This window comes from Pseudoalteromonas luteoviolacea NCIMB 1942, from assembly GCF_001625595.1.
Lineage (GTDB): Bacteria > Pseudomonadota > Gammaproteobacteria > Enterobacterales > Alteromonadaceae > Pseudoalteromonas > Pseudoalteromonas luteoviolacea_A.
The window spans coordinates 1-50,412 of the sequence record NZ_AUXT01000195.1 but is presented as its reverse complement, the minus strand read 5'-3'; the positions used below and the strand labels follow the sequence as shown (position 1 = coordinate 50,412).

At 42.2% G+C, this 50,412-nt stretch carries 46 protein-coding genes; 21 read left to right on the top strand and 25 right to left on the bottom strand.

Features of this window, described 5'->3' with window-relative positions; genetic code table 11:
* Positions 1 to 396 precede the first annotated feature (396 nt).
* The 7 genes from N482_RS24985 to mnmE form a co-directional block, all read right to left on the bottom strand.
* Positions 397 to 564 carry a hypothetical protein gene (locus N482_RS24985; RefSeq protein WP_155730644.1) on the bottom strand — a complete coding sequence of 56 codons (168 nt, stop codon included), beginning with the start codon at positions 562 to 564 and terminating at the stop codon, positions 397 to 399.
* Positions 565 to 793: 229 nt separating this feature from the next.
* A complete protein-coding gene (locus N482_RS18795) occupies positions 794 to 1,522 on the bottom strand; it encodes a nucleotidyltransferase domain-containing protein (protein ID WP_063378513.1) in 729 nt (242 codons plus the stop codon).
* A 2-nt stretch (positions 1,523 to 1,524) separates the two neighbouring features.
* Positions 1,525 to 3,660, bottom strand: coding sequence for a peptidase domain-containing ABC transporter (locus N482_RS18790; protein ID WP_081228081.1), 2,136 nt, complete (start codon positions 3,658 to 3,660; stop codon positions 1,525 to 1,527).
* A gap of 12 nt (positions 3,661 to 3,672) precedes the next feature.
* Positions 3,673 to 4,938 (bottom strand): HlyD family secretion protein, encoded by a 1,266-nt coding sequence (locus N482_RS24495; RefSeq protein WP_081228079.1) that lies wholly within the window; start codon positions 4,936 to 4,938, stop codon positions 3,673 to 3,675.
* A gap of 276 nt (positions 4,939 to 5,214) precedes the next feature.
* A complete protein-coding gene (locus N482_RS18785) occupies positions 5,215 to 5,928 on the bottom strand; it encodes a hypothetical protein (protein WP_063378512.1) in 714 nt (237 codons plus the stop codon).
* A gap of 84 nt (positions 5,929 to 6,012) precedes the next feature.
* Positions 6,013 to 6,516 carry a hypothetical protein gene (locus N482_RS18780; protein ID WP_063378511.1) on the bottom strand — a complete coding sequence of 168 codons (504 nt, stop codon included), beginning with the start codon at positions 6,514 to 6,516 and terminating at the stop codon, positions 6,013 to 6,015.
* A gap of 229 nt (positions 6,517 to 6,745) precedes the next feature.
* The gene (mnmE, locus tag N482_RS18775; protein WP_063378510.1) at positions 6,746 to 8,110 is read right to left on the bottom strand and encodes a tRNA uridine-5-carboxymethylaminomethyl(34) synthesis GTPase MnmE; all 1,365 of its coding nucleotides are present in this window, start codon (positions 8,108 to 8,110) and stop codon (positions 6,746 to 6,748) included.
* A 125-nt stretch (positions 8,111 to 8,235) separates the two neighbouring features.
* On the opposite strand from mnmE, the gene N482_RS18770 reads away from it, so the two are divergent.
* Positions 8,236 to 10,407 (top strand): winged helix-turn-helix domain-containing protein, encoded by a 2,172-nt coding sequence (locus tag N482_RS18770; protein ID WP_063378509.1) that lies wholly within the window; start codon positions 8,236 to 8,238, stop codon positions 10,405 to 10,407.
* On the opposite strand, the gene N482_RS18765 is transcribed toward N482_RS18770, so the two are convergent.
* The 7 genes from N482_RS18765 to rpmH all read right to left on the bottom strand — a co-directional run bounded on the left by N482_RS18765 (position 10,399) and on the right by rpmH (position 15,258).
* Positions 10,399 to 11,151 (bottom strand): TlpA family protein disulfide reductase, encoded by a 753-nt coding sequence (locus tag N482_RS18765; protein WP_063378508.1) that lies wholly within the window; start codon positions 11,149 to 11,151, stop codon positions 10,399 to 10,401. The genes N482_RS18770 and N482_RS18765 overlap by 9 nt on opposite strands.
* Positions 11,151 to 11,603, bottom strand: coding sequence for a TlpA family protein disulfide reductase (locus tag N482_RS18760; RefSeq protein WP_063378507.1), 453 nt, complete (start codon positions 11,601 to 11,603; stop codon positions 11,151 to 11,153). The genes N482_RS18765 and N482_RS18760 overlap by 1 nt, the downstream gene beginning before the upstream one ends.
* A gap of 23 nt (positions 11,604 to 11,626) precedes the next feature.
* On the bottom strand, positions 11,627 to 12,298 hold the full coding sequence (locus N482_RS18755) for a cytochrome c biogenesis protein CcdA (RefSeq protein ID WP_231100896.1): 672 nt from the start codon (positions 12,296 to 12,298) through the stop codon (positions 11,627 to 11,629).
* Between the two features lie 350 nt (positions 12,299 to 12,648).
* On the bottom strand, positions 12,649 to 14,280 hold the full coding sequence (gene yidC, locus N482_RS18750; RefSeq protein ID WP_063378505.1) for a membrane protein insertase YidC: 1,632 nt from the start codon (positions 14,278 to 14,280) through the stop codon (positions 12,649 to 12,651).
* An 8-nt stretch (positions 14,281 to 14,288) separates the two neighbouring features.
* Positions 14,289 to 14,552: a membrane protein insertion efficiency factor YidD gene (yidD, locus tag N482_RS24490; protein WP_419555047.1), complete on the bottom strand. Its 264-nt coding sequence runs from the start codon at positions 14,550 to 14,552 to the stop codon at positions 14,289 to 14,291.
* A gap of 149 nt (positions 14,553 to 14,701) precedes the next feature.
* Positions 14,702 to 15,118 (bottom strand): ribonuclease P protein component, encoded by a 417-nt coding sequence (rnpA, locus tag N482_RS18745; RefSeq protein WP_063378504.1) that lies wholly within the window; start codon positions 15,116 to 15,118, stop codon positions 14,702 to 14,704.
* 5 nt (positions 15,119 to 15,123) lie between these two features.
* Complete coding sequence (gene rpmH / locus N482_RS18740) at positions 15,124 to 15,258, bottom strand: 50S ribosomal protein L34 (protein WP_005492430.1); 135 nt, start codon at positions 15,256 to 15,258, stop codon at positions 15,124 to 15,126.
* Positions 15,259 to 15,941: 683 nt separating this feature from the next.
* Between rpmH and dnaA the strand changes: the two genes are divergently transcribed.
* From dnaA to N482_RS18705, 7 genes are all read left to right on the top strand, one after another.
* Positions 15,942 to 17,348 (top strand): chromosomal replication initiator protein DnaA, encoded by a 1,407-nt coding sequence (gene dnaA, locus N482_RS18735; protein WP_063378503.1) that lies wholly within the window; start codon positions 15,942 to 15,944, stop codon positions 17,346 to 17,348.
* A gap of 10 nt (positions 17,349 to 17,358) precedes the next feature.
* A complete protein-coding gene (gene dnaN / locus N482_RS18730) occupies positions 17,359 to 18,462 on the top strand; it encodes a DNA polymerase III subunit beta (protein WP_063378502.1) in 1,104 nt (367 codons plus the stop codon).
* Between the two features lie 18 nt (positions 18,463 to 18,480).
* The gene (recF, locus tag N482_RS18725; protein WP_063378501.1) at positions 18,481 to 19,569 is read left to right on the top strand and encodes a DNA replication/repair protein RecF; all 1,089 of its coding nucleotides are present in this window, start codon (positions 18,481 to 18,483) and stop codon (positions 19,567 to 19,569) included.
* A gap of 12 nt (positions 19,570 to 19,581) precedes the next feature.
* Positions 19,582 to 21,999 (top strand): DNA topoisomerase (ATP-hydrolyzing) subunit B, encoded by a 2,418-nt coding sequence (gene gyrB, locus N482_RS18720; RefSeq protein WP_063378500.1) that lies wholly within the window; start codon positions 19,582 to 19,584, stop codon positions 21,997 to 21,999.
* 181 nt (positions 22,000 to 22,180) lie between these two features.
* The gene (glyQ, locus tag N482_RS18715; protein ID WP_063378499.1) at positions 22,181 to 23,080 is read left to right on the top strand and encodes a glycine--tRNA ligase subunit alpha; all 900 of its coding nucleotides are present in this window, start codon (positions 22,181 to 22,183) and stop codon (positions 23,078 to 23,080) included.
* Between the two features lie 2 nt (positions 23,081 to 23,082).
* The gene (gene glyS / locus N482_RS18710) at positions 23,083 to 25,152 is read left to right on the top strand and encodes a glycine--tRNA ligase subunit beta (RefSeq protein WP_063378498.1); all 2,070 of its coding nucleotides are present in this window, start codon (positions 23,083 to 23,085) and stop codon (positions 25,150 to 25,152) included.
* 66 nt (positions 25,153 to 25,218) lie between these two features.
* Complete coding sequence (locus tag N482_RS18705) at positions 25,219 to 25,668, top strand: hypothetical protein (protein ID WP_063378497.1); 450 nt, start codon at positions 25,219 to 25,221, stop codon at positions 25,666 to 25,668.
* Positions 25,669 to 25,723: 55 nt separating this feature from the next.
* Here the strand turns inward: N482_RS18705 and tusA are convergent, their stop codons facing one another.
* The 3 genes from tusA to fadB all read right to left on the bottom strand — a co-directional run bounded on the left by tusA (position 25,724) and on the right by fadB (position 29,480).
* Complete coding sequence (gene tusA / locus N482_RS18700; RefSeq protein ID WP_063378496.1) at positions 25,724 to 25,963, bottom strand: sulfurtransferase TusA; 240 nt, start codon at positions 25,961 to 25,963, stop codon at positions 25,724 to 25,726.
* A gap of 186 nt (positions 25,964 to 26,149) precedes the next feature.
* Positions 26,150 to 27,316 carry an acetyl-CoA C-acyltransferase FadA gene (gene fadA, locus N482_RS18695; protein ID WP_063378495.1) on the bottom strand — a complete coding sequence of 389 codons (1,167 nt, stop codon included), beginning with the start codon at positions 27,314 to 27,316 and terminating at the stop codon, positions 26,150 to 26,152.
* A 1-nt stretch (position 27,317) separates the two neighbouring features.
* Positions 27,318 to 29,480: a fatty acid oxidation complex subunit alpha FadB gene (gene fadB / locus N482_RS18690; protein ID WP_063378494.1), complete on the bottom strand. Its 2,163-nt coding sequence runs from the start codon at positions 29,478 to 29,480 to the stop codon at positions 27,318 to 27,320.
* Positions 29,481 to 29,830: 350 nt separating this feature from the next.
* On the opposite strand from fadB, the gene N482_RS18680 reads away from it, so the two are divergent.
* The 5 genes from N482_RS18680 to N482_RS18660 all read left to right on the top strand — a co-directional run bounded on the left by N482_RS18680 (position 29,831) and on the right by N482_RS18660 (position 36,310).
* Positions 29,831 to 31,741, top strand: a complete 1,911-nt coding sequence (locus tag N482_RS18680) for a transglycosylase SLT domain-containing protein (protein ID WP_063378492.1) — start codon at positions 29,831 to 29,833, stop codon at positions 31,739 to 31,741.
* 102 nt (positions 31,742 to 31,843) lie between these two features.
* Positions 31,844 to 33,166 carry a Xaa-Pro dipeptidase gene (gene pepQ / locus N482_RS18675; RefSeq protein WP_063378491.1) on the top strand — a complete coding sequence of 441 codons (1,323 nt, stop codon included), beginning with the start codon at positions 31,844 to 31,846 and terminating at the stop codon, positions 33,164 to 33,166.
* 84 nt (positions 33,167 to 33,250) lie between these two features.
* Positions 33,251 to 33,865 (top strand): YigZ family protein, encoded by a 615-nt coding sequence (locus N482_RS18670; RefSeq protein ID WP_063378490.1) that lies wholly within the window; start codon positions 33,251 to 33,253, stop codon positions 33,863 to 33,865.
* A gap of 83 nt (positions 33,866 to 33,948) precedes the next feature.
* Positions 33,949 to 35,400 (top strand): TrkH family potassium uptake protein, encoded by a 1,452-nt coding sequence (locus N482_RS18665; RefSeq protein ID WP_063356045.1) that lies wholly within the window; start codon positions 33,949 to 33,951, stop codon positions 35,398 to 35,400.
* A 232-nt stretch (positions 35,401 to 35,632) separates the two neighbouring features.
* Entirely contained in the window at positions 35,633 to 36,310 is a 678-nt protein-coding gene (locus tag N482_RS18660; RefSeq protein ID WP_063378489.1) for a flagellar brake domain-containing protein, read from the top strand.
* Positions 36,311 to 36,367: 57 nt separating this feature from the next.
* On the opposite strand, the gene trkA is transcribed toward N482_RS18660, so the two are convergent.
* The 4 genes from trkA to def are packed head-to-tail and all read right to left on the bottom strand — an operon-like array spanning position 36,368 to position 40,530.
* Positions 36,368 to 37,744 carry a Trk system potassium transporter TrkA gene (gene trkA / locus N482_RS18655; protein ID WP_063378488.1) on the bottom strand — a complete coding sequence of 459 codons (1,377 nt, stop codon included), beginning with the start codon at positions 37,742 to 37,744 and terminating at the stop codon, positions 36,368 to 36,370.
* 18 nt (positions 37,745 to 37,762) lie between these two features.
* Positions 37,763 to 39,046 carry a 16S rRNA (cytosine(967)-C(5))-methyltransferase RsmB gene (gene rsmB / locus N482_RS18650; RefSeq protein WP_063378487.1) on the bottom strand — a complete coding sequence of 428 codons (1,284 nt, stop codon included), beginning with the start codon at positions 39,044 to 39,046 and terminating at the stop codon, positions 37,763 to 37,765.
* On the bottom strand, positions 39,046 to 39,990 hold the full coding sequence (gene fmt, locus N482_RS18645) for a methionyl-tRNA formyltransferase (protein WP_063378486.1): 945 nt from the start codon (positions 39,988 to 39,990) through the stop codon (positions 39,046 to 39,048). The genes rsmB and fmt overlap by 1 nt, the downstream gene beginning before the upstream one ends.
* A 30-nt stretch (positions 39,991 to 40,020) precedes the next feature.
* Positions 40,021 to 40,530, bottom strand: coding sequence for a peptide deformylase (def, locus tag N482_RS18640; RefSeq protein ID WP_063378485.1), 510 nt, complete (start codon positions 40,528 to 40,530; stop codon positions 40,021 to 40,023).
* A gap of 116 nt (positions 40,531 to 40,646) precedes the next feature.
* Here def and N482_RS18635 point away from each other — a divergent pair, with 116 nt between their 5' ends.
* From N482_RS18635 to N482_RS18625, 3 genes are read left to right on the top strand one after another with little or no spacing between them, the layout of a single operon-like run.
* The gene (locus tag N482_RS18635; RefSeq protein WP_063378484.1) at positions 40,647 to 41,759 is read left to right on the top strand and encodes a LysM peptidoglycan-binding domain-containing protein; all 1,113 of its coding nucleotides are present in this window, start codon (positions 40,647 to 40,649) and stop codon (positions 41,757 to 41,759) included.
* Positions 41,760 to 41,787: 28 nt separating this feature from the next.
* On the top strand, positions 41,788 to 42,867 hold the full coding sequence (gene dprA, locus N482_RS18630; protein WP_063378483.1) for a DNA-processing protein DprA: 1,080 nt from the start codon (positions 41,788 to 41,790) through the stop codon (positions 42,865 to 42,867).
* A 2-nt stretch (positions 42,868 to 42,869) separates the two neighbouring features.
* The gene (locus N482_RS18625; RefSeq protein ID WP_063378482.1) at positions 42,870 to 43,343 is read left to right on the top strand and encodes a DUF494 family protein; all 474 of its coding nucleotides are present in this window, start codon (positions 42,870 to 42,872) and stop codon (positions 43,341 to 43,343) included.
* A 27-nt stretch (positions 43,344 to 43,370) separates the two neighbouring features.
* Here the strand turns inward: N482_RS18625 and N482_RS18620 are convergent, their stop codons facing one another.
* The gene (locus N482_RS18620; RefSeq protein ID WP_063378481.1) at positions 43,371 to 44,129 is read right to left on the bottom strand and encodes a hypothetical protein; all 759 of its coding nucleotides are present in this window, start codon (positions 44,127 to 44,129) and stop codon (positions 43,371 to 43,373) included.
* A 196-nt stretch (positions 44,130 to 44,325) separates the two neighbouring features.
* Here N482_RS18620 and N482_RS18615 point away from each other — a divergent pair, with 196 nt between their 5' ends.
* Genes N482_RS18615 through hemF form a run of 3 tightly spaced genes read left to right on the top strand, consistent with a single transcriptional unit; the run spans position 44,326 to position 46,394 of the window.
* Positions 44,326 to 44,904, top strand: a complete 579-nt coding sequence (locus N482_RS18615; RefSeq protein ID WP_063378514.1) for a type I DNA topoisomerase — start codon at positions 44,326 to 44,328, stop codon at positions 44,902 to 44,904.
* Positions 44,891 to 45,466 (top strand): L-threonylcarbamoyladenylate synthase, encoded by a 576-nt coding sequence (locus tag N482_RS18610; protein ID WP_063378480.1) that lies wholly within the window; start codon positions 44,891 to 44,893, stop codon positions 45,464 to 45,466. Before N482_RS18615 ends, N482_RS18610 begins: the two co-directional genes overlap by 14 nt.
* A 4-nt stretch (positions 45,467 to 45,470) precedes the next feature.
* Complete coding sequence (gene hemF, locus N482_RS18605) at positions 45,471 to 46,394, top strand: oxygen-dependent coproporphyrinogen oxidase (RefSeq protein WP_063378479.1); 924 nt, start codon at positions 45,471 to 45,473, stop codon at positions 46,392 to 46,394.
* Between the two features lie 78 nt (positions 46,395 to 46,472).
* Here the strand turns inward: hemF and N482_RS18600 are convergent, their stop codons facing one another.
* The gene (locus N482_RS18600) at positions 46,473 to 48,080 is read right to left on the bottom strand and encodes a methyl-accepting chemotaxis protein (RefSeq protein WP_063378478.1); all 1,608 of its coding nucleotides are present in this window, start codon (positions 48,078 to 48,080) and stop codon (positions 46,473 to 46,475) included.
* A 103-nt stretch (positions 48,081 to 48,183) separates the two neighbouring features.
* Positions 48,184 to 48,645 (bottom strand): group II truncated hemoglobin, encoded by a 462-nt coding sequence (locus tag N482_RS18595; RefSeq protein ID WP_063378477.1) that lies wholly within the window; start codon positions 48,643 to 48,645, stop codon positions 48,184 to 48,186.
* Between the two features lie 26 nt (positions 48,646 to 48,671).
* Here N482_RS18595 and aroE point away from each other — a divergent pair, with 26 nt between their 5' ends.
* Positions 48,672 to 49,481: a shikimate dehydrogenase gene (aroE, locus tag N482_RS18590; protein ID WP_063378476.1), complete on the top strand. Its 810-nt coding sequence runs from the start codon at positions 48,672 to 48,674 to the stop codon at positions 49,479 to 49,481.
* Between the two features lies 1 nt (position 49,482).
* Positions 49,483 to 49,722, top strand: coding sequence for a DUF1488 domain-containing protein (locus N482_RS18585; protein WP_063378475.1), 240 nt, complete (start codon positions 49,483 to 49,485; stop codon positions 49,720 to 49,722).
* On the opposite strand, the gene N482_RS18580 is transcribed toward N482_RS18585, so the two are convergent.
* A complete protein-coding gene (locus N482_RS18580) occupies positions 49,708 to 50,241 on the bottom strand; it encodes a gamma carbonic anhydrase family protein (RefSeq protein ID WP_196763604.1) in 534 nt (177 codons plus the stop codon). The two genes, N482_RS18585 and N482_RS18580, sit on opposite strands and share 15 nt — an antisense overlap.
* Positions 50,242 to 50,412 lie beyond the last annotated feature (171 nt).

Here is a 50,412-nt window from a genome sequence, read left to right as displayed (position 1 = left end):
AAGTGTGATCCCGCCCTGGGTGTTTTGCTATTGTTAAATAGCGTCTTCACTGAGCCAAATTGCAATATTACCACGCTGTATCAATGCTTGATTATATGCAGAGCAGTTTTTAACTTTCTTTGTCACGGAGGGTTAAAGTGCATTATTTTTTTGTTCTGATCCCGAAAAAGTAGAGAAATTTAATTAGTTAGGAAACAAGGCTGTATTAAGGATTAATTTTGGTGTTTGTTCCAATACTTAGAACTGACGTTATACAACAAGTAGCTATATGTGATGCTTTAGAAAGGAAGGTTTTTAAAATCTGATTATATTTAGTTGTAGGGTTACTTATGATTGATAATATTCAAAAACCTTAACAACTTAAGTTGTTAAGGTCGAGTGTAATATTTATAAATATTACTTGCTACGGCAGCTTACACATGGTTGTGCACAAGGCTGGTCATCACATGTACGACATGGTCTGCAACCATCATCATGTGGTGTACCACCTGAAACCTCATCAAGTAATGCTGATTCAATTAGCTCAACTTTGCTTAACTGCTCTAGTTCATTAGCTTTTTTCATAATATACTCCTTTTTATTGCTAAATTATTACTTCCTTATTTGGAAGTGTTGTTAATATATTCTATGTTTTTATTTATTTCAAGTTATTTATTTTTTATTATAAATAAACTCAGTTAAACATCAGTTTTTCATATTTGAGAAATAGTGATTCTTATTAGTTTTTATTTCTTAATTTAATTATATTTGATTTAAGTTTTCTTTCTTGGGTTTTTATATGGGTTGTTTTTTATTATATGATGCTAAATGTTTCGTCGTTGTTTAGTATTCCACCGAATGGAGCTAAGGACTCTGAAATTAATTTTTCTATGATGTCTAATTTAATTGATAAGTTACTTTCTTTTAGTGATAGTTGTATTTTTTCATATGTATTAGGTCTTAAATTCTTAATATCTTTAAAAACCATTTTGCTTGATTTTTCCCATGACTTTTCATCAAGGCAAATAAATCGATATATTAATTGTATTAATTGAATGTGCATTAATTGAAAAGACATAGGGTCATCTAGCGCGTCTCTAAGATCAAATAAGAGGGTCCTTGTTCTACTCCTACTTTGATTTATATATTTAATGTCATCGACCAATGAAGATCCCAAAGCGCAATAGGTTTGTGCCTTAGCAATCACTTTTTGCCCAAATCCATTTTTATCAAAAACAAGGCTGCTGTTAGAAACTGAACGGGTAAAATCACTGGCTCTAAACTCCATGATTTTCATTAAACGGCGAATATTAATATGCATCACCTCAAAGTCGATGCCACCGATATTGATAATGGTTTTCTCATAACTATCTGATTTAGATAAAATGATTAGATCAATATCACTGTTTTCAGTAAAACGACCATTGAAATATGAGCCATGACCGAGAATTGCTTCAATGTCTATGGCGTGCTCAAAGTAAGCAACTGCTTCTTGAAAGTAGGTCAGGTGCTGCTTTTTGATATGGTTTAGTGAAAGTTCCATGCCTATATTTCCTTCATCGTATCGTTAGGTGGAGTCGGTTGATCATGTTTTTTGTGTAAGTAGGTGTCTTTTTCTAATTGGAAAATCCCTTTCTTAGTCAGTTTGAGCACTCTGTCAGCACTGCGTATTGTTTGTGGGCGGTGCGCTACGACAATGCGGGTGATTTCCAACTGGGAAATTGCCTGATTTACGGCTTTTTCAGTAGCCATATCTAGATGGCTCGTTGCTTCATCCATGATTAATAATTTAGGCTTTTTGTACAGTGCACGCGCAAGAATAACTCTTTGCTTTTCGCCTCCTGACAACGCGCCACCCATATGGCCAATTAAAGAGTTGTACCCCATTGGTTTTGACATAATGTTATTGTGTACCTGTGCTACCTTTGCGCACTCTTTTGCCCAGTCTAGGTCTGGTTCAGGTTCAAAGAATGTTATATTGTCGAGTAAAGTGCCTGTGTAGAGTTTGTCGTTTTGCAGTACAGAAGCTGTATGGCGCCTGAAATTTTTACGGCCAAACTCTGCAAGTGGTTTACCATCCACCAGCACATCACCCGAAGAGGGTTCTAAGAGACCCAAGAGGATCTTTGTCAGGGTTGATTTGCCTACGCCTGAAGGGCCCGTGATTGCCACGTGTTCGCCGGCATCTATATCTAAATGTATATTGTGTAATACGTTTTTAGAAAAATCGTCATATTTAAAGGCTATGTTTTTCAGTTTGATATTGCCTGAAAATGTCAGTTTTTGATCTACTGGTAAGTCTCTTATGGGTTGCGTTAATGCAACTTCCGAGACTCGCTCTAGGTGTAGACCGAGCATTCTAAATTCCATTATTTTATTGATTAGATTGCCGTAACGCTGGGTAAAGATCCCTTTATAGGCGATATAGGCTGTCAGCATACCAATAGAAAGCTCTTTAGAAAGAATGCCTTGTGCTAAAAAGTAAATAACAAGAATGTTTTCGATACCAAAAATGATGCCGTTGATAACCTGATACCATAAACGTGTTTTTTTAACCTCAATGGCACTATTTACATAGTCAACATGTAAATTACTCCATTGAGAAGATTGCTTATGTTGCGCATCAAAAGACATTAATGTTTGAATGTTTTGGATGTTCTCAATGAAGTTGCTGCGCTCCTTTGCTCTAGAGCGGATCTCATTTTCATTAAGGCGCCTAAATGCCTTAAACGCGATAATGCGAAACCCAGTGTAGAGCGCGACAAAGAAGAGCACCAGAAAGGTTAAAGAAGAGTCGTAATAAAACATCAAAGCAATAATGCTTATGGCCATAAAGCCATCAATGATGGTTTCAACAAAGCTGGTTGTTAAGAACTCTTCAATTTTCTTTAATGAATCAAAACGCGTAACAATGTCACCTACGTCTCGCTTTTCAAAAAATGCGAGGGGTAGCCGTAAAAGGTGATGGAATAAATTACTCGAGACTTGAATGCTAAACGCGGAGCTCAGATGGAGCACAACGTAGGTACGGATTAACGTAGTGGCTTGTTGGAAAACAAGCACGAGTAAAAATGCACCGGCTAAAATAATCAGTAAGTTTTCATTGTAGGTTGGAATGACGCGGTCTATGACAGTTTGCAAATAGTAGGGGGTTAAAATGGTAAAGAATTGAGCAAATAATGAGAGAACGAAAATTTTAGCCATGCTACTTTTCAAACCAACAATGTCACTCCATAGTTGGCGCATCGAAAAGACCGGCTTTGGTTCCTTCTTTTTAAAAGTGGTTTTTGGTAATAATTCTAGCGCTACGCCAGTAAACCTTTTATTCACCTCAGCAAAACTTATCTCACAGCAGCCTTTTCCAGGATCATGAATAATGATGCTTTTAGACTTAACTTCTTTTAACACAACAAAGTGGTTCATATTCCAATGTAATATACAGGGCGTTTTAAGTGCTTGCAGAGCTTCTGGCTCTAATTTCAACGGCCTGGACGATAGCTCTAGATCATTAGCTATCTGGATCATGCTGTCTAACGTCAAGCCATTAGATGAAATACTGTATTTTAATCTGAGTTCCAGTAGAGAAGTTTCAAAGCCGTAGTACGATAAAACCATGGCTAAACTGGCTAAGCCACATTCGGCCCTTTCAGATTGATGTATAACAGGAAGAACTCTTTTCAATTTTTTTACCTATTACTGCATTTTATTTTTTATTTCTAAGATCGGGCTTAATATATATTCTAAGAATGATTGTTCTTCTAAAATAATATAGGCGTCTAAAAGCAGGCCATTTTGTAATTGCAGGACTTTCCCATTTGCGTGTATTTCTTGTGCGTGTAATTTTGCTCTAGCACGATAGACTGGCATATTGAGGCCCACAGGGTTTGGCCATTCTGATGGTTGGATCAACATTCTTGAAACTTCAAATATCTCGCCTTCAATGTCGCCATACAACTGTGCAGGAAAAGCTTCAAACCTCAGCCTCACACCTTGACCTTGTTCAACGAAGCCAATGGCTCGCGTTGGTATATACAAGTCTGCTATCAATACGGTGTTATTGGGAGCGATACTAAAAAGAGGGTAATTAGCGGAGACTCTCTCACCTTCACGAGCAATAATATTAGTGATAATACCTGCGTTTAGTGCCTCAACTTTATACTCAGTGTTGCGTGTCAGGCTGAGGAGTTGAAGCTGCAATTTTGAAATATTGTTGTCTAACTCAATTAAAGCACTGGCTTGCTCTATTGGTAGGGATTGGGCATCGTTTACTAGAGCTTGTCGTTGTCCAGATAGATCTGCGAGAGTATTGGTTTGATCGAGCAGCGTTTCTTGTAATTTGAGGTAGTCGCTTTCAGATGCATCAATGTCTAATTTAGAAATCCCGCCATCATGTAAAAGAGTTTTTTTGTCTTCGAATATTCGTTTAACAATTATAATTCTTTCTTCAAGAATTTTTCGCTTCTCTTTCAGCGATTGCGTTTTAGAGTCTATATTAGTTATTTTTTGGCTAATTATTTCTTCTTGCAATGATAGTTTTTTTACCAGTTGCTCTTTCGACTCAATTAAATTTTGAATTTGATGATTAACTTCTTTTATTTCAAGGTCAACACTCGCATTGCCCTCTATTTGCAGAAAATCAGCTCTTAAATCGAATAGTAGCTGCCCTTTTTCAACAGCTTGGCCTTCTTCAACATGTGATTTTTCTATGATTGCTGAGGAGGGAGGGTAGACTTTTAAAATACTCTGATCGCTAACTAAAGAGCCTTTTACGGTCTCATAATTACTGAATTTTGAATTTGCAACGAAAAATATAACGACGGTAAAAAATAACACTAAAAAAGCGATTATCATATTGTAAGAAGGCGACTTTATTAGTACTACTTTTCCTTCTAACCTGTTTAGATTAGTTTCAACTGCTTCTTTTCTAAAAAGTTCCGACGCTTTCAACTTTTTCTCCATGTAATTTTACCAGTGGAAATAATTGCATATAGAGATAAAAGAGAGTTTGTAACTAAATTTAAAATCTCTTTTATCCCTTTAAATCCAAGGTAACTACTTGTTAGTACAGGTACATGTTGCGTCGCAACCGTCTGATATACACATAGATGGTTCATCTGGTTCACCTCCACTTACTGATTGGGTTAAAGCCTCATCAATAAGCTCAGTCTTTTCTTTTTCAATTAACTCATTTAAATATTTCATTTTATTTATTTTAATTGGCTTTTATTTATATAGCTATCGAAGAGGAAACTTTACTCTTTTAAATACCCCTTCGGTTTTTACATTAGGGTAAGAGTTGGTTAATAAGTGCTGTGTGTAATCATTTATCAATTTAGATCTCAAGTCTGTACTATGCGTGTTCATCACTTTCTCTATAACGCTATGCAACTTAGGAAACTCTTCAGAGATATGCTTTCCTTTTAACACTGGGCTTTCAAAAGATGATATTTTCTCTACCATACAGTTGAGCTTATAGCACTCGGTACTCCAATCTGACATATAACTTATAAACATAAAATTATTAGATTGATGTTGCTCTAGCTTTCGAGCGCAATTGGTAATAAAAGCCTTGCTATTTTTAATGTCAAATTGATTAGGAGGTCGTTGAGTCTCTTGCGCATATTGTTGGATGTGATTTAAGCACTGTGACACCTGACTGTCTGTGTCTTTGAGAAGGTGAGCGGTGCGTAATGTTTCTTGTAGAAAAGCGAAGAATTTTCCTTTCGTTGCACTGAAATAAAGGGATTTCAACGAGCATACGGTAATATCTAAGTGAGTTCCTTCAAAATATATTGACTTCTTAACATACATATCTGTGTCTTTTATGACATAAATATCGATATCACTCTTCTCATTATATGTATTGTTGAAGTATGAACCTACTCCAAAAACACCAATGCATGATTTAAAGTCTTCTAACTCACCCATTGCTCTATTAATAATATACACAAAAATACCTTAATAAATTTACTAATTCTTAAGCACGAAATTTCATAACCATCAAAATTTTTGATAGTTTTTTTAGTAAATGTCTTATTTCTTTCTTAATTCAAGAATTGATGAAAATGTATATTTATGAGGGTATAAGTGATACCAATTAATAAAGGTCTCTTTACCAAGAACATCATATACTAACTCTAGTTGCCGTCTCTTTTCAGCGGTTCTTTCTTCAGGGGTAAGTTTTTTATATTCTTCTATTTCTGAATTTCTTGTAGGGGAGTGGTGAATATACATACCGAAGTACTTATGACAAAACTTGAAATAGTCATTTGTATATAGAATGAATGTATGCCACATTTCATCTATTATAAGTAAGTTTTTATCTATCGTTCTACTGCCTTGAGTGTCTGGATGACGGCAGTACCATAACCACTTTAAAGTTTCTTTAAAAATATTATTAGCTTCTTCTTCCGTAACATCTAAAGCTTTTAAAAATCCGTCAATAATATCTTGATTATGATATGAAAGAACCTCTTCTAGAGGTGGATGGTTATGAACCTTTGGTTGGTTCTCTTGTTCTAATGCTAGGCCTACCACGTATAATACTCCTTCTAAAGTTATAGATCCTATTTATCGAAATGATACTAATAGTTAATATTGAAATTGTAAATATTTAATTATTTAAATTAATAGTTTTTTTGAATTGGCTATTTTTAAGGCAGGTAGGTTGGTGGTTTTAAATTTTAATTAATTTATTATTTTATATCTAAACATAACAGATAGTTACAATGAAATATCTGCTATGTTTATATGGTAGTATGATCAACTATTTACCAATACAGAATGAACTGAAGATCTTTCCTAGCAGATCATCGGATGTAAATTCACCAGTGATTTCACTTAAATATTGCTGAGTTAAACGCAGCTCTTCTGCCAATATCTCGCCAGCAATATGCATTTCAAGTTGAGTTTGGCCTATTTCTAGGTGCTCGGCTGCTCGCTCAAGTGCATCTAAGTGCCTACGACGGGCCATAAAGCCACCTTCATTGGCGCCAGTAAATCCAATACACGCTTTGAGATGTTCACGCAATATATCAATGCCGGTATTGGTCTGTGCGCTCAGTCGTAGGACAGGATAATCTCCTTGTTGGCATAGGCCCTGATGCTCATTACATAGATCGATTTTATTGCGGATGACTGTAATATCCATGCCTTTAGGTAATTTTTCCATAAACTCAGGCCAGATTTTTAAAGGGTCTGTTTCAAGCGTTTCTGTACCATCTACCATAAACAAAACATGATTAGCACCGCTAATCTCTTCCCATGCGCGTTCAATACCGATTTGTTCAACTTTGTCAGGACTTTCTCGCAGACCTGCCGTATCGATAATATGCAGTGGCATGCCATCAATATGAATATGTTCTCGCAAGACATCTCGCGTCGTACCTGCTATGTCTGTGACGATGGCGGCTTCGCGACCTGCTAATGCATTAAGTAAAGAAGATTTACCTGCATTTGGACGCCCTGCGATGACAACACGCATACCTTCACGCATGATGCTGCCTTGTTTAGCCTGTTGTCTGACTTCAGCCAATTGCGTAATGATAGCTTGTAAATCACCGGCTACTTTACCGTCAGAGAGAAAATCAATTTCTTCGTCCGGGAAGTCAATTGCTGCTTCAACATACATACGTAAATGAATGACTTGTTCCACCAGCACATTGATGTGCTTAGAAAAGTCACCTTGTAGTGAATGAAGTGCGCTTTTGGCCGCTTGTTCACTGGTGGCATTGATCAGATCAGCAATGGCCTCTGCTTGAGTAAGATCGAGCTTATCGTTCATAAAAGCACGTTCAGAGAACTCACCGGGTTTAGCCAATCTCACATCTTCTATTTGGCTTATCTCTTTTAGCAGCATATCGATCACAACTGGGCCACCATGGCCTTGTAATTCAAGTACATCTTCACCTGTAAACGAGTTTGGCCCTTGGAAGAATAGAGCAATACCTTGATCCAAGTTTTCACCCGATAGAGTGTTAAATGGCAGATATTCTGCGTATCGTGTTTTGGGGCACTTGCCGAGAATTTTTTCGGCTACGATTTTGGCTTTACTACCCGAAATACGGATGATCCCCACGCCACCACGACCTGGTGCGGTGGCCTGAGCTGCTATGGTGTCTTGTGCAATCATATTGTCTCTTGCTGAATGACTGTGTTCTGAGGTTAATTGTACAGCAATTGGCTTTTCTCAGGTATAGTGGAGCGAAATGAATAAAAATAGTTACTCGAGATGTAGAGATAAGGACAATCTAAGTCGTGTTGTTATTCGGTCAATTTTGTTTCGACTCTGAACGCTTGGCGCTTTATTGTGGGCAGCGAGAAATAGCCTTGCGCCCTAAGGTTGCTCAATTACTTGCCTACTTTGTTGCTCGACCAAATGAATTGGTTAAACGGGAAGCTGTGCTCAAGGATCTATGGCTGCATGGTGAGTTTCGAGAGGCGGCACTGAATCAAAGTATCACCGAATTGCGTCAAGCATTGGGAGATAGTGCTAAGCGCCCGCTGTTCATCAAAACCTTACCACAACAAGGTTACATGTGGATCTGTGATATAAAAGTAACGCGTTGCTCCCGAAAGCGAAATCGACTGTTAATTGGCGTTGCTCTAGGGGTAGTACTCTCACTCGGTAGCGCGGCGTATATGCACAGTAACTCGCTGTTTTCTTATGGCCAATCTCAAGCACAACCGCAACTAATCATCCATTCCATGCAAAATCATACAGGTGTACAAGCGCATGCGTGGTGGGGGTATGCACTCGAAGGAGTACTGCGAACGCGTTTACAGCAGGATTACCAGTTGCTGCCAAAAAGTCGTACTCCTGATTATATTGATGGTGTCGTTAAAGAGGCGCCACAGCAATTTTATTTATCGCTTAAGCCTTTGCAACAGCGCTTTTTACTGCAAGCGGAACTAGCTGGGCGCCGCACAGAGGTGATTGTTGAACAGCTTGATGATAATTTTTCTGATATAGCGGCGCAGTTAATCGCATCTCTGACTGATAGCTCAGGATTTATTGCTGATCAACCTCTGCTAGTAAACGGTCTCAGCGACTATTATCGTGGAGTTCAAGCATTAACGGAGTATGGCCCACAATTAGCTAAGCAATATTTTGAAGCTGCTTTGATACACGCCCCTGATCATGTTCCCTCACGCCTTGAATTGGCACAAATTGCTTGGTTGCAAGGACATATACCAGAAGCCAAAGCACATTTTTCAACAATTGAACTGTCTCAAACCTCACAGGCATTGCGGGCTCGATATTACTTATATCTAAGTACTTTTGAGAAAGCGTTAGGTGAGTTTGAACATGCGAAACACAGTGGGCAGCTAGCGCTTACCGCTGCACAAAAGAGTCAGCAAATAGAACTAATAGCGAGTGCTTATCAGTTGATTGCAGATATAGCGTGGAGCACAACTCAGTGGCAAGACTATACACATGCAATGAGTGCGGCGTATGCATTAATTGGTAGTCGCTCTTTTGCTTATAGTGAAGCGCAGCGCTCTTTTTATCTCGCTAATCCACCTGCTGCTGGTCCACAGCAAAAAAATACGCTTAACTTGGCACAAAGCAAAGAGGTACTCGAGGCTGCCGTTCGCTACTATCGACAGACTGAGCGACAAATTGATTTGGCGAGAAGCTTGTTTGCTTATGGGCAAAATTATTTAGTCCCAGTGTCAGAAAGTGAAGACAGCCTATTAGAAGCCCTAAAAATCGTTTCAAGAAGTGGTGATAAGTATTTTCAGGTGCAAGTGCTTACTTACTTGGGGTTTTATTATATTCAGCTACACCGAGGTGATGAAGCACTGAGTTATCTCAATCAAGTTGATATAAATGAAGCCTTTACACCTGCTATTGAGCAGTTGAACGTTCTTAAGGCGATGGCATATATGGACATTGGTTTAACAACTGATAACCACCAGCCATTGCAAGAGGCGCAGCGGCGCTTGGTGCGGCTGTTAACGAATGAAAGGACATCTGAAATGACGCGTGCCAATACTAAGTTGCTGTTGGCTTGGGTCGCACTTAAGCTGGGTGATGTAGACAATGCCGAGTCACTAACTCGAACTGCCTTTAAGGCATACAAATTGAGTGGACTTGACGACGCCGTTGTTTATGCAAAGTATACGCAGATGTATATTTACCTGTTACGTAATGAACCCAATCAAGCGCTTGAATTAATAGACTTTGAGCAAGATAAAGATGCTCACTTAATGTTATTTTACGCTTCAGTAGCTGCGCATATGACACAAAATGATGCTTTGCTTGAGCAGTCAAAGCGGATGCTCGGTGAGCTTCAAAATAGCCAATTGTTACTTGAGCAATTAGGCCAATTCATACAGCAACCGCAGAGAAGCGCCAAGCTGATTACCGAGTTGCTCGACGCGCCTTATAGCGTTTATTGCCAGAGTAAGTGGATTTTAGAGTGATAAATGGTGCTTTTTAGGAGGAGTGTTGCCCCTGTAGATAACAGCTCCTTGGTTGTTTTGGACTATCCAGTAGGGCAACTCCGATACTTCAAAGTGTTTAAATAGCTGGTTTTGGTGATCAAAAGTAATTTGATGGTTAACCCCAAAGCGTTGTTGATAGCTACGCGCGCTGGTTTCATCGACATAAAATGGTTTAATGATGGTCAGTATCTTATCTGGTATTTGTTCCGCTAGTAGGTTGTTTTGTGCGATGCGTTGCTGGCAGTGTGGAATGTGCTGAAATGGACATAGACTGTCACTAAAAAATAAAACATTGTATTCATGTCTGATTTTATTGAGATCTAAGCGCTTTCCAGACAAGGTGCTCAACGGTTTGCTAATGACTGTATTTGTGATGGCTTTGGGCTTTTGCAATAAAGGCTCTATTGATTTTACAGTACCTTCTTGAACGATCACTCGGGTAGGAGTTTGCCTTACCTGATATTTAAACATCAATTGGTTTTGGGTATCGATAGTGATGTTTTTAAACTTTGGATAACTATCGGCAAATTGCTTCAGGCTAGCTTGGTCAATGTTGATATCAGGTTGGAGAAAAATTCGTTCACCTTGTTCTACAGGTAAAATGGTTGTTTGGTTATATTCATCCCAAATATTAATAAAAACATACTCTTGAACTTTTGATTTGGTGCTATAGCTGACAATCAACAGGCACAATAGAAAATGTTTGAGCAGTTGTATATACATTAGTTCGACTCCTGTAACTGTAGTAGTTTTTGCGCAAGTTCATCGGTAAATAATGCACTGCGATATAGCTCGTTACCCTGTTCATCAAGCAAAATATGTTGTGGTGTTCCCAGCACTGAATAGTGCTTTGTTATTGCGCCACTACCATCAAATACAGTGGGGAAGTCATACTTATTTTTGGTTAGGTAGTGCTTCACTCTGTCACGGTTTTGATTGAACCCTATATTGATAGATATCACCTGATAAGTGTCGTTGGCGCTATTGTGGCTTTGCTGAAGAATCGGCATTTCTTCTACACAATATGCGCACCAAGTGGCCCAGAATTTTAAATATGTGACTTTTCCCTGTGTAGAAATGGTGCGGGCATCTAATGTTTGTGCCTCCAAAGGGAGGTATTGTTTAGCATGAGCGGTTGCACTCAATAAACACATTAGCCATACGAAATTTTTCATTTTTATTTTCCTTAAGTGGTGGGTTAAAGCCAGCTTTTGCCTGCTTGGATCAGAAAGTACTGCGCCATAGCGATGAGTATGAGAGCAGTTAACGTGTTGATATAGGAGAGCCACTTTCCTGATTTAGGTAATTTGGAAAGTACCCGAGCACTACTGCCAGCACATAGCAGCAAAGCGCTCATGCCGAGCGCAAAACTAAATAGCAATGCAGCACCAAGTATCGGTTGTTGCGTTGTCGCAACAAACAATAATAGGCCGCCAAGTACTGGCGATGTGCAGGGCGCGGCAACCATTGCACTGGCCATTCCCATTATGAAAGGTAGCGAGTTACTAGACCTTTTTGACGTTAATGAGAGGGATGGCATTGATATGACGCCTTTATTCATTGCTGCTAAGTAAATAAGACCGTTGGCAAACAGCACAAGCACCCAAGGGTTAGTGGCTACTTGGCCAAATAAGTGGCCACTCCAAGCGGCTAAAAACCCCAGGGCCGCATAGATGAGTGCAAAGCCTATACAATAAAAAAGCGGGGCTAGGCGAGTGTGTTTACGATGTGAAAAAGTCGCAATCGTAATTGGCAGAATAGGGTAAACACAGGGAGTTAAGCTGGTTAGTACTCCTACTAATAATACTGTTGGGATATGCCACCAACTTATCTCATGTGTGCTTAGTGTTTCTACTAGAAGTAATTCCATGACATTGGTCTCATTGATTTCAAAGTTGTCACTAAGCATCTATGGAACTGTCAAAAAGGCCTATCAACGGGCTATAAAAAAGCAGTAAAATTTTATCAAGTATATGTTTTATATTGATAAAAATTCAGATTGAATAGAGATAAGTTGATCATTTGTAGTAGCCTGAAAGGGCGGCGGGTGGATGACGGCTTAACTTGATACTGTGATGGTCGCTGCGCAAAAGCGTGTCAACGCTTTGGGGGATCACAACTTACGCGAGTCTAGCTAGGTTTTTATAGCTTGTATGTACAACTACTGTTGAAACAAAAACGCCCGCAAATAAAGCGGGCGTTTTATATCGTATCGAGGTCTTAGTCTCGTACTTTGATGCCTTTTTTCTCCATTCCGCGGTAGATGATAAGCATCTGCGCAATAGAGATAAGGTTAGAAACCAACCAGTAAAGAACCAGACCAGATGGGAACCAAATAAAGAAGATAGAGAACACTACAGGCATGTATGTCATCATCTTCTGCTGCATTGGATCAGTTATAGTCATCGGCTGTAGTTTTTGTGTCAAGAACATACTCGCACCAAATAAAATTGGCAGTACGTAGTACGGGTCCATCGCAGACAAGTCTGTTAACCACAGGCCGAATTCAGCATGTCGTAACTCTGTTGATTCTAAGAATACATAGAATAGCGCAAGGAAGATTGGCATTTGTAGCAACAGAGGGAAGCAACCACCCATCGGATTTACTTTCTCTTTGCGGTACATTTCCATCATTGCTTGGCCGAACTTCTGACGATCGTCGCCATAGCGCTCTTTCAACTGTTGCATCTTAGGCTGTAATGCACGCATTTTTGCCATTGATGTGTACTGTGCTTTCGTCAATGGGTACAACAATGTCTTAACAAGGATAGTAATGCCGATAATAGCTAGACCCCAATTACCTAAAAAGCCATATAGCATCTTCAGTAACACTAATAGCGGTTGGGAAATAAAGAATAACCAGCCATAGTCTACGGTTAAATCTAAGTCTTCATGAAGCGCTTCTAGCGCATCCGTGTCTTTTGGACCCATGTAGTAAATTGCCGATAGCTTCGCTTCTGAATTCGCCTGAATGTTTTCAGGTTCACCCTTTGCACCAATGATGCCTTGGTTATTTCTAAGTGTCGTGTAGATGGTGTTGTTGATATCTTGCTTTGGTACCCACGCACTTACAAAATAGTGCTGAATAAACGATACATAGCCGCCTAATGTATTTTCGTTTAGGTTAGACTTAGCCATATCATCAAAAGAATACTTCTCATATGGCTCGTCCTGAGTACCGTATGCCGTACCTAAGTACGTTTGGTCAACCATACTGTCTTTGTCCTGCACAGAGCGTTTGATTTGCGTATAAAGTTGAACTTGTACAGGGGTATCGGTCGTGTTTACGACATTGTATTCTACAGATACGTCGTATTGACCAGCTTTAAAGATAAATGTTTTGGTAAATTGAATGCCTTTATTATCGACAAAAGTCAGCGGTACGCGCAGCTCATCACCTGATAAAGTGTAGGCGTTTTGCTCTGTTTTATAGACAGGGCGGCCCGCGCTTGACGCGTCTGGACCATTAAGACCTATCAGACCACTTTGTGCAAAGTATTGCTTTCCATCAAATTCACCAAGTAGTAGGTAAGGTGTATCGCTACCATGCGTTTCAGCATGTTGAAGTAGTTTTGCTTCAACAATATCACCACCTTTAGTATCAATTTTAACGGCAAATACATCGGTCGTTACTGTAATAACAGAACGGATTGCCTGAGTTTGCGCAACCGGTACATCCGCTTCGCTAGAAGCTGGAATATCCGCTAGATCGGTATTTGAAGGTGAAGTGGCCACTTGTGTGACTGCACTGGTATCGGCTTTGCTTTGAGCTTGCTCGTCTTGCCATTCACTGAATAACAAAAACGACACCAAAAGCAATCCGATCAATAAAAACGTGCGTTGCGATTCCATAACAGCTCTTATTTCTCGTGTTGTTTAACTTGATTCGATTTCTCAGGGACGGGGTCATCCCCACCTGCGCTTAAAGGGTGACATTTTAATATGCGTTTAACCGCTAACCAACTCCCTTTTGCAATTCCGTGTAAATTAATTGCCTGAATTGCGTAACTAGAGCACGTTGGATTGAATCGGCAATGAGGTCCAAGCAAGGGACTGATAAATTTTTGATAACCACGAATGAGTGCTATCAATAAATTACGTATTGCCAAAAGCGGATAATCCACTAGTCGTTTACTCTCACTCTTTGTCTTCAAGGCGTGTTTCATAGCTGCGAGATAGACTCGATAATAGAGTGATTAAAAGGTGAGCTAACCTTACATGAATTAGCGTGAAATAGCCATGACTGGTGGTTTGTTAACACAAAAATGTGGTGTTATTTTTTTGCTTTATTGCTACGCGTTGGGCGTTTCTTGTGAGGCTTAGGTTTAGGGGCTCCTGGTTTACAACGTTCATTGACTTTACGCCAAAGTTTATTTAGTTGCTTTGTCAGCTCTTCATTACTTTGTTCATCTACGCCAGTTTTAACCATCAAGACAATATCAATATTGTCCAACTTATGGCGATTTAGACGAAAGCTTTCTCGTGCAAGTCTTTTAATGCGATTTCGTTGGCATGCAAGTTTACAGCGCTTTTTAGCGACAGTAAGACCAAGTCGAGGGTGACCTACATCATTAGGTTTTGCTAGAAGAGTGAATACAGGGGTTGCTGCGCGAGCAGGCTCTTGAAATATTCGGGAGTAATGCGAGGGAGTTAACAGACGTAACTCCCTGCTGAAGCCAAAACCTTCCACTTATATTAAGCAGATAGTTCTTTACGGCCTTTAGCACGACGACGTGCTAATACTTTACGGCCATTTTTAGTAGCCATGCGAGCACGGAAACCGTGAGTACGCTTGCGTTTAAGTACGCTTGGTTGAAAAGTTCTTTTCATAACTAATCCATCCGATCGGTTAAAGTTAAAACATCCTATGCAGGTCGCGATCCTGGCACAGGTGCCATTTCGAGCGCGAGATATTAAAGCCGACGCGCATGAAAGTCAATCATATTTGTGCCGACAAGCTCATTTTATAGTCTAAATAGGTAAAAAACGGTGTTTACTATATGGAAGAGGGACGCTTACACGGTTAATTACGATTATTGAATTGCTATATATAGAGTAGGCTAAATTGAGCGGATCGTGGCATTTGATCTTGTTATAAAGATCGAGATCTGGGGTTGTGGATCAAGTGTGTTGATCTTTGTGAAGTTTTCCACAGTGCTTGGGTGAAAATTGGCGACATCCTCTGGAAAACTAAAATTGATCTCAATTTTTTGGTGAGATCTTAGTCTTTTTTTGATAAGATCTTTGTAAATAAGTGAAATTAAAAATCCTTTTAAAACAAAGGTTTGCTTTTTTTGATGGTTGGGATCTTATTTTTTATAAAAGTCAATATTGATGTTGTGGATAAGAACGCTTCATAATACCCGGCTTCCACCTGTGAATAATTGATAATATACAAACTTTTCCGTTGATCTTTGAGTTATCTGTGAATAACTCTGTTGGTTACTTTGTAAATAATAATAAGTAACCAACATTATTGATGTGCGGGAATAATAACTATTTCGGAGTGCAATGTGTATCTGTCGGTTTGGCAAAGTTGTTTATATGTTTTGCAAGATGAGCTGCCATCGCAGCAGTTCAATATGTGGGTTAGGCCACTACAAGCAGAAAGTACCGAAGATACTTTAACCATCTATGCACCAAATCGCTTTGTGTTAGATTGGGTTCGAGAGAAGTACTTAAATCGAATTAACGAATTACTGATCGAAATTTGTGGTGATGAAGCACCTGAATTGCGTTTTGACGTAGGCAGTAAGCCTATGGTGCAAACGCAGCCGCAAGTTTCAGTTGAAACACACGCGGGACAAGCGCCAGCGCAATCACCTCAAGTTGCAAGCAGAAGCACGACACAATCACCTGTCAGCGAAGCGAAAGTTGAACCGGCTCCGAAATCGAGCGTGAAATCAAATATCAAAGAGAATTACACCTTTGATAACTTTGTCGAGGGTAAATCAAACCAACTCGCAAAAGCTGCTGCAACACAAGTCGCCGATAACCCAGGTTCTGCTTTTAACCCTGTATTTATTTATGGTGGTACAGGCCTAGGTAAAACACACTTATTACATGCAGTTGGTAATGGCATCATCAATAAAAAGCCGGATGCCAAAATTGTATATATGCATTCTGAACGTTTTGTTCAAGATATGGTTAAAGCACTTCAAAATAACGCCATCGAAGATTTTAAACGTTACTATCGAAGTGTAGATGCATTAATGATCGACGACATTCAATTCTTTGCTAATAAAGAGCGTTCGCAAGAAGAGTTTTTCCATACGTTTAACGCGTTACTTGAAGGTAATCAGCAAATCATTTTAACGTCAGATAGATATCCGAAAGAAATTGAGGGTGTTGAAGATAGGCTGAAATCTAGGTTTGGCTGGGGCTTAACTATTGCAATTGAACCGCCTGAATTGGAAACGCGAGTTGCCATTTTGATGAAAAAGGCGCAGCAAAGTAACATTAACTTACCTCATGAAGTGGCTTTCTTTATTGCTAAGAAACTGCGATCGAATGTGCGAGAGCTTGAAGGGGCGTTAAACCGTGTTATTGCCAATGCGAATTTTACAGGCCGTCCAATTTCTATTGAGTTTGTCAAAGAAGCGCTGCGAGACTTATTGGCTTTGCAAGACAAGTTAGTCACTATCGATAATATCCAGCGCACAGTCGCGGAATATTATCGTATTCGTGTGTCGGATTTATTGTCGAAGCGCCGCAGCCGATCGGTAGCGCGTCCAAGACAAGTTGCTATGGCATTATCGAAAGAATTAACCAATCACAGTTTACCTGAAATTGGTGATGCGTTTGGTGGTCGAGACCACACCACGGTATTGCATGCATGTCGTAAAGTGAAAGAGCTTCGTGAAGAAAGTCACGAAGTAAAAGAAGATTATCAAAACTTGATCAGAACATTGTCATCTTAAGGGTTAAGTGATGCAAATAACGATAGTAAGAGAACAGTTTTTAAAGCCGTTAATGCAAGTGTCAGGTGCGATTGAGCGTAAACACACACTACCTATTTTGTCTAATGTGTTGCTAGAAGTTAAAAATGGCGTGTTAGCCATGACGGGCACTGATTTGGAAATTGAGTTAGTTGCATCTGTCATTTTGCAAAATGACACTGCGGATGCAAAGTTGACTTTACCCGCTAAAAAGCTACTAGATATCTGTAAAAGTCTGCCGGATAGTTCAGAAATTAACTTGTCTACACAAGAGCATCAAGTACTGCTCACAAGTGGTAAGAGCCGTTTTTCTCTAACAACACTTGCTGCGGAAGACTTTCCTAATTTGGAAGAGTGGCAAGGAGAGGTTGAGTTCAAATTAACGCGAATGGAACTTCGGAAATTACTTGAAGCGACGCATTTCTCAATGGCTAACCAAGATGTACGTTATTACTTGAATGGTATGTCATTTGAAGTTGATGGTAATGAAATTAAAACTGTGGCGACAGATGGCCACAGGCTAGCGATTGCGCAAAAGCAAATCGAGCAATCTTTAGGCGCGCAGCGTCAACTGATTATCCCTAGAAAAGGGGTATTGGAGATTATGAGATTGCTTCCAGCGGATGATGAAGAGTTGGCTATACAATTTGGCGCAAATCATTTCCGCGTTATTGATCAGGAAGTTATCTTCACTAGTAAGCTAGTCGATGGGCGTTTTCCTGATTATCGACGTGTACTACCTCGTGGTGGTGACAAGATTGTGACAGCGAATAGAGAGTGGATAAGAAGTGCCTTTCAACGAGTTTCTATTTTATCTAACGAAAAATTCAGAGGTGTGCGCTTAAATCTCAGTAATGGTGTATTGAAGATTAGCGCTAATAATCCAGAACAAGAACAAGCAGAAGAAACCGTTGAAGTAAATTACCAAGGTGATGACCTTGAGGTTGGGTTCAACGTTTCTTACTTATTGGATGTACTCAATACATTGAAAACTGACGATGTTCAGTTTACGTTGGCGGATTCAAATAGCAGTGCACTTATTGAAGGTGCAGGTGAAGAAGACGCAATGTATGTAGTAATGCCAATGCGTTTATAAGTAATAGTAGCGCTCTACATGAGTTTGACACATATCAGCCTCAATGATTTTAGAAACATTGAGGCACTCTCTTTTTCTCCCTCCAAAGATCTCAATTTAATTTTAGGCCAAAATGGCAGTGGCAAGACGAGCTTACTAGAGGCCATTTACTTTTTGTCCAATGGGCGCTCATTTCGTACTAACAAATATAAAATGATGATTCGTAATGAGCAGGATAAATGTGTTGTACATGGAAAGAAACAGCTACATAACTTGTCTATACCAATCGGAATTAGCAAAAGCCAAAACGGTGAAACGCAGTTAAGGATTCAAGGTCAAGCTAGCCGGAAAATCGCAGAGCTTGCACAAATATTGCCAGTTCAAGTCATAACGCCTGAAAGTTATGAGCTGTTTTTTGGAGGTCCAAAAGAACGAAGAAAGTTTCTCGATCTTGGCGTGTTCCACGTGGAACATTTGTTTTATGAAGTCTGGAAAAACTTTAATAAAGTTCTAAAGCAGAGAAATGCACTCATTAGGAGTAGACCCGCTAACTTCATTGAACAGATAAAGTTTTGGGATAAGCAATTTATTGACCTTGCTGAACAAATAAATATCTACCGAAAAGCTTATATAAGTAGGTTTGAAGGCTATTTTTTTGATAAGATAGGGGGGATTAGCTCTGTATTTGATGGCCTAGAAACTCGCTATGATGCGGGCTGGAAAGGGGAACTAAGTGAGGTGCTTCAATCGCAATTAGATCGAGACCTTAAACTTGGGTATACAAGCAAAGGCCCCCATAAAGCTGATTTTAGTTTTAAGGTCCATGGGCACAATGTTGAAGAGATTATGTCTAGAGGGCAATTAAAGCTGCTTTTGTATGCGCTTAAAATTACGCAGAATAATCTGATTGAACAAGAAACTGATAAACAATCAATATTGCTAATCGATGATTTACCATCTGAGCTGAGCTCTGAAACTCTGGGAAGTGTTGCGAAGCTACTTGCGAACTGTAATTCTCAGTTGTTTGTTTCTGCAATCAGCTCAGAAAGTTTAACGCCTGTTGTGGAACTACTTGAAAAAGATATCGAGATGTTCCACGTGGAACATGGTCGTTTAATAACAAATTAATTGGAATTAACCATGTCTGATAATTATGATTCATCCAGTATTAAAGTACTGAAGGGATTGGATGCTGTAAGAAAGCGTCCAGGAATGTATATCGGCGACACTGATGATGGAACTGGATTACATCACATGGTCTTCGAAGTTGTTGATAACTCAATTGATGAAGCCTTAGCTGGATACTGTGATGATATTTTCGTTACGATTCATACTGATGGTTCCGTATCAGTAAGAGATAACGGTCGAGGTGTACCTACTTCAATTCACCCTGAAGAAGGGGTATCAGCAGCAGAAGTTATTATGACGGTACTACATGCTGGTGGTAAATTCGATGATAATTCATATAAAGTATCGGGCGGCTTACACGGTGTAGGCGTGTCTGTTGTTAATGCACTTTCTGAAAAACTACAATTAACTATCCGCCGTGATGGCCAAGTGCATCAACAAAAGTACACGATGGGCGTGCCTGATGCTCCTCTTGCGGTAATTGGTGAAGCTGAGACTACTGGTACAGAGCTAAGATTCTGGCCAAGTCCTGAAACGTTCTCTGATATTAATTTCCATTATGATATTTTAGCGAAACGTCTTCGCGAGCTGTCCTTTTTGAACTCCGGTGTAAGTATTATTCTTACCGATGAACGTGAAGAAAATAAGCATGACCACTTCAAATATGAAGGTGGTATACAAGCATTTGTCGCATACTTAAACCGTAAAAAAACACCAGTACATCAAAGTGTTTTCCATTTTACAAGTGAACGTGATGACGGTACTTGCGTAGAAGTTTCGATGCAGTGGAATGATGGTTTCCAAGAAAACATTTACTGCTTTACAAACAACATTCCTCAGCGAGATGGCGGTACACACCTAGCTGGTTTTCGAGCTGCTTTAACAAGAACTTTGAACACCTACATGGAAAAAGAAGGGTTCAATAAAAAGAATAAGACCAGTGCAACGGGTGACGATGCCCGTGAAGGTCTCACTGCTGTAGTCAGTGTTAAAGTGCCGGATCCTAAGTTCTCTTCTCAGACAAAAGACAAACTAGTATCAAGTGAAGTAAAAGGTGCCGTTGAGCAAGCTATGGCTGAAAAGCTTAACGAATACCTACTTGAAAATCCGCAAGACGCGAAAACAGTCGTAAATAAAATTGTTGATGCAGCGCGTGCGCGAGAAGCGGCACGTAAAGCAAGAGAAATGACTCGTCGTAAAGGTGTAATGGACTTAGCTGGTTTACCAGGTAAGTTAGCTGATTGCCAAGAAAAAGACCCTGGGTTATCAGAACTATATATCGTGGAGGGAGACTCGGCGGGTGGTTCTGCTAAGCAAGGCCGTAACCGTAAAAACCAAGCTATTCTGCCGTTGAAGGGTAAAATTCTAAACGTAGAAAAAGCACGTTTTGATAAGATGTTATCTTCACAAGAGGTGGCGACGCTAATTACTGCACTAGGTTGTGGTATAGGTCGTGATGAATATGATCCAGAAAAGCTACGTTACCACAGCATTATTATTATGACCGATGCGGACGTTGATGGCTCACACATCCGAACATTGTTATTGACGTTCTTCTACCGTCAAATGCCTGAGATCATCGAGCGCGGGTACGTTTATATTGCACAACCGCCACTATACAAAGTGAAAAAAGGTAAGAACGAGCGATATATTAAAGATGACCATGCACTTACAGAATACCTAACAACGCTTGCACTAGACGGTGCATCTCTATATTCAAGCGAAGGTGCAACGGCAATAGAAGGTAATCGCCTAGAGAATTTAGTACATGATTACCAAAAAACGGTAGACGTAATTGGTCGACTACAACGTAAATATCCAGCTGCGATCATGAATCGTTTGGTTTACCAACCAGAATTAGCTGAAGCTGATTTGAATGATGAATCGAAAGTGACAGCATGGAGTGATGCACTTGTAGCAGATCTTATTAAACATGACGACGATGCGACAATATTCTCGGCATCAGTTAGCTATGATGATGAGCGTCACATGTACTACCCTATTGTGAACATTCGTCAACATGGCGTAGATAAAGCACACACCTTGAACTATGACTTTATTACTTCTAAAGATTATGCGCGTATTGCTAACACTGGAAAGCAAATTGCGCATATTGTAGAAGACGGCGGTTACATCCAGCGTGGAGAAAAGACGCAACCGATTAGCAGCTTTGTTGAAGGTCTTGATTGGTTAATCAATGAATCAAAGCGTGGCTTGTATACACAACGTTATAAGGGTCTAGGTGAGATGAACCCAGGCCAACTTTGGGAAACAACGATGGACCCAGATGCACGTCGTATGCTACGTGTGACAATTGAAGATGCAATTGCTGCAGATCAATTGTTTGCGACTCTAATGGGCGACCAAGTTGAGCCTCGTCGTGACTTTATCGAGCAAAACGCACTGAGAGTGGTTAACCTCGACGTGTAACCACAGCTGATGTAAAGCATGATAAAAAAGGAGGGGAAACCCTCCTTTTTTTCTTATAAATGCTTAATTCTATGCACTGCACACGGTATACTGAGCATAATTTTCAATCATAAAAACTCAAGTCAGCGAGATGTAAATTCTGATTTGAGTCCCATGTACCAAATAAATATAAAAGCCAACTATGCAAAAATATGATATCAAAACCTTCCAAGGGTTGATCCTGGCTTTACAGGACTATTGGGCACAGCAAGGCTGTGTAATTGCGCAACCACTGGATATGGAAGTTGGTGCGGGCACATTCCACCCGATGACCTTCTTGAAATCTATTGGCCCAGAGCCAATGTCGAGCGCGTATGTTCAACCTTGCCGCCGTCCTACGGATGGTCGTTATGGTGAGAACCCGAATCGACTACAACACTACTATCAATTTCAAGTTGTGTTGAAGCCATCTCCTGACAACATTCAGGAGCTTTATTTAGGTTCATTGGAAGCATTGGGTATTGATACATTAACTCACGAAGTACGCTTTGTAGAGGATAACTGGGAATCACCAACACTTGGTGCTTGGGGTCTTGGTTGGGAAGTCTGGCTAAATGGTATGGAAGTAACTCAGTTTACTTACTTCCAACAAGTTGGTGGTATCGAATGCTCACCTGTAACTGGTGAAATCACTTATGGTTTAGAGCGTCTTGCCATGTATATACAAGGTGTAGATAGCATTTATGATCTCGTTTGGACTGATGGTCCTATGGGTAGTGTCACTTATGGTGACGTATTCATGCAAAATGAAATCGAACAGTCTACTTACAATTTTGAGCACGCAGATGTTGATGCGCTATTTGCGCAATTCGACCAATGTGAAAAAGAAAGCCAAAAGCTAATTGAAGCGGGTCTATCTCTACCTGCTTATGAGCAAGTAATGAAAGCATCGCATGCGTTCAACCTATTAGATGCACGTCATGCAATCTCTGTTACAGAGCGTCAGCGTTACATACTTCGTGTACGCGCGCTGTCTAAAGCATGTGCTCAAGCATATTTTGAAGCACGTGAAGCTCTTGGTTTCCCGCTTTGTAAGGACTGATCATGACAACTGAAAATTTACTAGTAGAAATTGGTACTGAAGAACTACCACCAAAAGCATTGCGCAAACTAGCTCAAGCATTTGCAGATAACATGGCTACTGAATTAGAAGCCCTGGAACTTGGCCATCAAGGTATCAAATGGTATGCGTCGCCACGTCGATTAGGTGTAAAGGTAGCTGCGCTAGAAACGCAACAGCAAGACAAAGTCGTAGAGAAGCGCGGTCCGGCAATTAAAGCCGCATTTGACGCTGAGGGTAATCCAACCAAAGCGGCTCAAGGTTGGGCACGTGGTTGTGGTATCGATGTGAGTGAAGCTGATAAGCTTGAAACGGAAAAGGGCGCTTGGCTATTGCACAAAGCGACTGTTGAAGGTCAGCAAGCAAGTACGTTACTTGCGGATGTAATTGCCAAGGCGCTTGCAAAGTTACCTATTCCTAAGCCAATGCGTTGGGGCGTGAATAAGACGCAGTTTATTCGTCCTGTTCACACGGTTGCGGCACTACTTGGTAGCGAAATAATTAATGGTGAAGTACTCGGCAAGCAAATCAGCAATGAGTTGCAAGGTCATCGTTTCCACCACCCAGCTCGTACAACACTTGCTCACGCTGATGAAATCTTCGATACGTTAAAGCAAGCATATGTCATTGCTGATTATGATGCGCGTAAAGCTCAGATCCGTGCTCAAATCGAAGCGGAAGCTGAGAAGCTTGGCGCACAAGTCGCAATGGATGAAGACTTACTTGAAGAAGTAACGTCTCTTGTCGAATGGCCTGTGACGTTGACAGCTTCTTTTGACGAAGCATTCTTATCTGTACCAGCTGAAGCACTTATCTACACCATGAAAGATGATCAGAAGTATTTCCCACTGTTGAATAATGATGGGGAACTGATCAATAAATTCTTGTTCGTATCAAATATTGAGAGCAAAGATCCAAGTGTCGTTATCTCGGGTAACGAAAAAGTGGTTCGTCCTCGTCTTGCCGATGCACAGTTTTTCTTTGAAACTGATAAAAAGAAAACTCTGGAAAGCCGCCTAGAGTCTTTAGGCTCAGTTTTATTCCAGAAGCAATTAGGTACACTAAAAGACAAGTCAGAACGTATCGCTGCACTGGCTGGTTACATCGCTGAACAATTGGGTGTAGATAAAGGCTTGGCTGAGCGCGCAGGTTTACTCAGTAAAACCGACTTAATGACTGAAATGGTCATGGAGTTCACAGATGTTCAGGGCGTAATGGGTATGCACTATGCCCGTATCGATGGTGAAGCAGAAGAAGTTGCACTGGCACAAAATGAACAGTATATGCCACGTTTTGCTGGCGATGACTTACCATCAAATACAATTAGCTTTGCTGTTGCGCTGGCAGATAAGTTCGACACGTTGGTTGGTATCTTCGGTATCGGTCAAATACCAAAAGGTGACAAAGACCCGTTTGCACTGCGTCGTGCTGCGATAGGTGCACTTCGCATCATGGTAGAAAAAGCACTACCGTTGGATATCTTAGATATCGTTGCTAAAGCGCAATCGCTATTTGGTGATAAGCTGACAAACGACAACGTCGCCCAAGACGTGTTTGAGTTTATGTTAGGCCGTTTCCGTGCTTGGTATCAGGACGAAGGTATCAGTGTTGATGTAATTCAAGCAGTATTAGTTCGTCGCCCAACTCAGCCTGTTGATTTCGACCGTCGTGTTAAAGCGGTAAGCCACTTCCGTACGTTGGAAGAAGCTGAAGCGTTGGCTGCGGCCAACAAGCGTGTGAACAATATTCTAGCCAAGAATAACGTAACCAGCGATGCTGCGGTATCATCTGAGTTACTTGTAGAAGCTGCTGAGAAACAATTAGCTGAGCAGGTTGCTGCATTAACTGACGAGCTTGCGCCAGTATATGAACAGGGTGATTATCAGCAAGCTCTAACACGCTTGGCAAGCCTTCGCGAAGTTGTTGACACATTCTTTGATAACGTCATGGTTATGGCAGACGATGAAGCTGTTAAACAAAACCGTCTTGCACTGCTAAGCCAGTTAAGTCGTCTGTTCTTGAACACTGCCGATATTTCAGTGTTACAAAACTAAGCGCAGCACGTTGATTTGAGCCAGCAATGATTGCTGGCTTTTTTATTTTTATGATCGGTTAGAGAAATGCAAAAGAATACTGCTATATCATTATTGCTGGTATTAGGTATCACTGGGTGTGCATCTCCAAACATCACACCTGAAGGGCCAATGTCTATCCAGCGCAATGCAAAATTATTTGAGAGAGCCATGTATTTGCGTGGTGATTTCAGTTTGTGGGATGCCGAAGACATTTATCGCTTGCAGCCTAAGGGAGATGGTCGTTATCTAGTTCGCGCTCGTTTTATGAGTCCCGGAAAAGTATATGAATTTAAGATTGCAGATGAAAAGTGGAGTGAAGGGTATAATTGTGGTTACCGTTTCCAAGGCATGGTCCAGCTTGGTCAGCCACTTCCTGTAGATTGCAATACGGTCTACAATTATTTGAGCTTTGCACCAGATAAAAAAGGTTGGTACTCCATTACACTCGACTATCGAGACAGCTCAAACCCGACTGTTGTAGTGCAAAGAGACTAGTCGTAGGATTTGAAATAGGAAGGGCAGCAGAATTACTGTTCATTGCGCTGTCCTCTTACTTTCCTTTTTTCAGTAAGTAACGATACGGCACATTGTCCGTTTCTTTTGCTACCAATGTGTGGTCCATAAACTCGCAGAAACTTGGAATATCTCGGGCAGTAGAAGGATCATCTGCCAATATTAACAATGTCTCTCCATTATTCATTTTACGTACCATTCCTCGGATCATCATAACGGGCTCCGGACAGCGTAACCCAATTGCATCCAATGTATGGTCGGTATTATCAAAGCTCATAATGCCACTCTTAAGAAAATTTAAAGGTGCTATTCTAACGTGCCAAGCCTATAGATGAAAAGTGGCTCTGATATAAATGACAGGGAAATAATGTAAGTAAAAAAGTCTTAAAAAGAAAAGGCAAAGTACTGAAAGTAACTTTGCCTTGGTCACCAAGTTGAATTTGGCTATGACAACAAATAGGCGTTATTCAACGCGCTCGAATACGGTCGCAATACCTTGGCCTAAGCCGATACACATAGTGGCAAGACCATACTTTGCACTTTTCTCTTCCATAATATGGATAAGAGAAGTACTAATACGAGAACCTGAACAGCCCAGTGGGTGGCCTAACGCAATCGCTCCACCATTTAAATTCACCTTTTCATCAGCAACATCCAGCAATCCTAAGTCTTTCATTACTGGTAATGACTGGGCTGCAAACGCTTCATTCAGCTCTACGACGTCCAAATCTTCCACACTGATACCTGCGTGTTTTAGTGCTTTTTGAGTTGCTGGAACAGGTCCGTAACCCATGATTGAAGGATCGCAACCCGCAACAGCCATTGACTTTATGCGAGCACGAATCGGCAAGCCAAGTTCATTCGCTTTGCTTTCACTCATGACTAACATGGCTGACGCACCATCAGACAATGCCGATGATGTACCGGCTGTCACTGTGCCGCTCGCAGGGTTAAATACTGGGCGAAGCTGGCTTAGCCCTTCGAGGCTTGTTTCAGGCCTGATAACCTCATCTTGCTCAACAAGAACAGGAATTCCATGTTCATCGTGGCCCTCTGTTGGCAGTATTTCTTTGGCAAAACGACCCTCAACACTTGCTGCGTGGGCTCGTTGATGTGAACGGACAGCAAACGCATCTTGCTGCTCTCGCCCTATACTGTGCATGCTTGCTAAATATTCTGCGGTTAAGCCCATCACGCCAGCTGCTTGTGCAACTGAGGTAGACAACCCAGGGTGAAAATCCACACCATGTGTCATTGGTACATGACCCATATGTTCTACACCACCAATTAAGTAAGTGTCACCAGCGCCTGTCATAATTGCGCGTGCAGCGTCATGAAGCGCTTGCATCGACGAACCACACAGACGGTTTACAGTAACTGCTGGCACTGAGTGAGGAATACCTGCTAATAGAGCAGCGTTACGTGCAACATTAAAACCTTGCTCTAATGTTTGTTGCACACAACCCCAATAGATATCATCAATTGATTCAGGTACAACTTGAGGGTTTCGCTCAAGAATACCTTTCATCAGATGGGCACTTAAGTCCTCTGCACGACGGTGCTTAAATACACCTCCTTTGGAGCGACCCATCGGAGTACGAATACAATCTACAATAACCGCTTGTTCCATGTTACTGGCCCTCCACTTGATAGAATACTTTGCTATCAGCTGCCCAAGTGCGAGTTTGTTCTGACACCTGATAGATTTCGCCTAGGTCGGCATACTTATCTGCTATAGCAACAAATTCGCTTAACCCTATTTGGTCTAGGTAGCGGAATGCTCCCCCTCTAAATGGTGGGAAGCCGATGCCGTAGATAAGCGCCATGTCGGCTTCTTGTGGAGAAGCAACAATACCTTCTTGTAGGCAAAGCAGCACTTCGTTAACCATCGGAACCATACAGCGTTCGATAATCGTTTGCTTGTCGAATTGCTTATTGTCATCACAGATTTGGCTCAGCAGCTCAACTGACTCGGCATCTTTTGATTTTTTCAAACGGCCCTTACGATCTGGGGCGTACTGATAGAAGCCTTTTTGATTTTTCTGACCAAAGCGCTCTGCGTTTGCAAGCAGCGCAACTGGGTCCTTCTCTTGGCGAGCCATACGAGTTGGGAAGCCATCGGCCATTACGCCGGTACAATGGTTGGCCGTATCAATGCCCACAACATCCAGCAGGTATGCGGGGCCCATTGGCCAACCAAAAACATTTTCCATGACTTTATCTATTTGCGCAAAGTCAGCACCTTCAACAACGAGTTTGCTAAATCCAGCAAAATAAGGGAAAAGCACACGGTTTACAAAGAACCCTGGACAGTCATTTACAACAATTGGTGACTTACCTAGTTTCAGCGCATAGTCGACCACTGCTGCAACGGTCTCATCAGAGGTTTTTTCACCGCGAATAATTTCAACCAATGGCATTTTAGGCACTGGGTTAAAAAAGTGCATGCCACAGAAGTGCTCTGGGTTGCTTAGTGCAGAGGCTAGTTCATCGATACGGATTGTAGAAGTATTTGATGTCAAGACAGTGCCTGTTGGCATTTGCTTTTCAAGCTCAGCTAACACAGACTTTTTAACTTGAGGGTTCTCAACAACAGCTTCCACAATAATGTCAGAATTCTCTAAGTCGCGGTCATTGAGCGTTGGTTTAATTTTACCCAAGGTGGCTACCATTTTGTCGGTTGCCATATGTCCGCGCTTAACTTTCTTTCCTAAGATAGTTGCAGCTTCGTTCATACCTAAATCAAGGGCCGCTTGATTAATGTCTTTCATGACAATTGGTGTGCCTTTGTAGGCAGATTGGTAAGCTATACCGCCACCCATAATACCTGCGCCGAGCACAGCGGCTTGCTTAATTTCAGTTTGATTTAGTTTAGCCTGCTTTTTAGCAACACCTTTGATGAACTGATCTGCCAAGAAAATACCAGTTTGTGCCGCGGCTTCTGCGGTTTTTGCTAATTTAGCAAAGTTGGCATTTTCAATCGCCATTGCTTCTGCACGCGTATGATTAGCAGCAGCTTTGATAGTTTTAACGGCCATAACAGGAGCAGGGTAATGGCCTTTAGTTTTGGCCATGACCATACCTTCGGCCATCGCAAAACTCATACCTTGCTCAACACGGTTCATTTTCAGTGGGCTAAGCTTGATTTGTCTTTTAGCTTGCCAATCTAACTTGCCATCAATAGCTTGTTCTAGTGTTTTTATAGCCGCATCACGCAGTTTACCTGCTTCCACAATGGCATCGACTGCACCGACTTTAAAGGCGTCAGGTGCACGGTTTTCTTTACCAGTGGTTATCCACGTCATGGCATTATCTGCGCCTATAACGCGAGGCAATCGCACGGTACCGCCAAAACCAGGCATAATCCCAAGCTTAACTTCAGGTAAACCAATTTTTGCATTTGGTGTAGCAATACGGTAATCGGTAGCGAGTACCCACTCACATCCACCGCCAAGCGCTAGGCCATTGATTGCAGAAAGTGTTGGAAATGGTAAGTCTTCAATTGCATCAAAGACGTCAGTCGCATCTTTGATCCAACCTACAAGTTCTTGTTCTGGTCTATTGAAGGTAGGTAAAAATTCAAAGATATCCGCACCAACAATAAAGTGCTCTTTATCACTGGTAAAAATAAGGCCTTTTACATCATCACGTGCGCTTAATTCGGCTAGTGCTTGAGCACAGTCTTGTAGAGTTTGCTGAGATAGCTTGTTGACCGAGCCTGGCGTACAAAACTTAAACTCAGCGATATTGCCTTTGCAAAATTCAACAACAAAGGACTCGCGTTTGATTAACATACTGGTTCTCCGTGACACTGGTACGATGAGTTGTCATTTCATCCAGTGTGGCCCCTTTAAATGAAAATTGCAATGAAAAATTTACCGCAGATTTACTGAAAACCAAGAATCGGGATGATAAGGTGGCTAAGTGCATGGATTGGACTAAGGTGTCTTATGGTTAGCGCATTCAGTTTATTTAAACCTTTAATCATGCATAACTTTTATGAGGTGGTATATGAAACTGATATACCTGACGCGCACTGCGCGAAAAAGTTAAGGAAAGTGCCTGAGTTAGTATTTTATTCTAGTTGGTTTTATTTTTCTCAGTGCATTGATATACAACGCATTTATGTAAAGTATAGGTCGTTATGAAATTATGGTTCTCTGGTCTTGTTGCCAGTAGTATTTGCGCCTGTTTTTCCATTGTGAGTGTCAACTCATATGCGCAAAAGGCACATCAAGATTTTCTCAATGCTGAGCGTGTTGCTTGGTCTGGTAATCATGCCAAATTTAAGCAGTCTTTGAACTCTTTAGATCACCCGCTCAAACCTTATGTGGAAATGACATTTTATAAACGTCATCCAAAGTTAAAGTATCAAGATGACATTACCCAGTTTTTATCTGTGTATGATCACACGCCACTTGATTGGCCTGTGCGAAAAAGCTGGTTAAATTACCTCAAACGTCGTGGTAAAAAAGCGCTGTTTATAGAGCATTATCAAGCAACAAATAATGCCGAGTTGAAATGTACCTATCTGCAATTTCAGCTGGATTTGGGCGCCCCGAAAAAAGCCATTTTAGACCAAGTTGAGCCCTTATGGGTGGTGGGTAAGTCTCAGCCTAAAGCTTGTGATAAATTGTTTTCAGTATGGGAAAAAGCGGGTTATCGTTCGCAAGCGTTGATTTGGCAACGCATCACCAAAGCGGCACAGGATGGACAAACTTCGCTGATTAAATATCTTAAAACCCTGTTACCTAAAAATGAAGCTTACTTAGCGGACCTATATGTTGCAGTTCGTCGAGATCCAAGTGCTTCTGCAGGTTTGTATCGCTATAAAAAGCGCACTGTAAAAGAAAGCGAAATTGCTGTTTATGGTGTACGTAGACTAATTTGGCGAGACCCCAAATTGGCATTACGTGCATGGGATAAATTGCAAGGGATGTTTGATTTTACTCAAGCGCAAAAAGACAATGTGGCGTATCGTTTTGCTTTAGCCTTGGCTTCTAAAGGACATGTTCAAGCCCGCTTTTGGTTGAACAAAGTCCCGGTAGAAAAGCAAGATGTAAAGCTGCGTCAATGGCTCATGAGCAATATGCTTAAAGAGCAAGATTGGGAAGGGATTGCGGCGCTGTTTACTGGTATGCAAAACCTTAGCAACGGCCAGACGTACTGGTTGGGGTACAGTTACTTCAAGCGTGATGATAATGTAAAAGCCACAGAGCTTTGGCAGTCACTGGCCATGAAACGAGATTACTATGGTTTTTTAGCTGCGGCAAGATTGGACTTACCGCCCGCAATGAATGCCAAAGAGCTGGACATTGCTGGTGAAACTTTGCAAACCGTCTCGCAAGCTCCGGGTTTTAAACGGGCCAAGGCTCTGTATGAATTGCAGCGTTTTACCCAAGCAAGGAGAGAGTGGAATTATTTAACGAATACCTCCAGTACAGAAGAAAAACTAGCAGCTTCTTTACTCGCTGCAGAATTAGATTGGTACGACAGCACCATTTATACACTTGCTCAGATCAAAGCATGGAATTATGTAGATCTTCGCTTTCCAATGGCATTTGATACGTTATTTGAACGCTATAGTGAACGAAATAGAGTGGATTTGGCGTGGAGTTATGCCGTTGCAAGGCGCGAGAGTAGTTTTGCGCCAGACGCGAGGTCGACGGCAGATGCATACGGGTTAATGCAGCTTTTGCCCAGCACGGCAAGATATGTGGCGAAAAAGCGGGTCTCAAAACAGCAGTTGATGAAACCTGCAATGAATATCCGTTTGGGTACCGATTATCTAGAGTATCTAAAGCGTAAAGCGAGTGGCAATGAGATTATAGCGACCGCCTCTTATAATGCAGGGTACCACCGTGTTAAACGTTGGGTACCTCGTGAAGAGATACCTGCGGAGCTATGGATAGAGCTAATTCCTTATAGAGAAACGCGTGACTATGTGAAAAATGTGATGGCTTATCGTCAGGTTTATCATACAAAACTTGGCCGCGAGGGTAACGTGTTGGCAGGGATCTTGGATATGAGTATTGGTGGCAAGCAAAAGCGTTAATTGCGTAGGTGATTGCATGGGGAGTATGAGCGTGGCATCGTTTTTAGGACGGTGCTATGTTAGACTCAGAAACAATAAAAATTCAATTAATATGGGTACACCGTGGACAAATTAGCCAACTTGTATGCAGAGCATATCACGACGCTTCAAGCGCGCACCAAAACCATCGTAGAACGAGAAGGCTTAGACGGATTAGTTATCCACTCTGGGCAGGCTAAACGCCAGTTTTTGGATGATATGTATTATCCGTTTAAAGTTAACCCTCAGTTTAAAGCTTGGTTACCGGTGATTGATAACCCTCACTGTTGGTTAGTGGTTAACGGGGTAGAGAAACCTAAATTAATTTTTTATCGCCCTGTGGATTTCTGGCATAAAGTGCCTGATGAACCGAATGATTTTTGGGCCGATTACTTTGATATCACTTTATTGGTTCAACCTGAGCAAGTTGAGAAGTTACTACCATATGACAAAGAGAAGTTTGCCTATATTGGTGAGTATCTCGAAGTTGCGCAGGCGTTAGGTTTTGGCCAAATGAACCCAGAGCCAGTGATGAACTTCTTGCACTATCATCGCGCTTATAAAACAGAGTATGAAATGACCTGTATGCGTGAAGCAAACCGTATTGCGGTATTGGGTCACAAAGCGGCTAGAGATGAGTTTTATGCAGGAGGCTCTGAGTTTTCGATTCAACAAGCTTATTTAAATGCGACCGCACATATGGAAAACGATATGCCCTATGGCAATATCGTTGCGCTGAACAAGCACTGTGCGATTTTACATTACACCCACTTTGAGCACCAAGCTCCAAGTCAGCATTTATCATTTTTGATTGATGCAGGTGCTAATTTTAATGGCTATGCCTCAGATATTACCCGTACGTATGACTTTGCTAAGCAAGGTGAATTTGCAGAAATGGTGGATTCTTTAAATGCCCATCAAATTGCACTAGGTAAAGCGCTTGAACCGGGTAAACTGTATGGTGAGTTGCATATTAATTGCCATCGTCGTATAGCGCAAATTTTAGCGGACTTTAAAGTGATCAACCTAGGAGCTGACGAGATTGTAGAAAAAGGCATTTCATCTACTTTCTTCCCTCATGGCCTTGGTCACCATATTGGATTGCAAGTACATGATATGGGTGGGTTTATGGCTGATGATCAGGGGGCACATCAAGCGCCTCCAGAAGGTCACCCGTTCTTACGTTGTACCAGAAAGATTGAAGCAGGTCAGGTGTTTACCATTGAACCTGGGCTTTATTTCATTGATTCATTACTGGCAGATTTGGCGAAAACAGATCACGGTAAGCATGTAAATTGGGACAAAGTAGCGCAGTTTAAACCGTACGGTGGTATTCGTATTGAAGATAACATCATTGTCCACGAAGATCGCCTTGAAAATATGACGCGAGACTTTAATCTAGACTAATTCGCGTTGCGTAATTAAGGTCATTTCTATTAAATCCATAAAAGGAGTCTCAAGGGACTCCTTTTTTCACAGCTATTATAGTGTATGTCAGAGTATAAAATCCCATGTGAGACTATCCGTTATCACGAAGAAATAAAGAAAAGCACCTTCATTGTGCATATTGCTCATACGCCAACATTGGAGGAGGCGAAAGCATTTATTCGCAGTATCAATGAAGAGTTTCCTGATGCCAGGCATAATTGCTGGGCACACGTAGCCGGCGCACCTGGTGGTAGCCATGTACTTGGCTTTTCTGATGATGGAGAACCCAATGGCACTGCGGGTAAACCCATGCTTAATGTTCTAATGGGCTCTGGAATTGGAGAAATTACCGCAGTCACGACACGTTATTTCGGTGGTATCAAGCTAGGTACTGGTGGCTTGGTCCGTGCTTACGGTGGCACACTGAATAATGCACTGAGGGAGCTCACAACTTCGTTGAAAGTACCTTCAGTAATCATTCTTGGTGAATCTGACTATGGGTTGCAGGGGGTTATAGAGCAGCACTTAGCCATTCAGTATCAAATTCTTGAAGTAAAACATGATTTTGCTGCGAAGATTGGCTGGCAAATAGAAATAGATGCGCGAGAGGCGGATGCTGCTATTCAGTCTATCTATGATTTAACCCATGGTAGTGTGTCATTTAAGATACAAAAGTGATTGATTTCCCGAGTTACGTGGTTTACTAACGCCTGAGGGTATTAGACAATCAAAACTAATCATAACAACAAGCGATCTGCGTTATGCAATTTCGTACCATTATAAAAATTCTCGGCCAACTTGTTGCGCTGTTTAGCATTACTATGGTGCCACCGGCAATAGTGTCTTTGATATACAAAGACGGTGGTGGTGTACCATTTGTACTTGCTTTTATTTTCAGTGTGCTAATTGGTCTTATGGCCTATTACCCCAACCGCAAGGAGCGAGGTGAACTCAAAGCCAGAGAAGGCTTCTTAATCGTGGTTCTTTTTTGGCTGGTACTGGGCTCCTTTGCATCCGTACCCCTCATATTCTTAGATGAACCGAATTTATCCTTTGCCGATGCTGTATTTGAAGCATTCTCCGGTCTCACTACGACAGGTGCTACCGTGTTAACGGGGATAGAGTACTTGCCTAAATCTGTCTTATTCTATCGTCAACAACTGCAGTGGTTGGGCGGTATGGGGATCATCGTATTAGCGGTGGCTGTACTTCCCATGCTTGGTGTCGGTGGTATGCAGTTATACCGAGCTGAAACGCCGGGCCCAGTGAAAGACTCGAAAATGACGCCGCGTATTGCCGATACTGCAAAGCATCTTTGGTACATCTATGTTGCGCTCACCGCCGCCTGTACAGCCGCTTATAAAGTGGCAGGAATGGGGTGGTTTGATGCTATTTGTCATGCCTTTGCAACCATCGCTATCGGTGGTTTCTCTACCTATGATGCCTCGATAGGTCATTTTGACAGCCCCATGATCAACTTTATTTGTGTGGTATTTTTGTTGATAGCGGCCATTAACTTTTCACTTCACTATGCCGCTGTTGCTAGTCGTAGCGTGCGGGCTTATTTAAGAGACCCGGAATTCAAGGTCTTTCTGTTTATTCAGTTGGCACTGGTGGTGATTTGCTTTGCTGTGCTGTCTTCAAATCAAGTTTATAGTGACGGTGATGAAACACTTGATCATGCGCTATTTCAGGCTGTCTCAATCAGTACAACTGCAGGCTTTGCAACGGATAGCTTCTCGGCATGGCCATTGTTCTTACCTATTCTCTTAATTTTTTCGAGCTTCATCGGTGGTTGTGCCGGGTCCACTGGCGGTGGCATGAAAGTGGTGCGCGTGTTCTTGCTTTATTTGCAAGGGATCCGAGAGCTTAATCGTTTGGTACACCCTAGAGCCATATACTCAATAAAGCTTGGCCGAAAGGCACTTCCAGATAAAGTGGTTGAAGCGGTGTGGGGGTTCTTTTCTGCCTATGCGTTGGTTTTTGTGATAATCATGATTGCTTTGCTTGGCACTGGGTTGGATAACATCACTGCATTCTCGGCCACAGCTGCCTGTTTAAACAACTTAGGTCCAGGCTTGGGTGATGTGGCTGCTCATTATGGTGATATCAGTGATACCGCAAAGTGGATTCTGACGCTGGCCATGGTTTTTGGTCGATTGGAAATATTCACTTTATTAGTTCTATTTACTCCTACCTTCTGGCGCGGTTAATCTCCCAATTTTCAAGAGATTAATACCGATTTAGCCCTATGGATAGGGCTAAAAAGCCTTTCTCATAACAAAGCATGGAATTGGCTTTATTTATCATTACTATTTCTTATTTATCTGAAATTATTAAAGTTTTTATTCATTTCTACGATATAAATGCGGTAGTTAAATTATGGCGACATAAAATTTTGCCATGCTGCTAAAATTAATAAAGGGCAAGTGAAGGGCTTTTACCATGACTAAAAGTGAGTTGGCAGAAAACCGACTGCAGGTGTTACAAATGCAAGCGGGTAGTATTGTTGATATGGAAATCGTGTTGCCAGCGAATCGCAAGCGCATTAAGACTGAATTTGTAGGTGCACTTGAAAATCAGTTTATTATCCTAAATCAACCTAGTCATAAGCGCTTAGGTGCAGCACTAGATTATGTCAAAGAAGGCACTGAGGTAATCGTTCGTGCATTGCCTGAAGAAGCCGATGGGCAAATTATCGCATTTAAAGAGACCATTAAAGCGGTGACCACGCACCCTGCACGCTTAATTTACCTCTATTACCCGAGTGAAGTGCAAACCTATAAGTTACGGGCGCAAACACGTATTCCAACTTTGATACCGGCGGTTCTGAGTGTCGAAGGAAAAAGTGAAGTGGGGGTGATTAAAGATATCTCACTTGCGGGTTTGATGTTTGATGTGCAAAGAACGCATCTACCTGAGGAGCTAAAAGAATTGACCTGCGAAATATTAATCGAAGGCAAAGAGTCTCAAAAGGCCGTGCTTACAGGGACAGTGTGTCGTGTCAAAGAGAGCCATGAAGACATCATTTCATTGGGGATACATTTGGAAAGCCAAGACAAAGAAGTCCAAGCGATTTTGAAAGACTATTTAATTGATATCTCCGCGCTCAACTACGATTAAAACTGGGCGCAGGTGGATTAGGCATGTTAAATGACAGACATGCCTAATTAGGTCGGGTTAAACGAACAAAGCGCTAACTTGGAATAGCTTTTCGACCACACCAATTTGCTTTTTATCAATCAAAAACATGATGACATGGTCGCCGGATTCGATCACTGTATGGTCGTGCGCAATAAGTACTTCTGCATCGCGTACAATCGCACCGATGGTAGTACCGTGCGGCAACTTAATATCTCGGATAGCTCTACCCACAACTTTTGAGGTATTTTCGTCGCCATGGGCAACGGCTTCGATAGCTTCAGCTGCACCTTTTCGCAAAGAGTATACATTGACGATATCACCCCGTCTGACATGAGTCAGCAATGCAGAAATCGTGGCTTGCTGTGGAGAGATGGCAATATCAATTTCGCCACCCTGTACTAAGTCGACATAGGCACTACGCTGAATGAGCACCATGGTTTTTTGTGCACCCATACGCTTTGCTAGCATGGCAGCCATGATATTGGCTTCATCATCATTGGTTACCGCAATAAATACGTCAACCTGCTCGATATGCTCTTCGGAAAGTAACTCTTGATCTGAAGCGTCTCCACAAAATACCACGGTGTTATCTAGCATTTCAGACAACTGAGACGCGCGGTTATGGTTGCGCTCAATCAGCTTTACACTGTGGTTCTTCTCTAGCGAACGTGCTAAACCCGCCCCAATATTACCGCCCCCAGCAATCATGATCTTTTTATATGATTGCTCGAGCTTTTGCAGCTCGTTCATAACTGCGCGAATGTGTTTCGTTGCGGCAATGAAGAATACTTCGTCGTCCGCTTCAATCACCGTTGTACCAAGCGGCTTAATGGCTTTTCCCTGACGGTAAATGGCAGCAACACGAGTGTCAACATTAGGAATATGCTCTTTCAATGCCGAGAGGGCATAGCCTACTAGTAGTCCACCGTAGTATGCCTTAACTGCAACCAAGGAGAGCATGCCGTCGGCAAATTTCAATACTTGCAGGGCTCCGGGGTAGTCGATTAAGCGACGAATATACTTGGTGACCAGCTGCTCTGGTGCGATGTAGTGGTCAACTGGTAAGTCGTCGTTATGGAATAGCTTTTCTCGGTAATCAAGGTATTGCTCGGAACGGATCCGAGCAATTTTAGTTGGCGTATTGAAAATACTATAGGCGACCTGACATGCGATCATATTCACTTCGTCTGAGCTAGTCACCGCAATGATCATGTCGGCGTCTTCAGCACCAGCTTGCCTTAATACCTCGGGGTGGGCACTGTGACCATTCACACCTTGCAAGTCGTATTTGTCTTGCAATTCGCGCAGACGCTCACCGTCGATATCAACAACGGTGATTTCATTTTGCTCCCCGACGAGGTTTTCAGCGAGCGTGCCACCAACCTGTCCGGCACCTAAAATAATGATTTTCATAGCTCAAACTTACAGTTTTTATTGTTTTTGCAACTTCGCGTAATAGAAGCCATCAGTGGTGCCTGGCAATAATTGTAAACCGGGCTGCTCAGCGTTATCTTGATCGTGTAATGCAATGTGCGTTGCATTGTCGGTACGCGCTAAAAAGGCTTTAATTTGCTCATGGTTTTCATCTGGAAGTACTGAGCAAGTTGCGTACACTAACGTACCACCTGTTTTTAACAACGGCCAGATATTATCTAAAATTTTAGCCTGTAATGCTGCAAGTTCATCGATATCAGCCGCTCTTCTCAACCACTTAATATCTGGGTGGCGACGTATTACACCTGTAGCTGAGCAAGGTACATCCAACAGGATACGATCAAACTGCTCACCTTGCCACCAGTCATCAGGTTGATCAGCCAAGCCGTGCACGCAGTCAGCATGCAAAGAAAGACGATTAAGGTTGTCGGTTACGCGTTCTAGTCGCTTCGCATCGGCATCTAACGCTGTAACTTTGGCATCTGCGAGTTCTAGTATATGGCAGGTCTTGCCACCAGGTGCTGCACACGCGTCCAAAATAATGTCACCATCTTGTGGAGCGAGCAATCTCGCCGCCATTTGTGCTGCTGCATCTTGTACAGAACACGCACCTTTGTCGAAACTGGGCAGCGCTTTCACATCCACTGGTTGAGTAAGCAATATGCCATCTTCGAAGTCGTCATTGACGCTGTGGGCGATATCCGCTTTATCCAGCTTTGCTGAGTAAGCTGGCGTCGAACCTTGTTGCTGATTAACGCGCAACCACATTGGCGCTTGTAGTTGGTTTGACTCCAGAATTGCTTGCCAATCTTGGGGGTACGCAGCCTGTAGCTTTTTAATAAACCAGCTAGGGTGGTTGTATTGACATACCAAAATTTCATTGGCGCTTGCTTCTAACTCTGTTTGTTGGCGTTGAAAGTTACGCAATACGGCGTTAACGAGGCTTTTCATACCTGGCGCCCGCAAAGGGTTTAGTGCATTTACTGTCTCGGCAACCGCGGCGTGTGCGGGTACTCGCATATGCTGTAATTGATAGATACCTACGTATAGCAAGAACTGAAATACTCGGCGCTTGCCTCGTAGAGGTTGATCTAATAAATTCTGACAATAGTGCTCTAGACTTGGCAAATGGCGCAAAACGCCATAGCACATTTGCTGTAGTAAGGCGCGGTCCTTATGTGGCAATTGCTGGCTGGCATAAGGAAGCTGGGCGGTCAGCGAATTTCCTTTATCTACAACCTCAAATAATGTTTGCGCCGCCAGCGCTCGTACATTTGCCATTATGCGCCCACCTTATTGCCCGGCGTTACCCAATCAGCACGACCATTTAAAAAGTCTTGTGTAGTCATTGGCTTTTTGCCCTGTGGTTGTAATTCATTGATTTGTAGTGCACCTTCACCACAGGCAATAATGATCCCTTGCTTTGACGCCTCGAGTACAGTACCTGGTTCTCCGGTCTGGGTAACCACCTCTGCTTGCCAAATTTTCACCGTTTGCGATTGCATTTGAGTGAAACACATTGGCCAAGGGTTGAATGCGCGAATATTACGCTCGATTTGTTCTGCACTCATTTTCCAGTCAATTTCAGCTTCTTGCTTGGATAGCTTTTTCGCGTAATTTGACAGCGCATCGTCTTGCTTTTGAGGAATGATTTTGCCCGCAGCTAGTTTGTCGAGTGTTTCGACAAGCGCGCTAGGCCCGAGTTCTGCTAACTTGGCGTATAGGCTGGCACTGGTTTCTTTACTATCAATTGGACAGGTAGCAATATGCAGCATGTCTCCTGTGTCTAACCCTTCGTCCATTTGCATGATGGTGACCCCAGTTTCATTGTCGCCCGCCCAGATTGAACGTTGGATAGGTGCTGCTCCACGCCAGCGTGGCAATATTGACCCATGCACATTGAGGCAGCCAAGTTTTGGTGTGTCCAAAATTGCTTTTGGCAATAGCAACCCATAGGCAACGACCACCATCACATCAGCATGAAATGCTGCTAACTGCTCAGTCGCTTCATCACTTTTTAATGAAGCTGGCTGCACGACTTGTAGATCGTGTGCTAGCGCCAATGTTTTAACTTCACTGGCTTTTAGTTTCTTACCTCGACCAGCTGGTTTATCAGGAGTGCTATATACAGCAATGACTTCATGATGAGAGTCGATTAATGCTTGGAGGTGTCGCGCGGCAAAATCAGGCGTGCCCGCAAATACAATACGCAGAGGGTTGTTCACTAGTAAACTGTCCAATTAAATAATGTCTGATTAAGCTTTAGTCGCGAGACGGGCTTCTTTCTCAATTTTCTTTTTGATGCGTTGACGCTTTAGTGGCGACAAATAATCAATGAATAACTTACCAACTAAATGGTCTAGCTCGTGTTGAACGCAATTAGAAAGCAGTTCTTGTGCATCAAATTGATATTCTTCACCGTTTTCATTAAGTGCTTTCACCGTTACTTTTTCAGCACGGTCTACTTTTGCATAAGAATAAGGGACCGATAGGCAGCCTTCTTCACATACCATATTACCTTCAGAGGCAACGATTTCTGGATTGATTAATACATAAGGTTCGTTGCGTTCTTCAGATACATCAATAACCACAATGCGCTGATGAATATCAACCTGAGTAGCTGCGAGGCCAACGCCATTTTCGTCATACATAGTTTCTAACATGTCTTTGACGATTTGACGGGTTTCATCATTTACTTCTTTAACGGGCTTTGCAACGGTGCGCAATCGCTCGTTAGGAAACTTAAGCACTTCTAACTTTGCCATAGATACCTTTTACAGTCTTTCTAAATGAGGTAATGTATGCTCTTATTTTAGCCATTCACGTTCCCCTTTAACAGGTTTTGGTGGATAATATCTAAAAATAACTCAAGGAAGCATGCATGAAATCTCAAATTGCCGCCTTATTCATCGCTGCTGTTGCCGTATTCCCTGTCATTGCAGACACACTAACGGTCAAAGCTGATGCACCCAAGCGCTATGTTGTCAAAAAAGGGGATACACTCTGGGACATTTCGAGCTTGTACCTTCGTAGCCCATGGAAGTGGCCTGAGTTATGGCAAAACAATCCTCAAATTGATAACCCTAACCTGATTTACCCCGGTGATATTTTGGCTTTAGAAGTCGATGAAAATGGCAACCCAGTACTAAGAATCGATAAAGGGGTAAGAAAATTATCCCCGAAAACACGTATTATTACAGCAAAAGGAGAGGCGATACCAACTTTACCGTTGTCTGTGTTGGAGCCATATCTCATTTTTTCTCAGGCGCTGAGTAAAGATGATTTAGATGATGTCCCGATTGTATTGGGCTCGAATAAAAACTTTAAGATGAGTATTGTGGGCCACTTGTTGTATGTGAAAGGGGACTTATTGCAAGGGGGCACTTACGGTATCTATCGGAAGGGCGAACCGTATAAAGACGGCTCGACGACACTTGCCTATGAAACTAAGTTGGTTGGTACAGGGCGTGCTACTAAATCTGGCGACATAGAGGATGGGGTCCCTAGCACTTTAAGAATCGACGGTGTGAAGCAAGAGGTCAAAGCGGGTGACTTGGTCATGCCAATTGCACAGGGGCAAGATCACAAAGCCGCTTTTAGAATGAGCAAACCAAGCATAGCCATAGACGGAAAAATTATTGCGAGCGGTAATCGCCATACCGAGTTTGGTGCAATGTCAGTTGTCATATTGAACCTTGGTAGTAGTCAAAAATTGGTTGAAGGGAGTGTATTGAATATACTGCGTCAGTCCCCCACTGTGATTGAAAATGAAGACGGACCAAGGTATGTGGAAGACGCTAGCTCTCTAGATAAGCTCATTGGAGATATCGGCTCTTTGTTTGGCGAAGAAAACAGCGAAGACAGCACTGTATGGCATATGCCCAGTGAAAAAGTGGGAGAGCTGATGTTATTCAAAGTGTATGACAACATTAGTTATGCCATGGTGACTAAGACGTCTCACCCTATTAGAGTGGGAGATAGCGTCACGAATTAATTATATATTTAATGCTCAAGGAGGGAGCGTGGATAAGTTATCAATACGACAAGCACTTGCTTTACAATTGTGCCGGGGTCTCGGCGTTTCAACTTTGTTGGCTCTACAGCAAAAGATTTCCCTACCTTCATTATTTTCACTGGGCCTTTCAGATTTACTGCAACTTGGGCTATCAGAGGAGGTTGCCAAACAATTACATCGTGTGGATTGGCAGCGAGTAGACCAAGTAATTAAGGTGTGTGAGGCCCAAAACCTACACATTATTCAATTTTTCGATAAACACTACCCAGTTGCACTGACGCATATTTGCAATCCACCTTGGCTATTATTTTGCAGGGGAAATACTGCGTTGCTAAAACACCCTCAGATAGCCGTTGTAGGCAGCCGCTCAGCTTCTCGAACAGGGCTCGATATTGCGTACGACTTTGCCAAACAGCTGAGTCAGTCAAATTTACTAGTCACGTCCGGCATGGCTCGCGGAATTGATGGTGCAGCACACACTGGAGCATTGGACTGTAACAAGGGAACCATTGCGGTATTGGGCACTGGGGTTGATGTGATTTATCCGCAGCGTCATCGCGACTTATATTGGCGTATTGCAGAGCAAGGTTTGCTGATTAGTGAGTTTTTACCGGGGATCCGCGCCCATGCAAGCCACTTTCCGAGGCGTAACCGGATTATCTCTGGCTTGTCATTGGGAGTGTTGCTGGTGGAAGCGGAAATAAAAAGTGGTTCACTAATTACCGCTCGATATGCGCTGGAGCAAAATAAAGAGGTATTCGCGATACCCGGGTCAATTCGTCATAGCTTGTCCCAAGGGTGCCATTTTTTGCTCAAGCAGGGAGCCAAACTCACTGAACATGTCAGCGATATTCTCGAAGAGGTGAGCTTTTTACCCGAAAACAGTCTATATATTATAGAAAGTGAAGAACCGCAGGAGAGTTGCCCCATTTTGCAAAATCTCGGCTATGAGGTGACAGACGTAGATACCTTAGTGCAGAGGACCCAGTGGCCAGTAGAGCAGGTACTTGCCAGACTATTGGACTTAGAGCTTGAAGACAAAGTAGAACGTGTATTAAACGGCTACATCAAATTAGCGAGGGGTTAAACATGTTTGATATCCTAATGTACTTATTTGAGAACTATATTCACAGCGAAGCGGATATCTTCGTAGAGCAAAATCAATTGACCGATGAACTGGTCGGGGCTGGTTTTAATCAAGACGAAATTTACAAAGCGCTTGATTGGTTGGAGCAACTAGCAGATTTACAACACAGTGATGAATTCCCATACTTAAACGCAAAACCAGACTCGGCCATTCGCATTTATACAGAAGAAGAAAGCAGAGTGCTGGATGTAGAGTGCCGAGGTTTTTTAATGTTTGTTGAGCAAATAGGGGTCATTGACTGTACAACGCGAGAAATGGTGATCGACCGTATGATGGCACTAGAGAAGTCGTCCATTTGTTTAGATGATCTAAAATGGGTGATCTTAATGGTGTTATTTAATGTGCCAGGTAAAGAGCATGCCTACGCACAAATGGAAGACTTAATATTTGAACAACCTACCGGGTTATTGCACTAGGCAATAATCCTGTAGGCTTTGACTAAATTAGTTAGATCTAAAACAGGTGGTTTGGGCAACCATACGTCCGTTAGAACCTGTAAAAGTAGTAATACAGGCATATTCAATGGAGGCTGAATAATCGTCAATTAGGTTTGTGACAGCAAGAGTTTCGCTGCTAGGCGTTCCTCCTCCACTTGTTTTATAATTAAACTTAAATGTTAATTTGTTTCCTAAATGTTTTACTTCTGCATCTATTGGAACACATGTAGTCGCTGTAATTTTGCAAATACCCGTAGCCTTACTACCATAACCGCTAGAAGAGGTAATAATGCTGAATTGTGATTGATTTTCTGCTCCAGAATTGCGCTCTATATTGTTAACTAGTTGAGTGGTTGTAGTAGTACCTGCACCTGAAAAAAATAAGTTTAAAAAACTGCTGAACCAGCCTAGGTTTGACTCCCTTTGTGTGTTGGAACCGTCCTTTCGACCATTTGCTAATTGATCATCAATACTATAATGAGTACGACAGTCGTGGCCACAAGGTGTAGTTTCATAGTAACGATAAATACGCTTGGCCAATGCCGCGCTAGCAAATTCTCTTAGAGCGATATCGGTATCAATACCTTGTTGATTAAATATTGTATAGTCTAGCTTTTTTGAAGAGCTATTCCACGACACAGAAACAGCAAGTTCAACACCCCAGCTAGTTTTAAAAAAGTATACATTTTCAGGATAAATATATTGCCTTGCTTGAGAAGAGAGTGAAAACAAAACACAGCATAGAATAAACACGGTTTGGCGCATTAAAAATCTCCTTATTTAATGTCGAAAGTACCTAAAGCGGGTTCACTGTGTGTAGTTTTGTTTTTTTTTGTCAATTTTTTGTGTTTTTTGTGTTTTTTATATGTTTTGCGGTTAAATGTACCTGTTTATCTAATCGCGTACACGGAGTAAAATAGCGCGAAATAGCGCGATGCGTGCACAACCCAAGGTTATTCCAATGAGCAAAATTGACCACTCACTTTTTAATGCTAATCAGCATGCATTAGAAAAAGAATATGAAGTCTGTCCAAAGTGCGGTTCTGGGCTGGTGGTCAAGCATTCCAAAAATGGGGCGTTTCTTGGCTGTGCCAGCTATCCAACTTGTGACTATATACGCTCTTTTGCACATCATGACAGTCATGACATAAAAATTCTGAATGATGCCGATTGCCCTGAATGTGGTAAACAACTAGTGATTAGAAATGGTCGTTACGGAATGTTTATTGGTTGTACGGGTTATCCGGAGTGTCACTTTATTGTGCACGAAGATGAAGAGGAGTCTGAATCTTTACCGACGTGCCCTAAGTGTCAAAAAGGCCAACTACAAAAGCGCAAGAACAAATACGGCAAGTTTTTTTATGCTTGTGATGCCTATCCCAAATGTAAGTACAGTTTAAATCAGCACCCGGTTGCGCATCAGTGTGAACAGTGTAACTGGCCGGTTATGGTGCAAAAACAGCGCGCGGGCAAAGCTATGCTACAATGTCCACAAAAAGCTTGTCAGCATATGATTGAGGATCCCTATGACTCACAATGAAACACCTAATGAACAGCCACAATCGGCGATTGAAGCGTTACAGCAAGGCGAGTTGATCTGTTATCCGACAGAGGCAATTATTGGTCTTGGTTGTGACCCTGATAGTGAGGGGGCGGTGCACAAATTACTGGCTTTGAAAGAGCGCCCGATAGAAAAGGGGTTGATCTTGATTGCGGATAATTTTGCACAGTGTTTGAATTATGTTGATGACGCCAAAATCCCAATGGATAAACGTGCTGAAATTTTCTCTGCTTGGCCAGGTCCGGTAACTTGGGTATTGCCCGCTAAATCGACGACCCCGAAGTGGCTAACTGGTGAGCATACAAGTATCGCTGTTCGTGTGACCGATCACCCAGTTGTAAAGCAACTTTGTCAGGAGTTTGGCAAGCCTTTAGTGTCTACCAGTGCCAACTTCAGCGGTGAAGATCCAGCGATGACTATTGACGAAGCAAAAGCGATGTTTAATGAGCGCGTTGGTTTTTATCAAGACGGCGAATTAGGCGGACGTACTTCTCCAAGCCAAATCCGCGATGCAATGACTGGCAAAGTCTTTAGGAGCTAATCGGGTGAGTAAAGTAAATCTAGAGACAGTCAAAGCATTCTTACTAAAATTACAAGACGACATTTGCCAAGGTTTAGAGCAAGCTGATGGCAGCGGCAAGTTTGTTGAAGATAGGTGGGAGCGTGCAGAAGGTGGCGGTGGTCGAACACGAGTTCTAAGAGGTGGTGATGTTATCGAACAGGGGGGCGTTAACTACTCTCATGTATATGGTGCGTCAATGCCAGCATCTGCAACGGCACATCGCCCTGAATTGGCGGGTCGCAGTTTTCACGCCTGTGGTGTGTCATTGGTGATCCACCCTAAAAACCCACACATCCCAACAAGTCATGCAAATGTGCGCTTCTTTATTGCTGAAAAAGAAGGCGAAGAACCTATTTGGTGGTTTGGTGGCGGGTTTGACTTAACACCATTTTACCCTCAATTAGAAGATGTTAAGCATTGGCACAAGGTTGCTAAAGAGCTATGTGACCCCTTTGGTGAAGCCGTTTATCCAAACTACAAAAAGTGGTGTGATGATTACTTCTACCTCAAACATCGTGATGAGACTCGCGGAGTCGGCGGTTTATTCTTTGATGATTTGAATGAATGGGGATTCGATAAGAGTTTTGCCTTTATGCAGGCAGTAGGAGCAGGGTTTTTACCCGCTTACATTCCTATTATTGAGCGCAGAAAAGCACAACCTTTTACCGAACAAGAACGAGAGTTCCAGTTATACCGTCGTGGCCGCTACGTCGAGTTCAATCTTGTTTGGGACAGAGGTACCTTGTTTGGTTTGCAAAGTGGTGGTCGTACAGAGTCTATTCTTATGTCGATGCCACCTTTGGCACGTTGGGAGTATGATTTCAAACCAGAGTCTGGCTCAAACGAAGCGCGTTTATATGAGCACTTTTTAAAACCACAAGATTGGTTGAATATAAGTAATCTGTGATTGGTGAGTAGCTTGTCATAAATTACAAAGTAAAAAGGAACCTTTTGGTTCCTTTTTTGGTTGGATTAATCGTACAGGCTAATCTAGCTTAAAACCTCTTACTTGCTCGTCGAGCGAGCGGGCCAGCTTTAGTAGCTCTTCACTGACTTGTTTACTGCCATGAGCATCTACCAGTGATTGCTCTGCATTGTCTCTTATTGCAATGACGCTTTGGTTTATTTCTTCAGCCGCTAAGTTTTGCTGCTCGGTGGCATCGGCAATTTGCACATTAAGCGCATTGATCTCATGCATTTGCGACGAAATATCTTTTAGCGCCTGCGCGACTTGTTGCACCTGTTGAGCGCGATCGTCCGCTTCGGAGCAAGAAGCATTCATGGCATTGACTGTTTGCTCTGCCTCTTGTTGCAGCTTATCTATAGTTCTGCGGATTTCATCTGTAGAGTCATGCGTACGAGTTGCAAGTGTTCTGACCTCGTCTGCAACGACTGCAAACCCTCTACCGGCCTCGCCTGCACGGGCGGCTTCGATTGCTGCATTGAGCGCCAACAAGTTGGTTTGCTCTGCAATACTACTGATCACCTCTAAGACTTTACCCACAGCCAAAGTTTGCGCTTGCAGTTGGCTCACCTGGTTTGACGCGTCTCTTATATCTTGCGCTAACTGATTGATGCTTTGTTCAGTCGTGTGTGCAATCGACATACTTTGCTCTGCGAGGTGATTGCTGCTATCCGACTTTTCTGAGGCAAAGTGCGTGGTATTTTTGACTTCACTGGATGAACTTTCCAGCTCATTAATGGCCGCCGCAACTGAATCCGTGCCTTGTTTTTGCGATTGTATTGCGGCCTCTGTTGTCTCTGCGGCTGTATAAATGTGCTCGGCAGAGTGGATAAGTACTTTAGAAGAGCGTGACATCTCTGCAATACTGTCTTTAAACGCTGCCATCATTTTATTGAAGTTTGTGGCCAATCGGCCTAGTTCGTCGTCTATCTCATCATCTATACGTAAGCTAAGGTCTTGGTTCGTCGTAGCCAGTCGCATAGTTCTGCCGAGGTTTTTCAGCCTGACAATAAAGAGCTTGCGGAATAAAATACCAAGGATCAAAAACGCAGTGGCAAATATCGTTGTCAAAATAGCAGTGCTTAGTAAGGTGTTTTCATGGACCGTATCGTCAATCTCTTCTAGTGAATAGCTAATTTTCACAGCGCCCAGTACATCACCTTCCTGCGCTTGGTGACAGCCAAGGCAGTTTGTACCCTTATAATCAGCGCTGGCGACCATGGGTTTTAAATAGGTCATAACCCGCATATCACCTTTTTGCTCAATAACCAGTAATTCTTCACCGTTGAGTGCTGCTCGTTCGGAGTAGGACTGTGGCGATTCATTTGGATTACCTTGGCCATATAAGGCATTCACTTTTTCACCACGGATAATATGTGCATCTTCAATATTGTCGTGGTTACGTAACTTATCACCTAAGATTTGGCGATTTGCCATCGTGCCAGTGAGCATCATAGTATTGATGGAATCGAAATAATTATCTGCAAGCAGTCTAATGTTGGTTTCGACGGTTTGCTCAGCAAGGGATTTCTGTTGATTGCTGTTACTAAGAATACTGGCGATCAATACCAGCACACCCGTAATGGCGAGTAGGGCATATATTTTATGTTGAATAGACTTCACACGCATTGCACCTAATTTGAATTAAGTGTCTATTATGCGTGCGAACTCTAGATTGAGATTTGACTCAGCGCAAATGTAACTTGTCTAGTGCATTTATTTAAATAGTACTTTAGTCTTGGTTAATCATATGTGTCGCAAGCTGGGCAAAGGATTTTCTCAGTCCCTCTCGCAATAGTGGGTTATCTACTTCTGTTTCTAATGCTTTATCCATGCAGTGCATCCACTGATCGCGCAGGTCTTGGTTGATGGGGAATGGCATATGTCTCATGCGTAGGCGAGGGTGGCCGTATTTCTCCGCAAATAAATCAGGGCCGCCTAACCACCCTGAAAGGAATTCAAAAAATACCTGGCGGATCCTATCGAGTGGTAGTGGGTGCATATCGTAAAGTGGCTTCGCGTATGGATCGCTTTCCATAATATCGTAAAAGCGGTTGGCGAGTGCGAGAGTACCTTGCTCGCCACCTAATATCTCATAGGGGGTGCGCTCTGGTGTTGGAGCTTGATGATTTTTTTGTGTGGTTTGATCTTCACTTGCATCTTTGCGAAAGATGCGTTTAATTAACTGCTTCATTCACTATCACTATTGTTAGGCTAAAAATGGACAAATATGCGGTTTTTGGTAACCCGATAAAGCATTCTAAATCGCCAGAGATTCATTCGCAATTTGCATCTCAACTCAATGAGCATATCGAATATACTGCGATACTTGCACCAGAGGATGGCTTTATAAGTAGTATCAAAGACTTCTTTGCTGGTGGAGGTAAAGGTGCGAACGTTACCTTACCTTTTAAAGAAGCAGCGTTTGACTATGCAGACACACTTACGGAGCGAGCAAAATTGGCCGGTGCAGTGAACACATTAAAGTTACAAGAGGATGGATTGGTCCTAGGTGACAATACCGACGGCGCGGGTTTGGTCGCTGATCTACAAAGACATCAAGCGCAAGTACAAGATGCTGTGGTTTTATTATTAGGTGCTGGTGGTGCCGCAAGAGGGTGTATCTATCCTTTACTCAAAGCGGGTGTAAAGCAAATTGTGATTGCGAATCGTACGGTCTCAAAAGCACAAGCATTGGCTGAGCTATTTGCGCCATATGGAGACGTGGTGGCTGCGCCACTTGATGATATACCTGAGCTACTTTATACCGGTGTGATAAATTCAACCTCATCAAGTGTGACTGGCGACACGCCAAATATTTCAAGTCAGCTTGTGGCTGAGGTCATATGGGGTTATGACATGTTTTACAGCGATGAGCGTACGAGTTTTCTAACGTGGCTAGCCAACAATAACAATGCCTGCTATTTAATGGATGGGATGGGTATGCTAATCGGTCAAGCTGCGGAGGCATACTCGGTGTGGCGAGGAAAATATCCGAATGTTGACCCTTTGCTAGAGAAGGCAAAATAAAATGAATCAAGCTATTTTATTCAATGATGATATACACTTTGATGGGTCACGACGTCGTTTGGTGTTTACGGCTATGGTGTCAGGCATGATAGTCCCTTGTGTAGTGGCTGTGCCCGAAACTGAACTAGAGCCTATCAACCATTTTAGAAACCACCAATTTGATTACGAAATGCTGGCCGAGCAACGTATTGAAGATGAAGATTACTCGGCGTCTGGTGAAATAGAGTTAACCTTCTTGTAGATATTCGTCTTTTAACTCTACATAATTTTGTGCAGACACTTTCAAAAAAGTGCGCTCTTGATCTGTTAAAGGGCGTGCTTGTTTTACTGGGCTACCAACATACAAATAGCCGGACTTTAGTGTTTTATTGGGAGGGACTAAAGCACCACCACCGATGATGACATCATCTTCAACTGTGACATTGTCCATAACGATTGCACCCATACCGACCAGTATTCGATTGCTCAACTGACAGCCATGTAGCATCACTTTGTGCCCGATGGTCACGTCATCTCCAATAATGAGCGGGTAGCCTTTTGGGTTTGCAGCGCTTTTTCGTGTTAAATGAAGGACACTACCATCCTGTACATTTGTTCTTTCGCCAATTTTGATATAATTGACATCCCCACGTGCGGCGACTAGGGGCCAAACACTACTATCTTTGCCAATGCTAATGTCACCGACCAATACTGCGCTTTCGTCAATATAAACCCCTTCGGATAATTTAGGAGCAATACCTTTATATGTTCTTATCATAATCTAAGACTCTTAAAAGAAGATTTGCCTAGTTTAGAGTTTAATCATATAAATCGCTATAGGGTCTAAACACGACTTTTGTACGTTAAACATTCTATTTTAGTGCGTTTAGGTTGATAATTACACGAACAATGTATTTTTATAACTTTTCTTAAAAAAACGCTTGCGCCAATC

Bases quoted from the DNA above. Each gene is read 5' to 3' on its own strand.
- N482_RS24985 (WP_155730644.1), bottom strand. From the start codon at position 564: ATGAAAAAAGCTAATGAACTAGAGCAGTTAAGCAAAGTTGAGCTAATT.
- N482_RS18795 (WP_063378513.1), bottom strand. From the start codon at position 1,522: ATGGAACTTTCACTAAACCATATCAAAAAGCAGCACCTGACCTACTTT.
- N482_RS24495 (WP_081228079.1), bottom strand. From the start codon at position 4,938: ATGGAGAAAAAGTTGAAAGCGTCGGAACTTTTTAGAAAAGAAGCAGTT.
- mnmE (WP_063378510.1), bottom strand. From the start codon at position 8,110: ATGATTGCACAAGACACCATAGCAGCTCAGGCCACCGCACCAGGTCGT.
- N482_RS18765 (WP_063378508.1), bottom strand. From the start codon at position 11,151: ATGTATATACAACTGCTCAAACATTTTCTATTGTGCCTGTTGATTGTC.
- N482_RS18760 (WP_063378507.1), bottom strand. From the start codon at position 11,603: ATGAAAAATTTCGTATGGCTAATGTGTTTATTGAGTGCAACCGCTCAT.
- N482_RS18755 (WP_231100896.1), bottom strand. From the start codon at position 12,298: ATGGAATTACTTCTAGTAGAAACACTAAGCACACATGAGATAAGTTGG.
- yidC (WP_063378505.1), bottom strand. From the start codon at position 14,280: ATGGAATCGCAACGCACGTTTTTATTGATCGGATTGCTTTTGGTGTCG.
- rpmH (WP_005492430.1), bottom strand. From the start codon at position 15,258: ATGAAAAGAACTTTTCAACCAAGCGTACTTAAACGCAAGCGTACTCAC.
- dnaN (WP_063378502.1), top strand. From the start codon at position 17,359: ATGCAAATAACGATAGTAAGAGAACAGTTTTTAAAGCCGTTAATGCAA.
- recF (WP_063378501.1), top strand. From the start codon at position 18,481: ATGAGTTTGACACATATCAGCCTCAATGATTTTAGAAACATTGAGGCA.
- gyrB (WP_063378500.1), top strand. From the start codon at position 19,582: ATGTCTGATAATTATGATTCATCCAGTATTAAAGTACTGAAGGGATTG.
- glyQ (WP_063378499.1), top strand. From the start codon at position 22,181: ATGCAAAAATATGATATCAAAACCTTCCAAGGGTTGATCCTGGCTTTA.
- glyS (WP_063378498.1), top strand. From the start codon at position 23,083: ATGACAACTGAAAATTTACTAGTAGAAATTGGTACTGAAGAACTACCA.
- N482_RS18705 (WP_063378497.1), top strand. From the start codon at position 25,219: ATGCAAAAGAATACTGCTATATCATTATTGCTGGTATTAGGTATCACT.
- tusA (WP_063378496.1), bottom strand. From the start codon at position 25,963: ATGAGCTTTGATAATACCGACCATACATTGGATGCAATTGGGTTACGC.
- fadA (WP_063378495.1), bottom strand. From the start codon at position 27,316: ATGGAACAAGCGGTTATTGTAGATTGTATTCGTACTCCGATGGGTCGC.
- fadB (WP_063378494.1), bottom strand. From the start codon at position 29,480: ATGTTAATCAAACGCGAGTCCTTTGTTGTTGAATTTTGCAAAGGCAAT.
- N482_RS18680 (WP_063378492.1), top strand. From the start codon at position 29,831: ATGAAATTATGGTTCTCTGGTCTTGTTGCCAGTAGTATTTGCGCCTGT.
- N482_RS18670 (WP_063378490.1), top strand. From the start codon at position 33,251: ATGTCAGAGTATAAAATCCCATGTGAGACTATCCGTTATCACGAAGAA.
- N482_RS18665 (WP_063356045.1), top strand. From the start codon at position 33,949: ATGCAATTTCGTACCATTATAAAAATTCTCGGCCAACTTGTTGCGCTG.
- N482_RS18660 (WP_063378489.1), top strand. From the start codon at position 35,633: ATGACTAAAAGTGAGTTGGCAGAAAACCGACTGCAGGTGTTACAAATG.
- trkA (WP_063378488.1), bottom strand. From the start codon at position 37,744: ATGAAAATCATTATTTTAGGTGCCGGACAGGTTGGTGGCACGCTCGCT.
- rsmB (WP_063378487.1), bottom strand. From the start codon at position 39,046: ATGGCAAATGTACGAGCGCTGGCGGCGCAAACATTATTTGAGGTTGTA.
- def (WP_063378485.1), bottom strand. From the start codon at position 40,530: ATGGCAAAGTTAGAAGTGCTTAAGTTTCCTAACGAGCGATTGCGCACC.
- N482_RS18635 (WP_063378484.1), top strand. From the start codon at position 40,647: ATGAAATCTCAAATTGCCGCCTTATTCATCGCTGCTGTTGCCGTATTC.
- N482_RS18625 (WP_063378482.1), top strand. From the start codon at position 42,870: ATGTTTGATATCCTAATGTACTTATTTGAGAACTATATTCACAGCGAA.
- N482_RS18620 (WP_063378481.1), bottom strand. From the start codon at position 44,129: ATGCGCCAAACCGTGTTTATTCTATGCTGTGTTTTGTTTTCACTCTCT.
- N482_RS18615 (WP_063378514.1), top strand. From the start codon at position 44,326: ATGAGCAAAATTGACCACTCACTTTTTAATGCTAATCAGCATGCATTA.
- N482_RS18610 (WP_063378480.1), top strand. From the start codon at position 44,891: ATGACTCACAATGAAACACCTAATGAACAGCCACAATCGGCGATTGAA.
- N482_RS18600 (WP_063378478.1), bottom strand. From the start codon at position 48,080: ATGCGTGTGAAGTCTATTCAACATAAAATATATGCCCTACTCGCCATT.
- N482_RS18595 (WP_063378477.1), bottom strand. From the start codon at position 48,645: ATGAAGCAGTTAATTAAACGCATCTTTCGCAAAGATGCAAGTGAAGAT.
- aroE (WP_063378476.1), top strand. From the start codon at position 48,672: ATGGACAAATATGCGGTTTTTGGTAACCCGATAAAGCATTCTAAATCG.
- N482_RS18585 (WP_063378475.1), top strand. From the start codon at position 49,483: ATGAATCAAGCTATTTTATTCAATGATGATATACACTTTGATGGGTCA.